Consider the following 57,671-nt stretch of genomic DNA (forward strand, 5'->3'; position numbering starts at 1 on the left):
GGATAGCTGGTACGTCCATGACGGGACGACCGGACTGGTGTGGGATCTGACAATCGCCGCGATTGCGCTGACCATATGGATCGTGGCCGAGGCGGTGCAGAGGCGTGATTGGCTGTCCCTGCTGGCGATTCCCACGATCTACGGTATCGGGGTGAGCTGCGGATTGCCGCTTTATCTGTTTCTGCGCAGTCGTAATCGCGCGGCGGCCTGACCGAGCGGCTGCTAAAATGCGGCGCTGACGCGCCATTACATTCTCCTCTGGTGCATCTTGACCGCGGATTGGCCCTGGTGTCGGGCGGCTGCAAGGAGTTGGGATCGCGCGCGCAGCGCGCGCCGGGCCCAACGCATGGACCTTGCGGCTTTGCCGCGTCGGACCATGGGGCGGGAGCACCCCCGACCTGGGATAATGCGCCACGATTGCCTCGCGGGCTGGGTCTGATATCACGCGTGGGCTGCGTTCGATGAAAGGTATCGCCGGTGGACCACTTTTTGTATCGGGATGGCGTTTTATGCGCCGAAGATGTGCCCCTGGCCGAGATTGCGGCCAAGGTGGGGACGCCGTTCTACTGCTATTCCACGGCAACGCTGACCCGGCATCACGCCCTTTTTGAGGAGGCGCTGTCCGGGTTGGATCATATGATCTGTTTTGCCATGAAGTCAGCCTCCAACCAGGCGATCCTGAAGGTTCTGGCCAATCTGGGCGCGGGGATGGATGTGGTGTCCGGCGGGGAATATGCCAGGGCGCGCGCGGCCGGTGTGCCCGGTGACCGGATCGTATTCTCCGGTGTTGGGAAGACCGAGGGCGAGATGCGGATGGCATTGGACGGTGGCATCCGGCAATTCAATGTCGAGAGTGAGCCGGAAATGGCGGTCCTTAGTCGGGTCGCCTCCGAGATGGGTCAAATTGCTCCGATTACCATTCGGGTGAACCCCGATGTTGATGCCAGGACACATGAAAAGATCTCGACCGGAAAGAAAGAGGACAAGTTCGGCATTCCAATCACGCGTGCGCGGGAGGTCTATGCCGCGGCGTCGTCCCTTCCGGGGCTGAAAGTGATCGGCATAGATGTGCATATCGGCAGCCAACTGACCGATCTGGAGCCTTTTGAGCAAGCCTATCTGAAAGTCGCCGAACTGACCGAAACCTTGCGCGCGGATGGGCATGAGATTAGCCGTCTTGATCTGGGCGGTGGCCTTGGCATTCCCTATGCGCGTTCCAATGAGGCACCGCCGTTACCGCTGGATTATGGTGCCCTGATCAAACGCACAGTCGGGCATCTGGGCTGCGAGATCGAGATCGAGCCGGGGCGGCTGATCTCGGGCAATGCGGGGATCATGGTGGCCCGTGTGATCTATGTGAAATCTGGCGAGGATCGGCAGTTCCTGATCATTGACGGGGCCATGAATGATCTGATCCGCCCGGCCATGTATGGTGCCTATCACGACATTGTGCCGGTGGTCGAACCCGCCCCGGGCCAGCCCCAGGCGCGCTACGATATCGTTGGGCCGGTCTGCGAATCTGGTGATACTTTCGCCAAATCGCGCGATATGCCGCCGGTTCAGGCCGGTGATCTGGTGGTCTTCCGCTCTGCCGGTGCTTACGGGGCGGTTATGTCGTCGGAATACAACACGCGGCCATTGATCCCGGAGGTGCTTGTGCGCGAAGATCAATTCGCCGTCATCCGGCGCCGCCCTACCTATGAGGAGATGATTGCCCGCGATACTGTGCCAGCGTGGCTGTAAGCCGCGTGAGAGGAGCGACAATGGACCCCAAAGCCGCCCGACCTGAGCCAAACAGCCCCGAAGAAGCCCGCGGACAGGCGATCAGTCGCCTTGCACGACCCATATGGTTGACCCAAATCGGGATGGTGGCCGAACGCGCAGCACGGTGTTTCTGGCCCCTTTGGACCGTTCTTTTGATCGTCATGGCGGCGCTGTTCTTTGGCTTGCACGAATTGGGCTCGGTTGAGCTGGTTTGGTTCGGTGGTCTGGTCGGTCTCGTCGGTGTCACTTGGACCTTGGCGCGCGGTATATCCCAGTTTCATTGGCCCCATCGACGGGATGCCGTGGCGCGGTTGGATGAAAGCCTGCCGGGTCGCCCGATCCAGACCCTGGCGGATAGCCAGGCCATCGGGGCGGGCGATGCCGCATCGGTCGCCGTGTGGCGCGCCCATGTGATGCGCATGGCCGACCGGTTGAAAGCCGTGTCTCCGGTCAAACCGGATGTCGCCTTGGCGCCGCGTGATCCCTATGCCTTGCGATTTGTGGCGCTGACGGCCTTTGCCCTGGCGCTGCTTTTCGGGTCTGTCTGGCGTGTTGCGACCGTCAGCGATGTGGCTTTGGGCGGGTCGGCGACAGCCGCTGTCACCGGGCCATCCTGGGAAGGCTGGGTCGAGCCGCCGGCATATACCGGCAAGCCAAGCCTGTACCTGAACGATATCGCCGAGGGTCCGCTTGATGTACCGGCAGGCAGCAGCGTGAATTTGCGCCTGTATGGTGCGGTGGGCGAATTGACTGTGGCCGAAACCGTGTCAGGCCGGGTGGGCGACGTGGCGCCTGCCTCTGACATCCAGCAGCAATTCGACATCACGCAGAACGGTCAGATCAGTATCGCGGGCCCGGGTGGCCGCACCTGGCAGATCACCCTTTTGCCGGACACTCCGCCGTCAGTGGCGTTGGAAGGTGCGCCGGAGCGTGAACCAAACGGCCAGATGAGCCAGGGATTTCGGGTTCAAGACGATTACGGGATCATGGGTGGCACGGGTTTGTTCACCCTTGATCTGGGCGCGTTGGACAGGTCGCATGGCTTGGCGGCTGATCCCGATCCGCGCGAGCCGCTCGAAATTGATTTGCCCCTGCCCATTTCCGGTGACCGCCGGGAATTCAGCGAGGCGATAATCGAGAATTTTTCGAAGCACCCCTGGGCCGGTCTGCCGGTGACGCTGACGCTGAATGTGGTCGATGAGGCGGAGCAGAACGGGACGTCTGCCCCCGAGGCGATGTTGCTGCCCGGGCGCCGCTTCTTTGATCCGCTGGCAGCGGCGTTGATTGAACAACGGCGCGATCTGTTATGGGCGCGCGACAATGGTGCGCGTGTGGCGCAGGTCTTGCGCACGGTCTCGCACCGCCCCGATGACATATTCCGGGACAGTTCGGCCTATCTGCAGTTACGTATTGCCCTCAGTCGGCTTGAAGCGGGGGTGACGGCGGGTATGACCCCGGACCTGCAGGATGAGATTGCAGAGGCGCTGTGGGTCATTGCGTTGGGTATTGAGGAAGGCGATCTGGCTTCGGCCCTGGACCGTTTGCGCCGCATTCAAGATCAACTCAGCGAGGCCATTCGCAATGGCGCAAGCGACGAGGAAATCGCGGGTCTGATGCAGGAATTGCGCGAGGCCATGCAGGATTATATGCGCCAGTTGGCCCAACAGCAGGACCCGAACCAACAACAGCAAAATGCCGAGAATGGCCAGACCATTACCGGCGATCAGTTGCAGGAGATGCTGGACCGATTGCAGCAGTTGATGGAGGAAGGCCGCACCGCTGAGGCGCAGGAATTGCTGAACCAGCTCAACCAGATGATGGAGAATATGCAGGTCACCCAAGGTCAGCAGGGTCAGGGCGGGCAATCGCCGGGGGAGCAGGCCATGGAGGGGCTGGCAGAGACATTGCGGGAGCAGCAAGGTCTTTCGGATGAGGCGTTCCGCGATTTACAAGAGCAGTTCAACCCAGGTGCCAACCAGGGCCAGAGCCAGCAGAACCAGGGTCGTGATGGTCAGCAAGGCCAGGGGCAACAACACAGCCAGCAGCAGGGCGAAGGTCAAGGGCAGGGGCAGCAACCCGGTGCCCCGCAGCAGCCCGGCCAAGGCCAAGGCCAGCAAAACCAGCCGCCGCAGGACGGCCAGGGCGGCGGCCCGAATGCCAGTGATCTGGCACAGCGGCAGCAACAGTTGCGGCAGGAATTGCAGCGCCAACAGGGCAATCTGCCCGGTGCAGGCACCGAACAGGGCGATGCCGCGCGGCGGTCGCTTGACGAGGCAGGTGAGGCCATGAACCGGGCCGAGCGTGATTTGGAGGGTGATAACCTATCCGGTGCGATCGACAATCAGGCACAGGCCATGGATGCCCTGCGCGAAGGCATGCGGAATCTGGGCGAGGCGATGGCGCAGGAGCAGCGCGATCAGAACCAGAACGGGCAGCAAGGCCAAACTGCCGGACGCGCCGACCCCAATGGTCGTCGTGACCCGCTGGGTCGGGATCGGGGGCCTGAAGGAACGCTCGGGACCGAGGAAAACCTATTGCAGGGTGAAGATGTCTATCGTCGCGCGCGGGACCTGTTGGATGAGATCCGCCGCAGATCCAGTGATCAGGAGCGCCCGGCCAATGAGCTGGACTATCTGAAGCGGTTGCTGGATCGGTTTTGATCGCCGCACCCTAACATGGCAATGTAAGATTCAGGGATGTCTTGGCGCAGGGCTGCGTTAGCCGTTGCCCAGTCGTGCAGTGACGGCATTTGTGACGAGTTGGTCCAGCCAGACCCGGCCCTGGTTTACCAGATCGACATATTGAACCAGTGACGCCTCAAGCTGTGGGACGGTTTGCACGACGGTCGGCGCGTGCAGATACAACACCAAAAGTGCTGTCACGATGATCAGTGATCCGCCAAAGCCAAGCCGGAACCCCCTGGCGCGTTTCATGCGGTGCTGCTGGATCTTGAGCAATTCGACAGCGGCAGAGCGGGCCTCCCGATCAGGATCGGTTGAGACGCCCGCGCTTTGCAGGGTTGAGTTCAGTTCCTCCACATCCGGCAGCAACTCGCTGCGTGCGGCGGTGCGGCGGGTGAGCGCCGCAGCTGCGGCGACAGCCGCCCCGTCTTCGGGCTGTTCCTTTGGTTCCGTCGCCGCCTGGGCAATGGCTGCGCCTAACTTGTCGGACGGGCGCTTGCCCGGTTCCCGCTCTGTCGGAATGGGTTTTGGTTGGGGCGGCGGCACATCGGCCAAATCAGTTTCGTCTGCTGGCTCTGGCACCTCATCTGTCGGAGCTTCAATTTCGGGTTGGGGTTCGGATACCGGTTCGGCATCCGGTTCTGGCAGCGGCTCCGGATCAGGCACGGCACGCAGGTGGCGTTCTTTCGCACGCTCTGCCTGTTCTCGCTCGGCTTCTTCCCGCAGGATTTCCATGACCTTGCTGTCGACCTTGCGCCGTTCGGGCCGGGCGACGGGGGCGTCGTCGTCCTGCCCGCCGCTTTCGTCATCAGACAGAGAGGGCACGGCTGACGGTGCGACCGCAACGGGCGCCTCCGCATCCCAGGAATTGGTTTGGGTCATCTCCCGCACGCGTTGGATGAACAGGTTCTTGGGGACGCTTTCGGCAGGTTTTGTGGGTTCCGCTGCTTCGTCATCTGACCGGCGCGACTTGAACGCCTTAGGCGATAGTCCCAGTTCGGCGGCCAGATCGCGTTCCTTGGCCTCGGGCTGTTGAAACCAGGTATGCCCACAACTAGAGCATTGCACGTCCCGGCCATCGCTGGGCATGACGTGGTCATCGACGTCGTACTGCGCTCCGCAACTTGGGCAAGTCAGCCTCATTGAACCCTCATGCTCAAAGCTCTCTGCTTTGTCCACCCTTGGCTAAGGATACCTTTACACCGGCCTGCGCCAGGGTGAAAGATTTTGCCACAAGGTATTCCTCAGCCGATTGAAACAGGTCACACGGTCGGGCAGAACGGGGCAGGACAAAGGAAGCCCGGGGGATTTTGGTGATCGCATTTGATCAGGTGGCCTACAGTTATGGTGACCGTGCGCTGCTTTCGGATTTGACAATCACGCTGGAACCGGGCGGCTTTTACTTCCTGACGGGGCCGTCTGGCGCGGGAAAGACGACCTTTCTGCGCATGTGCTACCTTGATCTGGTGCCATCCGCCGGTGCGCTTTCGGTTCTGGGCCTGCCGGTTGCCGACATGGATCGGGACACCATCGCCACCACGCGGCGGCGCCTGGGTGTGATGCACCAGGATTGTCTGTTTCTGGACCACCTGTCGGTCTTCCGAAATGTGGAATTGCCCCTTGCTGTATCCGGGCAGTTCAGTCCCAGCGATGCGGACGATCTGGCCGAGCTTCTGGATTGGGTGGGGTTGACCCCGCGCGCTGCGGCGCGCCCGTCGGAATTGTCGGGAGGGGAGCGTCAACGCGCAGCCCTGGCCCGTGCGATTGTTCTGTCGCCTGACATGATCATCGCAGATGAGCCGACAGGCAACGTGGATTGGGATATGTCACTGCGGTTGTTGGGTCTGCTGCTGGAACTGAACAAGCTGGGCAAGACCATCCTGATTGCCACTCATGACCTCACGCTAATCCGTGCTGCCAAGTCCGAGGTTGCGGCCCGGATCCTGCGCATTTCGGAGGGGACGGTGCAGATGGCCGGAGCGGATCTGTGAAGCGCCTGTTCGCGAACGCCGTGCCCTGGGGCGATCAGATCAGTCTCGGTGCCATACGTGACGTGATCACGGGGCGGCGCCACGCCGGGGACCACGCCTTGCCTACTTCTGGCCCGGTCGGGGTGATAACGGCGTTGGGGGCCGCGGCGCTGTCGCTTCCGATGGTCATTGCCTTGGTGCTGGGCGGGTCAGATGGGCCGGTGACCGCCACCGCGCAAGTCCCGGACGGCATAGCGACGGTGCGGCTGCCTGCGGCGGCAGAGGCTGCTCAGATCGAAACCGTTCTGGCCCGTATTGACCAGATGCCTGGGGTCGCGGCGTCGCGCACCCTGCCGGAGACCGATCGCGCCGCCCTTTTGGCCCCCTGGCTTGGCGCGGATCTGCCGATGCAGGATCTGCCTCTGCCGATCCTGATCGATCTGTCCCTGTCGCAGGGCTTTGATCCCGCCACCGCACAGGAGGTATTGACCCGGATCGCTCCCGCCGCCGTTCTGCACCTGCATGCGGATCCCGGATCATCACCGCGCCCCCCCGATGCGCGCGGGTGGTACCTTGCCCTGATCCCCCTGGTGCTGGCCTTCTCAGCTTTGATCGCGCTGGCGGCCCAAACGGCATTGGCCATGCATGTCGATACGATGGCCACACTGCGGCTGATCGGTGCGAAAGACAGCTACATCACCCGCATCTTCGGCTACCGCGCTGCACGCCACATCGGCTGGGGCACACTGGCAGGCAGCATCCTGGGCCTTGGCCTGTGGTCGTTCCTCCATCCCGGCGGCTTACCCGGGCCAAATTGGCTGCTGCTCTTGCTGTTACCCGGCTGCACCGGTGTGCTGGCATATTTCATCACATCCCAGGCGGCGCTGCGCTGGTTGAAAGGTTTGACATGACGGTCCTTCAAGGCACGCGTTCGGTTCTGTTCCTGACGCAGATGTATCTGATGATGCCGATCATGGGGATCGTGTTCCTACCCTATATGTTGCTAACCCCAGATGGTGCGCGGTTTGCCTGCAAAACCTATGCCCGTTGGACGATCTGGACCGCGCGGTGGATGGTCGGCATTCGGACTGAAATACGCGGAACGGTCCCGGCTGATGAAGTGTTGGTGGTGGCCAAGCATCAGTCCTTTTTCGATATCATCGTCATTTTCGAGGCGCTCCCCTCCAGCCGGTTCATCATGAAACGGCAGTTGCTGTATACACCTGTGATCGGCCAGTACGCCCGGCGGCTGGGTTGCATTCCCGTGGATCGCGGCAAGAAGGGCGCGGCGATCAAAAAGATGGTCCAGGATGTTGCCGCCGAACGGCGCGAACCGGGGCAATTGGTGATTTATCCCCAAGGCACCCGGGTCGCGCCCGGCGCCCGCGTGCCCTACAAGGTCGGGGCAGGTGCCCTTTATGACGCGCTGCAGCAGACCTGTTATCCGGTGGCGACCAATGCTGGTCTTTTCTGGCCGCGGACCGGACTGCGCCGCAGTCCGGGTCTGGCCGTGGTGGAATTTCTGCCCCCGATCCCAGCTGGTTTGCCCGTGCCGGATTTCATGGAGCGGTTGGAGCATGAGGTGGAAACGGCCTCCGACCGGTTGATGGCGGATGCTGGCTTCTCCACGCAACGGGAGATGGCGTGATGAAAATGATAGAAACGATCGAGGCGCTTGAAACCTGCTATGGCACGCCCGGCGATACGTCCTTGCGCAAGGTGGCCCATCAGATGACACCGCTTTATCGCGCTTGGATCCAACGGGCCCGTTTCTGCATACTGACCACGGTTGGCCCGGGCGGGACAGATGGCAGCCCGCGGGGCGATGATGGTCCCGTTATCCGTGAATTGGACCCGAAAACACTGGCGCTTCCGGACTGGCACGGCAACAACCGGATCGACAGCCTACGCAACATCATCCTCGATCCCCATGTGTCGCTGATGTTCATGGTGCCGGGATCGGCGAATGTGATCCGCCTGAACGGAACGGCGCAGATCACAGCCGATGATGCACTACGCGAAACATTTGGTCACAAGGGCAAGCTGCCACGCACGGTCACCCTGGTGACGATTGGCGAGATCTATTTCCAATGTGCCCGGGCGCTCCTGCGATCCGACCTTTGGAGCGGGGAGGATCACAGCGCCGGTTTGCCCACACCTGGCGATTTATTGGCCGAACAAACGCAAGGGACCGTTGGCGGTGCCGATTACGATATCGAATGGCCTGATCGGGCGGCGCGCACCATGTGGTGATGGGGTTTGCTGCAGGTGCACAATTCGCTTGCGAAGAGATGCGCAATAATCTATCCGCCAATGCGAGTGCCACGCAATAAACTTGCCGGAGTGATCCATGAGCTTCCGTATCCAGCCCACAGCCCCCGCTCGCCCCAACCGTTGTCAACTGTTTGGCCCGGGGTCTCGCACGGCGCTTTTTTCCAAGATGGCTGGCAGTGCTGCGGATGTGATCAACCTGGATCTGGAAGATAGCGTTGCCCCCGATGACAAGGACCAGGCGCGCGCCAACATCATCCAGGCCATCGGCGATATCGACTGGGGCAACAAACATCTGAGCGTGCGGATCAACGGCCTGGATACACCCTACTGGTATCGCGATGTAGTGGACCTGTTGGAACAGGCCAGCGACCGGTTGGATCAGATCATGATCCCCAAGGTCGGTTGTGCCGGGGATCTATATGCCGTTGATGCCCTCGTCACCGCGATTGAAACCGCCAAGGGCCGCAGCAAACCCATTGCGTTTGAGGTGATCATAGAAAGCGCCGCCGGCATCGCCCATGTCGAAGAGATTGCCGCCGCCTCGCCCCGCCTGCAGGCCATGAGTCTCGGAGCGGCGGATTTTGCGGCCTCCATGGGCATGCAGACCACCGGCATCGGTGGCACCCAGGAGAATTATTACATGCAGCGCGGCGATCGGCAGTTCTGGTCCGATCCGTGGCACTGGGCCCAGGCCGCCATCGTCGCCGCTTGCCGCACCCATGGCGTGCTGCCGGTCGATGGCCCCTTCGGTGATTTCAGCGATGATGAGGGTTTCCGCGCCCAGGCCCGCCGCTCTGCCACCCTGGGCATGGTCGGCAAATGGGCGATCCACCCCAAACAGATCGCGCTCGCGAACGAGGTATTCACCCCGTCCGACGAAGCCGTGGCCGAAGCGCGGGAGATCCTGGCCGCCATGGACCAGGCCAAGGCCAACGGTGAGGGCGCCACCGTGTACAAGGGACGGCTGGTCGATATCGCGTCGATCAAGCAGGCGGAGGTCATCGTCGCCCAATCACAGCTGATTGGCGGCTAGGCCTGACCGCGTTATGAAAGGCCATGGCGCAAGGTAAACCCCGCGAAACCGATCTCTATCCACCGGTTAAAGCCTTTCTGGAAGGACAGGGATATGAGGTAAAGTCCGAGATTGGGGCCGTCGATGTCATGGCCTGTCGGGCGGATGATGAGCCGGTCATCGTTGAATTGAAGACAGGCTTTGCCTTGTCGCTGTTTCATCAGGCCATCGCCCGCCAATTGGTTGCCGATGCGGTCTATATCGCGGTCCCACGGGGGAAAGGTCGATCCTTCGCAAAGGCGCTCAAGGATAACAAAACGCTGGCCCGGCGGCTCGGATTGGGGCTGATCACCGTTCGTCTTGCCGATACCTTGGTTGAAGTTCACTGCGATCCAGGCCCCTTTGCCCCGCGCAAATCTAAACCGCGCCGGACAAGGCTGCTGCGCGAATTCGCGCGGCGTGAAGGGGACCCGAACCAAGGCGGCGCGACACGGGTGGGGCTGGTTACGGCCTACCGGCAAGACGCGCTCCGCTGTGCCCGTCACCTGGCCGATCACGGTCCCTCAAAAGGCGCTGTCGTTGCCAAGGCAACGGGGGTGTCTAGCGCAACCCGCCTGATGGCCGCTGACCATTACGGCTGGTTCGAGAGGGTGAGCAAAGGTATTTACGCACTGACGCCCAAGGGCGTGAACTCCCTCACGCAATACGCGGATCTGGCACTGTCTGCCCCCATTATGTGTTCAGAAATATCCCCGCCGGAGACATAAAAACCTGGTCTCGCGGTCTTTGATTTTGTGCCTCCGGCGGCGATATTTCTGAACACATAATGGGAGATAACCTTACCGCACTGACACGCAGACATCCGTCAGCAGATCATCTGGTGCTGTGTCCATTGGCGAGTTCAGGTAGACCTCGATTGGGGCCTGATCGCCAAGATCTGCGCCGGATTTCGGCAACCACGTGCCGTACATATAGCCGTAGGCGGCCCTCAGCCCGGAATAGGGCCCCTTGTAATGCATAACGGCATAGCGCCCGCCGGTGAGGCGCAGTTCGGTGAGTGGGTCTGCGATTTCCATCGCTTCGTCAACGGCCACCCCGGCATGGCTTTTTAGGTCGGCGGGTGAGGTCGCATCCGGGTCGTCGTAATAGACGCCGACCATGCCATAGGCGTGGGACCACAGGTTGCGGCTGGTGATGATGGTGCCCAGCGTCTCGAACCCCTTGCCGATCTCCATATAGGGGCCGGTATGGGGCAGAGCTGCGAGGCGGCGCATGGGTTGATCAATGATTTCAATCGGATACATGGGTTTGGTTCCTTTCGGGTCGTTCGGGACAGGCGGTTGCAAGGCACCGCGGGATCGGAACGCCGCTGGGGTCAGGCCATACTTTTCGCGGAAGGCGCGCACGAAGCTTTGCGTGTTCTCATAGCCACATTTCCGAGCAATTTCAGAGACTTCCCCTTGTGTCTGCACCAGCCAGCAGGCCCCGCGGTGGAGGCGGATGCGACGGGTGGCCTGAGCGCAGGTTTCGCCGGTCATTGCGTGGAAGACGCGGTGCCAGTGGAACCGCGACATGGCGGCCACATCGGCAAGCGTGTCAAGCGACAGATTGCCCCCGGGATTGTCGTGTATGTAATTGAGAACACGCAGTATTCTATCTTCGTAACGTGCCATGATGGCCCTTACCCTATGGATCGTTCGCACTCACATCCTTGCCAAAGACCGGACGCACAAATCTTGCTCAACTGCCCGGGCAGATCGCATACACGTCCCATGCAGAAACTATACATATTCCGTACATACGCGCCGGGCGATGCAGCAAACCTTTGTTCATCATTGGCAGCGCAGTCAGGTCGCCTAAGGGCCAATCCGGATCAGCCATCGCCTTGCCCTCCCGCGGACAAGGCGATGTCCGTACTGTTCACGTCTGAGTTTCTGTGCTTCTGCGCCCGGTGACGGTCACTCTTAGAGAGGGCGGGTGGCCGCGACGGCGCGGACATGTGCGTCAAAGCCGGGAAACATGCTCACCATCATATCGCGAATCTCGGTGGGGGCGCTTTGCAGGGTGCCTGCCGAAAGGGGCGGTTCGGGTGCATATTCTGCCAAGAGCTGCACAGCCTGGGCGTAGCGTTCGCCGCGTAATTCCTTGACCATTGTCAGGCCGAAATCCAGCCCCGCCGTGACGCCGCCGCCGGTGATACGGTTCCGGTCGCGCACAATCCGGGCATCGACCGCCTGAGCGCCGACCGCATCCAGCGTGTCGTGTGCGAGCCAGTGGGTGGCAGCCTTGTACCCCTCAAGCAGACCCGCCTGGCCCAGCAGCAATGTGCCGGTGCAGACCGCCGTCACGTAATCGGCCGTCGCCCCGCGCGTCGCCAGGAAATCGATGGTCTGCGTATCTTCCATGGCATTCAACATGCCCGAGATGCCCCCCGGCGCGAACAGGATGGTGCAGCTTTCAGGTGCATCATCGAAGGAGATATCGGGCACAATCGTCAGTCTGGTATCGCTGACAATGGGGTCTGTCGTTTTTGCCACGACCTGAACGGTGGCGCCCCATAGGCTGCCGAACATGTATTGCGGCCCGACCAGATCAAGCGCGGTCATGCCGGGATAGGCCAGCATCAGCACCGTTTCTGTCCCGGTCCATTCCGCGGGCCAGGCGGACATATCGTGCAAGGGTGTGTCGAGGTTGGTCCGTACCGAGCCATCCGGCAGGGCCATCTGGGCAAGGCTTTGTCTCGCCGCTGCGGGGGTGAGAATACCGGCGGCGGCGAGCAGGAGGATCTGACGGCGGTCTAGCATGGGAAATCTCCGACGTTGGGATAGCAGTCAGATGGCAGTGCTGGGCCCTTGGGAAAAGGACCTGCCAAACAGAAATTTCGTGCAGCGCCCCTTAAATCACTATCGCCCCATGCGACCGGCTGGTTGCGCCGGTTCAGCGATCATTCAGTGCCGCGCACCTTGCGCACGGCGGCACCGGTTCCTTTGACGGCGAGCTTGGCCGCCCCCGCGGTTGCCTTGACGGCGGTTTTGCCGACGAAAAGCGTGCCGTCGATAGTGTTGTCAAAGGCCTTTTCGGTGGAACAGGCGCCCAGAAGCAGCGCGCAGGTCAAGGCGGCGGCTGTGGCGGTGAGTTTGGTCATGGTCATATCGCGTTCCTTTTCCAAAATACGGGGGTCATCAGGCTGCAGGGACAGGTAGACGGTGCGCGCCGCCCCTCCCAAAGCGATGCGGACTGCCCTGCCACGTCCCTGCAAGACCGGAGATACGGGGTTTTCAAAATCAAGAAAAACGAATAACAAAAATAGATGAACCGAGTTTTTGTTATGAATGGATCGCGATGGATATTGCCCTGATCCGCACCTTCCTAGAGGTGGCTGCGACAGGATCGTTCATGAACGCCGCCGATCGGCTTTATGTGACGCAGTCTGCCGTCAGCTTGCGGATCCAGCGGTTGGAGGATGGGTTGGGGCGGGCGCTGTTCACCCGGTCAAAGGCGGGCGCGGAACTGACGCCGGCTGGCCGCGAGTTTGAGCGCTATGCCCTGTCGCTGATCAAGATCTGGGAGGAAGCGCGCCAGCAGGTCGCGATCCCGGAGGGTTATACCGAAAGCTTGTCAATCGGGGCGCAGTATTCCCTTTGGCCGAGCCTGGGGTTTCGGTGGATCGACCGGTTGCGCGCGCGCCGTCCCGACCTGAACATCCGGGCCGAGATCGGGATGCCCGACCGCCTAACTCGGTTCCTGATCGAGGGGCTGGTGCAGGCGGGCCTGATCTATACGCCTCAGGTGCGGCCTGGTCTGATGGTCGAAAAGCTGTTGGATGAGGATCTGGTCCTGGTCGCCTCCTGGCCGGATCCCAGCCTGGATCTGAAGGGGCGGTATGTCTTTGTCGATTGGGGGCCGGAATTTGTGCAAGCCCACGCGCTGCACTTGCCGGATCTGACCAATCCCGGTCTGACTTTGTCCTTGGGGGCGTTGAGTGCGGAGTTCATCCGGCGCCGCCCCTTTGCGGCCTATCTTCCGGCGCGGTCGGTCAAGCCGATGCTGGATGTGGGTGAGGTGCATCTGGTGCCCGATGCCCCCATCTTTCCCTATCCGGTCTGGGCCGTATGGCGACAGGATTTGCCGCCCGATCTGAAGGATGTGGCGCGCAAGACGTTGCTGGAGGTTGTCGATCAGATCAGCCGTGATCAGGATGCGATTTTGGAGGATCTGGAGGATCTGAGTGATGACGCGCTTGAGACCCTGGGAGAGGGTGGCGCGCAGGCAGGGGGGTAGACGCGCGCGCCGAGAGGGCCCCGGCGCGCGCGACCGTCGTTAAGAGAAGACGTCGGCGATGCTATCGACCGAGACGCCTTCTTTGATTTCGCGCAGGCGGGCATAGGTGGTGGCCGCCAGGATCGCCGAGAACGACATGCCAAGGTACTGGATGGCCAGCAGCACCGGACCGCCCAGCCAGCCGGTGGCACCGAGCACGGCCCCGATCCCCATGCCGATGCCCAGCAGGATCAGGCCCACCAGCAGCACCAGACCGAAGATGGGCCAGCGATAGCCTGAGGTCAGTTGTTGGCTGCGTCCGAAGCCGCCAAATCCGATCTCTTCGATCACGACGGAGGGGATGGTCACGTACCAGATCATCGTCAGGATCAGGCCGGGTATGATCAACGCCAAAGTGGCCAGGCCGATGCCCAGGCCCATGACGATGCTGACCAGCAGGACCGTCACGATCAGCGTGCTGAGTTTGGACAGATAGGCCGATATATTGATTTGCCGGCCAAGCACGGTGTCGTAGGTCAGGAACGTCACGAGGATGCCGACAAAGGCGCCAACGAGCGAATCGACCAGAATTTGGATGATAAAGCCAAAGACGGCGGTTCCACTGAAATCGCCATCAGCAAATGGTTGGTTCAGGACCGAGATGCCGAGGATCGTGTAGGTGATGAACGACACCAGCACGGCCACGAAGCTGATCACGAAGATATAGGTGAATTTCGAAAAGAAGGTGGATGCGGCGGATGACAGGATGTTCCCGACACCGAGCGGCGGTTTTTCCGCAGTTTGTTCCAATGGGTCCTCGCAGAATCCTTGTTTCAGATGCCCGTAGTAGACAAGGCAAGTGCGGCGTCTTCAAGACAGGCTTACCAGACCAACGGATAAGGTTTGGCAAAGATGCGGATTGGGGTTGGTTTGGCGGGCGCGGTGCGGCTTATGACACTGAGTCATGAGAAGACCTTTACAACATCGGTCTCGCCCGTCGCCCTGATATTCTGCAGGCGCAGATAGGTCAGGGTTGATAGAACGGCATGGATGGAAAAGAGCAGGTAGCCCACAAACATGGTGAGCCAGAAGGGTGTGTTGAACCCCATGGGAAACAGGAAGGCGGCCACAACAACTATGCTGAATGTCCAGTTCGCGGCACAGAGGGCTATGATCGGCCAGAGATATCCGCGGATCAGGCCGATCCCCCGTGCGATACTGCGCAAGCGGCCGCTGTCCAGCGCAATCACCGGGCTGACGACGAAGAGCAGGATAACGATCACCACATTGACGGCGAACCGGAGCAAGGCCACGGCGGAGACAAATGCGGGAGATTGGGGCATAAACGCCATAAGGAGCTTCAGGAAGACATCCGGCAGGACAAATGCACACCACAGGACGAGCATTGGGATGAGTATCACCGGAAGCTCCCTGACATAGCTGTTGACCGGTGCGGTCCGCCCGCTTTTGCGGTCGGCGATGATCTGGATCGGTGGCACGACGACAATGCAAACAGCGATGCCCTGGATCAGCAGTATCAGGAGTTGGCGCAACCAGATGGGCACGTCGCCCAGGATCAGCGGAGCCGCGTTTTCAAGGATGACGGCACGCAGCACGATGGACATAAGGACTGCGACGCTGGCAAGGGCCAACAGGATCGGGGCGATAGCGAAGACCATCTGAGCCGTCTCCCGCAGCAGCGGCCAGACCCCGAGGCGCGGCTTGGATGGTATGGCATCCCTCACAGCGAGTGGCCCAAGATAGACATATTGGCACGGCACGGCCCGTCGTCGGTGTGGTGATAGGGCGGGACCCTCATTCGAAAACGGCTGCCAGATCTTCGGGCTGCGCGCCTTCCTTGATCGCGCAAAGTCGGTTGTATGTGAGGACCGTGACCGTTACCTCAAATGCGGTGCACAAATAGGCTGCGAAATTCAGGATTTCGGCAAAGACCCATTGTCCATAGGTCACGCTAAATTCACTCGCCACTAAAACAAGCATCAGGATCAAAGTCACCACGACAAACACGCCAAAAACAGGCCACCGATACCTTGACACAAGGCGGTAGCTGCGCCCGAAGGCGCGCCAACCCTGCCGTTCGATCACGACGAGAGGCGAAGCGACGAACCAAACGACAGCGGCAAAGATGAATAACCCGGAAAACAACAGGGAAACGATGGCTCGAATGTGGGGGAGATCGATCAGCAAAAGCAAAGCCGCCACAGAGGGGGAATGGTTGACCAACCAGAACGCAACCGCCACTGGCAGCAGGTTCACCGGGATCTGTGTCACAGAGTGGCGAAGGCGGAGGGCGCGCCCGGCAATGGTGTCTTGAAGTATCAAGATCAGCGGGATCATGGTGACGGCGTGGGCAAGCGCGTTAGTGAAACCGATACCCAACTCGTACACATAGTAGTTTAGATCAAAGCCTGAACTCCCAAAGAAGTTCGTATCATAAAACAACGACACCAGCACTGTGTCGGCAAGTTTGTTGAGCAGCACCGCAGCACTGGTCAGAACCGCAATATAGGGAAGCCTGGACTTAAAAAGAGCCGCGGAGGCCGATAGTATGCGGCCAATTCCAAGTGAGGCTGACCTGTCGGGGACGCCTTGCACCAGTTTCAGTCCGTCGCAGACGTGCCGTGGAATTTGTCGGCGCGTCTGTCGCCAAAAAGCTGGCGCTGTTCGAGATGGGCGCGCTGGGCGGCGTAAAAGGATTTGAGGAACAGGCTGTGTTCGGCAGGCTGGATGGTCTCCTCGTAGTTAATTTTTTTGCTGATCTGCGTGACGATGGCGTCGAGCTGTTGATTGCGTCGGGCATGGGCCTCGGGCGTAAGGCTGCCATGGCGGTCGGTTTGCAGGAACGTTTCCAGGGTCTGCAATTCGAAGGCGCCGTAAATGTCGAGTTGGTGCGGCAAGAAGGTGAAACGTTCCTCCTGCGGGGTGGCCTTGCCCGCCAGATCAGGCAAAAGGCGGGATTCGGGGTAGTGGATCACGTAGGTGCCTGCGATCAGATCCCCCAGCCGCTGGCGCCGCTTGTTAAAGAGCGGCACGGCCAGCGTCACGACGACCCAAGCAACGGCAAGCGCACGCGACCAGCCATCTAGGCTTTCCATGACCAGCAGGAGGGTCAGGGGGAGAAAGACCTCTGCCTCCTTTGTCAGGTTGCGGGTGAACACGGCATGGGCCGTGAGAGAGCGGCCATCGGCGCTGACGACCTTGAGCTTGAGCATACGTTTGCCCAACGTCTCCCCATTCCACATCAGCTCTGTCAAAACATAATACGGAAAGCGGATCGCGAAAAAGAGCAGCGATCCCAGCCCGACGACCAGCTCATCTGTGCTTTGTGGCCCTGCCAGAGCAATAAGCAAAACAACGGCTACGGCAAACAGGCCGGTGATCAGGATATCGGTCACCTGTGCGCCCAGGCGTTCGGTCAGCCCCGCCACGCGGAAGGTGATGGGCACACCTTCGGGCGGCAGGAAGTCGTGGATCAATCGCACCTTGTTGCTGCGGCCCTTAGCGGCTGACATTGCGCTGGCGCCCCCCAAAGACGAACCAGGCCAGCCACAGGGCGCCGATCCCCCAGCCGATGATCAGGCGTGCGGAGCGGTCTTGCACCAGTTGCCGCCCAAACCCTTCGAGGATGGCTGCGGCAAACAGCATGATCGCGGCCACGATGGCCAGTTTGACCGCATCGCGCCCGGCATGGCGCAAGGCATCGGCGCGGGTGGTCGTACCGGGAAAGAGGACCGCGGCGCCCAGTTGCAGGCCGCCGCCCGCGGCGATGCAGATGGCCGACAGTTCGGTCACGCCATGGATCGATAACCAGCCCGCCAGATCCAAGCCAAGGCCGCGATCCACATGCAGGGCGTAGAACGCGCCGAAGATCAGGCCGTTATAGAAAGTTAGCAAAAACGCGGGTGCGCAGGCAAAGATCCCTAGACCGAAGACAAAGATCGCGATCCGGGTGTTGTGGGAAAAGAGCAAAGACGCAAAGGCAGCGAGGCCGCCATCGGCCGCATCATCATCATAGATCACACCGCGCAGATAGTCGGTGCTGGCTTCCGGTCCGCGCCCCCCGGCCAGGTCGGCTGGCAGAAAGACGTTGTACCAGGCGGGATCTTCGAAGAACAAAAGATAACCCGCCAGCGCGCCCAGGAACATCGCCAGAAAGCCCAGGCCGATAAAGGGGGCGGAGCGGCGCATGGCAGCGGGTGCACCTTGGGTCAGGAAACGGTGAACGAGCCCGCCCAGCCGTTCCTGCGGGGCGTAGACAGCAAGGTAAGCCCGCGCCACCAGGGCATCGAGATAGTCCAGCATCGCCGCATCGAGCGATGTTTCCCGCGCCACGGACAGCGAATTGGCGGCCTGCCGATAGAGAGAGGACAGGTCTTTGGCTTGTTGGTAGCTGAGTTGATGGGCGCCGCCGCGTTCCACCACACGGACGAGTTGGTCCAGTCGCGTCCAGTCGGCTTCGCGTTCCGCACGAAAGCGGGCCGAGCGGAGGGTGATCGCGGTGTCCATCAGATCAGCTCCCGCGCCTTGATATCGAGGTAGGCCGAAATCAGACGTGCCGTGACCTGCCGTGGTTCGCTATCGATCACGATGATGCCCAGGCGCGACAGGCGTTCCATGACGATTTGCCGTTCGGTTTGGACCTGGGAGGCCGCGACGAGGGTGGCCACATCATCAAGGCCGTCTGGGGCCTGCGTTGCTAGGTCGTTAATATGGGGATCGCGGAGCGCCACGAAGACGATGACGTGGCGCTTGGACAGGATGCCCACATTTTCGACCAGCAGTTCGGCGGTGGTCGTATCCTCGAAATCAGAAAAGACCACGATCAGGCTGCGGCGCGGCGTGCGTGCGTTCAGTTCGGCCATGGCCAGGGTGTGGTTGGATTCGACATCCGTGTAGGTCAGTTCCGCGGTGCGGGAGCGGAGCGCGGCAAAGGCCAGCCGCCCCCGTTCCGGCGGCACGAAAATGCGGGGGCGGGCATCGAAGGCATAGAACCCCACCTGATCGCCACCAATCGTGGCCGCCCAGGCGGTGGCGAGGGCGGCGTTGATCGCATGGTCGATCTTGGGCAAGCCCGCGATCTGTTCGCGCATCAGGTGGCCGTTATCCAGCGCGACGATGACGTGGTGGTTGCGTTCGGCGCGCATATCCTTGGCCACAAGGCTGCGATGTTTGGCGGAGCGTTTCCAGTCGATTGACCGCACATCCATGCCCTGGACGAAATCGCGGAGCTGGTGGAATTCGGACCCTTCACCGATGGCGCGGTTTTCCTTGACCCCGTAAAGGGCGGACAGGACCATCGAGGTGATCTCCCCCGACTGAACGCGGCGGATGCTCGGCACGATGCTGACCGGGGTTTCGACCCGGATGCAGGGGGTTACCTCCAAAAGCCGCAGTGGGGAGAGCCAGCGCAGCCATAGTCGGTCGATCAGCCATTGGCCGCGGCGGCGCGCGGTAACGCTGACATGCGCGATGGATTGGTTTTCGCCGTTGCCAGTGAAGGTGATGTCGGCGGGGCCATCAAGGCCTGCGGGCCAGTCAATGCGGGCGGCCAGATCCTGGGGCGCGCGGTCAACGCGCAGGGTCATGGTCTGGGTGTCGCCCACGAACAGTTCTGGCAGCAGGTCGATCCCGATCCCGTGGCGGCGACGCAAGCACGCCACCAGATCCATGGCCAGCATGCCGCCCAGGGCCACCCACAGGATCAGCGCCCCATCCCGCAAGCCGCCGCCCATCGCGATCAGGATCACGTTCAGGCCAAGCGCCGCCAGGGCGATGACCAGCAATCGGGGGGATGGGCGGATCAGCGGGGGGCCTCGATCTGGTTGAGGATGTTGTCAAGAAGGTCCGCGGTGGTGCGTCCCTCAATCTCGGCCGTGGGGCCCAGGACGATACGGTGCTGCAAGGCCGGGATGAACAGGCGTTTGACATCATCGGGAATTGCAAAGTCACGCCCGTCCAGCGCAGCAGCGGCGCGGGTGGCGGCGGCAAGCGCGTCGGCGGCGCGGGTGGAGGCGCCGTGGGTGATCTCCGGATCCATCCGGGTGGCGCGAACGAGGCGGAGGATATAGCCCAGGATCGCGTCCTCCAGCCGGATGTCATCAATCAGGGCGCGCCCGGCGCTGAGCGTTTCGGCCTGGGCCATCGCCGACAGCGCGGCGGTGCGGGCGTTACTGTCAAGCGGTTGGGCTGCATGGTGGCGCAGGATGTTCAGCTCATCCGCCTCGGACGGGAAATCGACCAACAGCTTGAACAGGAAGCGGTCAAGCTGCGCCTCGGGTAGGGGATAGGTGCCTTGCTGTTCGATTGGGTTCTGCGTCGCGATGACAAAGAAATTGTCGCCCAGATCGTGGGTTTCATTGTCGATGGTCACGGTGCGTTCGTTCATGGCCTGCAAAAGCGCGGCCTGGGTTTTGGGTGGAGCGCGGTTGATTTCGTCCGCGAGCAGGATCTGGCTGAAGACCGGGCCCTTGACCAGTTTGAACTCGCTGGTCTTGAATTCGAATATACTGGCGCCCAGCACGTCACCCGGCATCAGGTCTGGGGTGAACTGGATGCGGCCAAAGTCAAGCTCGACGGTGGCGGCAAAGCTGCGGGCCAGCAGGGTCTTGGCCGTGCCCGGCGGCCCTTCAAGCAGGACATGGCCCGAGGAGAAAAGGGCGATCATCAGCATGTCGATGATGTCGTCCTGGCCTTGCACGGCCTTGCCAATCTCGGCCCGGATCGCGTCTGCGGCTTCGCGGAGCTCTTCAAGTGTCATGGGCAATCTGCTCCAGTAAGGTCTCTAGGTCGTCGACATGGGCGATGGCTTCGGCGGCCGGAATGTCGATGCTGAGGCCACGGATGCGCGCCGTCAGTTCCGCCAGCGCATGGGCCAGTTCAGGGTTTCGGCGCTGTAGGATACGGTCGATCCGGGCGCGGGCCGTGTCTGAATTGGCCGCGGCTGGCCCCAGAAGGCGGTGGGCCAGATCCGTCAGGCGCGCATCAAGGTAATCGGCCAGCAATGCACCGTCATGGTTGGACAGCCGCAACAGACGGGCCCGTGCACCGATTGAGACGGTCTTGGCCGCGCCTGGCCCCTCATCGAACAGGCGTCGGGGGGCGCCATAGCGCACGAAGGATCGCCAGACGAACAGGATAGCGACCGCTCCAAAGCCGATCCAAAGGAGCGAAAACGGATAGCTGAAAAAGCGCAGTAGATCAGCCCAGGTGCGGTCGGCGCGCTGGGGTGCGTCAGCATCGACAACCCAAGAGTAATTGGTGTAATCGATCAGCACGCGCTGGCCATCTGCCAGGTCCGGCAGCAGGGCACGGGCGATATGGGCGTTATCCCCCAAGCGCAGGCCGTGATTGTTCAAAAGATCGGGGTCGGACAGGATAAGGACGCTTTGTTGATCATTGCCAGTTGGGTCGATCTTGCAGCGCGCCAGCAACATTTCATCCCGCCGTCCGATCACAGGTGTGCAGTCTGGGCCGTCGATGGTTTGGGCCAAATAGAGTTCGGCCTGCAGGTTTTGCCCAGCAACGTTGACGTCGTAATTGGTAAAGGCCGTTTCGGAAAAGCTGACCGATCCCAAGCCAGGCGCGATCTGGGACAGCAGGGTATTGAGCTTGGCATCGGTGACCCTCAGGACAGGGTGGGCTACCCCGGTCAGGCGGGTTCCCGTGCCCCATTTGGGCAGAATGATCAATGTGGGCAGGTCGCGTATCTTGGTGGCGACGACCTCGCGGGAAATATCGAACTCTTCTTGTTGAGACAGAAGATCCCGCTTGGTTTCGGGTTGGTTGCGGCGTTTGTTGAGGTCGAGGTCATAAAGCGGCACAATGTTCAAACCGATGCCGTCCGCGGACATGCCAAAGCCCCCGCGAAAGGTGCTGGCATCGACATCGCTTGTGCGGAGCCAGACCCCCAGGCCGTCGAACCCGATAGCAGAGCTTTGGAGGCGGCGGTCGTCGCTCCCGGACATGAACCACAGGAACACGATAACGGCCGCGCCAACGGCGGCGAGGATCACCAGATCGACCGAGCGGCGGCCATCGCCACCGGAGCTGGATGCCGTATTGTCTGTCATGTCTGCGCCGCTGCTGCAAAGAGGGGGGCGATATCCTGAACATGTGCTTGAAAGTCATCTTCGGATACATCGCGCCCCCCGAAATGGGCACGCTCGGCTGCAACGAGGACGGTGTGAAGCGGGGGGTGCAAGGGCCAGTCCTTGGGAATGCGGCGCAAAGCGTCGCGGGCGGTCCAACTGCGTTGCAGGCGGATCTGATGCAGATCGGCAGCTTTTGCCAGGCTTGTCCGCATAAGCTCTAGCAAGGCCGCGCGCCGGTCTGTCATTTGAAGGATCTGGGACAATTCGGCCGGCAAAGCGGACCCGATACCCCCCGGGGCATTGCCCTTTTTTCGGCGCTTGGATTTGGCATCTTTCGGCTGGGCGTTCAGATCCACGACACTGGCACCGCCCAACCGTGCAACGATCAATACCAATGCACCGATGATCAAGATGCTGAGCAAGATCCAGATGATGCGGCTGTAAAGGGCCATTTCGCCCTCTTGCGACCGCTCGACTCGTTCCGGTGTGAGCTTTGTGTCAAGCGTGGGGGCTTGGCCGGTAGGATCAAAAAAAGTGAGGTCGGTGGATACGGGATACCTGCGGACAGATTGCAGATAATCGGTGCCGCTGTCCCGAATCTCCACTTCTTGCCGGATCGCCTCCTGACCGGCTGATGGCGCTGCGAAAAACAGAACTGCTGCGCAAAACGTGAGAAATATACTTTGTCGCATATTGCTTTGACCTACGAACAGCATTCCGCGATGACAACGTCAATCTCAGACTGATGCGCCGTTTTGGCCCGGTTTTATGGTTTTCCATACCCAAAGACGGTATTTTAGTTTGCAGGCTGCAGATCAGGTGTGCAGCGCACTTGTGCAGCCCGGCGATTGGCTTCGAACTCCGCGTAGATTTTTACCATTTGTTAATCTTTTGGGCCGTAATCCCGAAAGTCATGGTTAAGGCCTGTTTAAGAATTCAGGGCGCGGCATTCGCCATGGTGACATGTGGAGGCACATGCGGGGTTCAAGGTGCACGGGCGCTTGTCAACGTCCGCCCCCATCGCGACGGCGTTTTTCAGGGCGCGATCGGTGCGACGATCGCCATTTGAACGGGGTGGAACAGTGAGGCGACATGACGGACAACGCTGAGGACCGTTTTTACATCGGCATCGCGTCTTCGGCTGGTGGGCTTGAAGCGTTGACCCAGCTTGTCCAGCATCTGCCCGAGGATGCCGGGGCGAGTTACGTGGTGGCGCAGCATATGTCGCCCAACCATAAAAGCCTGATCCATGCCTTGCTTGATCGCGAGACCAAGTTGCCGGTCAAGGAATTGACAGAGTCCGTCGTGCCAGAGCCCAATACGGTTTACGTTACCCCGCCGAAATTTGATGCGGTGGTCCAGGACGGCAAGTTTCAACTGGTTCAGCCATCGGGCCGGTTTGCCACCCCCAGCCCGTCTGCCGATCGCCTGTTTGCCAGCCTGGCCGAGGAGAAGGGGGAGCGGTCCATGGGGATCGTTCTGTCCGGCACGGGCAGCGATGGCAGCTCGGGTGTACAGGCCATCCGCGAGGTGGGTGGCATCACGATTGCCCAGGACCCGACCAGCGCCAAATATGACGGTATGCCCAGCTCTGCGGCCTCCACCGGTTGTGTCGATCTTATCCTGACACCGGGGGAGATTGGCCAGCATCTGAGCAAGATCCTGACCCGGCCCTATGATCTAGAGACATTTAAGGAAATTCACGCCGCCTCCAGCAAGATGGCGGACCTGATGCATATCCTGCTGGCACGGACGCGCATCGATTTCCGGGACTACAAGGAAAACACGGTCCATCGCCGGGTCCAGCGCCGCATGGTGGCCTTGGGCATCGATGAATATGATGCCTATGTCGACCATTGCCGCAGCAATGTGAACGAAGTCGACATGCTGTTTAAGGACCTGTTGATCTCGGTCACACGGTTTTTCCGGGATCCTGATCCGTTTTCCCACCTTGGCGAAGAGATCAGCGGCATTGTCGAAAAGATCCATGATCGACCGTTTCGGGCTTGGGTGGCGGGCTGCGCCACGGGTGAGGAGGCCTATTCGATTGCGATCCTGGCGGCGGAGGCGCTGGGCGGCCCGTCACAGCTCAGCAAGCGGTCGCTCCAGATTTTTGCCACCGATATCGACGGTCTGGCGCTGGATCAGGCGCGCAACGGGGTCTACCCGCTTGCCGCGGCCAACGACATCCCCCAGGATCTGGTGGACAAGTATTTCGAATTTCGCGGCGATCATCTGCATGTCAAGCAGTCGGTCAAGAACACCATCCTGTTCTCGAACCACAACGTGTTCCACGACCCGCCGTTCAGCAACATCGATCTGGTCAGCCTGCGCAACCTGATGATCTATTTTAATCCACGCCTGCAGGAACGGGTCCTGCACCGGATGCATTATGCGTTGAACCGGCAGGGCCTGCTGTTTCTTGGCAGTTCTGAACAATTGGGGTCGTCGCAGCCGGATTTCGAAGCGGTCTCAAGCGAACACAAGATCTTTCGGAAGCGCACGATCAGCCGCACCAACCGCCAGACTCGGATGAACAGCCTGTTTTCCGAGGTGCTGGACCCGCGTCAGGCTGATCGCGGGGTCAAGGATCAGGATGGCAGTCAGCGCCATCTGTTTGACGCGTTGGCCCGCGCATCGGGTGACAAGGCGATGCTGCTGGACGCGGATATGAATGTGCTGCGGGTCTATGGCAACTTCAACAACCTGGTGGAACTGTCGGAGGAAACGCAGCTTGGGCCGACCATCAGCCTGCTGTTGCGCCCGCTTCGGGAGGAAGCGCCAGGCCTGTGTTCGCTCGCGTTGCGCAAAGGCTCCCGCCGGTCGGGGTTGAGCCATGTCTTGGACCCGGATCGCGGTGTGCACGGTGTCATGGAGGCGCTGCCATTGCTCGTGCGGGAAACAAACGAGCGTTATGTCCTGCTCACCTTCCAGGTCGAGATCAAAGAACTGGTTCCCCATCAGCAGGTGGAGCCGGACGAGGACAACGACCGTCAGTTGATGCAGCAGATGCAGCACGAGATTTCCAGTGCGCGCGAAGCCTTGCAGCATACGACCGAGGAGCTTCAGGCCTCGAACGAAGAGCTGCAATCGGCCAATGAGGAAATGGCTTCCACGAACGAGGAGTTGCAGGCTGCGAATGAGGAGCTGGAAACCTCCAACGAAGAACTTCAATCCACGAATGAAGAACTGATCACCGTAAATGAGGAATTGCTGGTCAATTCCACCGAACTCGAAGAAATGACGCGCGAGCAAACCTCCATGCTGCGCTATGCGCCGTCGCTGATCATTGTGGTCGACAGCGCATTGCAGGTCCGCCGCGCCAGCGAAGAGGCCCGTGCCCGGTTCAAGATCCCCGGCCAGGCTGCGGGCCGGGTCCATATCAGCCAGTGTTTTTTGCCGCGGGGCTTCCCGTCGCTCACGGAATTGGCCAGCGAGGCGATCCGCCTGCGCAAGATGCAAGAGCAAACGTTCGAGATTGAGCGCGTATCGGTCGTAATTCGCTGCGCCCCGTTTTATGGGGAGGATGACACCTTGCGCGGTGCCACGATCATTGTGTCCGAACTGGACCGCACTGCGGAATATTATGCGCAGCAGGAATTGTCCCAGAAGATGCAGTTGGTCGATGATATCGGTGCCATTGCCCATTGGCGCCTGTCGGCCAAGGACGGCGTTCTGGCCTGGTCGGACGGCATGTACCGGATCCATGGCCTCGATTCGTCGGGTCTGACGCCAAGCTATGAAGATGCGATTGAAATGTTCTTGCCCGAAGATCGGCCCAAGCTGGAGCAGGTGATCACCGCTTGCCTGGAACGTGCGCGCCCCTTCCAATATCGCGGACGGATCAAGACAGGCACGGGCAAGGTCGTTCTGATCGAGGCCCACGGCACACCGATTGTCGATAGTTTTGGCAATACGCTCCACGTGGTTGGTGTGTTCCGAGACCTTTCGACTGTGATCGAAAACGACCTGCTGATCGAACAGTTCGGCTTGGTTCAGGAAGAATTGAAGATCGGTTTCTATTCGCTCGACGTGGCCAATAACCGCGAATACTGGAGCGATCAGATGTACCAGATGTTGGATATCCACCCAGCGGATCAACCGAATTTTTCCCAGCTTCTGGACAAGATGCGCCCCGATGACCGGGAAAATGCGGAAATGCTGCACAAGGCTGCAATCACCGAGGGCAAGTCTTACTCGTTCAATGCCCATATGCAGATCGGTCGCAGCAAGGAGCAGCTATTCGAATATACTGGTAAGGTCTTTGTCGATCTGAACGGGGCGGTCAGCTACCTGTTTGGAACACTGCGCCACGCGACCCCGGTTGTTGATGAGACAAGGCAGGAAACCGAGAGCGAGGCATCATCGGCATGATCGCAGTCCCGTTTGCCGCCAATCGGCCCGTCGCCCCTGCCCGTTGCGCATAATCAAGAGCACAGCTGTGACCTCCACTGACCTATCCCTGACCCAGTCATTTCTAATGGTTCGCTTTCGCCGGTCGGCCGAGGGCGAATTGTCCGCATTGTCCATTGAATATCAGGGCTTTCATCAGGTCGTGCGACGCGCCTTTCGCGACGAACCGCTGGCGGATCAGGTTCTGGATGCGCGTTTTGTCGACCAGGTCCGCGATCTGTTTGGCCGGGTTGATCTGCAGGAACGGGTCATGACCTTTCCCGAAACAGACATCTTTGTCGATGGTCTGGCACTGTCTCGCCTGCGCCTGTTCATTGCGCCCCGTGACATCGGATGTCACGAGATTGCGGTTCGGGCGTCCCAGGTCATGGGGGATGTGGATGCCATCCTGAAAGTCGATCCGGCGGAGCGGGCCTTGAAGACACCCGATGCGCTTGCCTTTGAACTGCTCGAAGAACTGGCCCGGCCGTTGCATCATCTGGCGACCTATTCGCGTCTGTCCACCCGGGGGGAGGCGGCGCGGTGCGCTGATATGCTCTACGACCGCATGAACGAGATCGCGGCCCGCAATGACGACATTCAATCCTACATGATGATGATCGAGCGTTATCTGACATATCTTCAACGCGGTGATCTGTGCGCCCCTGAATTGGCCGAATGCATTCCAAACTCACCGGATATGTTCATGATCGACCCGGTGGAGCGCAAGGCTGCCAATATCCGCCAAGGGTGACAGCACAGCCGTTACCGGGGTTGCGCAAATCTGACAGGTCCTGCGTCAATCGTCGTTGACAATGCCCCGTTGCTGATAGCATTGGTGTGTGATCTTCGGTTTCCTGACCAGCCATGCTGGCGGGAATGAAAAGGGAACACGGTGCGGCGTACCCATCAGGGGCCAAAACCGTGGCTGCCCCCGCAACTGTAAGCGGTAGCGAAGCCGGATATGCCACTGAACTCAATGGGTTCGGGAAGGTCGGCCAAGCCATGATCCGTCAGCCAGGAGACCTGCCGAGGATCCGCCAACTGGCCCTGTGCCCGTCTGGCGTGTGATCACCGGACGCCGGGGTGTGCGTCTGGCGCGGTACGGGCCCGATGGACCTGTGCCGGGCCATACTTCCCCTTCGTTCCTTTATTCCTGCCGCTGTTTTGCGGCATATTGGAGCGCTACATATGACCAAGATCCTTGCCACCGCGCTGGCATTCTGGGCATCCGCCACGGCGGCAACTGCCCATTTCCAACTGATCTATACCGAAGATACCGGTTTGACCCAGACGGGGTCAGTGCCGCTGAAATTGCTGTTCTGGCACCCGTTTGAGAACGGTGCCGTGATGGATATGGCCCGCCCGCAGCAGCTTTTTGCCGTCCATCGCGGGGAACGGATGGATCTGATGGGCAGCCTTGAAGAGACCGTTTTTACCGGGGCCGAGAATGCAGGTCGCGCCTTTAATGCCAGCTTGCCGGTCAAACGGTCCGGCGATTACGTGCTGGTGGTCGTGCCCGAGCCGTATCTGGAAGAAAGTGAAGACACGTATATCCAGCAATTCACAAAGACGTATCTGAACCGCCGGGGCCTGCCCACAGATTGGACAAACCCCATGGGCCTGCCTGCAGAGATCCTGCCGCTGGTCAAACCTCATAATGTCATCGCCGGTTCAACCTTCACGGGCCGTGTGATGCGGGACGGTGCTCCCGTTGCGGGGGCTGAAATCGAGGTGGAATACATGGCGGCAGAGCCCGACATGGCGGCCAATGCGGCCGGTCCGGCAACCGCCACGCCGCCACCCGGCGGTGCAGTTGTCATCCTGTCGGATGAGCAGGGGTATTTCTCGTTCGGTGTACCGAAGGCGGGCCATTGGGGTTTTGCCGCACTTGGCGTGGGGCCAGAGACGCAATTCAACGGCAAAGACCTGTCCCAGGACGCTGTCCTGTGGATCCGTGCCCATGACCTGATTGAAGGGGGGGAGTAGTGCATATCGTCGATGGGGCCCTGGCGGCCCCGGTCGTGGTGGCGGGCACTGTTCTGGCTGTCGCAGGGGTTGCGCGCGGGTTGCGTGACATACCGCTGGAACGGATCCCGGCCACCGGTGTGCTGGCCGCCACGTTCTTTGTCGCGTCGCTCATCCATGTGCCGGTCGGGCCCAGTTCGGTCCATCTGATGTTGAACGGACTGGCCGGGCTGGTCCTGGGCTGGGCCGTCTTTCCGGCGGTGCTTGTGGGCCTGATCCTGCAGGCGGCTTTCTTTGGTTTTGGTGGCTTGACCGTATTGGGGGTGAACACCCTGATCGTCGCCTTGCCCGCGATTGCGGTTCATCTGGCGCTGCGCCGGGCTATTTCCGCCGCACCCCCACCCAAAGCCGCGATCTGGGGCGCCGTGGGCGGCGCTGCGGCGATTGCGCTGACAGCATGTTGTGTCGCCTTGGCCTTAACGCTGGGCGGCGATGCGTTCATCCCCGCGGCACAACTGGTTTTGATCGCTCACTTGCCGGTCATGCTGGTCGAAGCGGCGCTGACGGGTGCGGCCATCTATCTGATGCGGCTGGTCAAACCCGAACTCTTTCACCCCATGGTCAGGGTCGCGGCGTGATGCGGCCCCTCGCCGTGCTGCTGTTGCTGATCTGCTGGCCTGGTGCGGCGATGGCCCACGGCGTGATTGCCGATATCTTCGCAAGCGGTGGTCAGATCGAAGGGGAGATCGCCTTTTCAAGCGGGCATGTGGCGGCTGGTGCAACTGTCATCGTCACGGATCCCCAAGGTACTGCTTTGGGGGAAACGATCACAAACGATGACGGTTTCTTTTCGTTTGTCCCGGTTCAGCCAGTGGCCCACCATTTTCGCGCGGATCTGGGCTCGGGCCATGTCGCGGTCATGGTGATGGCGGAGGCCGAGATCCGCGCCCTGATGATGGGGCAAAGCCCGCGCCCTGCCACGCCGAGTGACGAGGTGAGACCGGAAGCGAGCGCAACGACTACAGAGGATCAACAGGCCCTCGCAACGCTGATCCGGCAGGAAACCCGCCTTCTAAAGCGAGAGATCGCGGCTCTGCGCGAGCGGCAGACCTTCCAGTCCATCCTGGGTGGGATTGGCTACATTGCCGGTCTGTTCGGGTTGGGCTTTTACCTGGCCGCGCGGCATCGGTTGGACCGATAGGGCATGTCATCGGTCTTTCCAGTTTCGGCCCTGGGGCGCGAGGGTGCAGGCGGCCTGTCTGCCACAGACCCCAGATTGCGCATTGTCACGGCGGCCATATTTGCGGTCATCTGCGTGTCCCTTACCAGTTTGATCGCGCTACTGCTGGCGCTGGCGGGCGCCGTTGCCCTTGCCGCGGGGTTTAACCTGCCCGCAGGCCCAACGGCGCGGCGCATGGCGGCGATGGATGGTTTCATCCTGTTTCTTCTGATCTCTTTGCCCTTCACGGTGCCAGGCGCCCCGCTATTCACGCTCTGGGGACTGACAGCCAGCCTGGAGGGACTAACCCTCGCCATGCAAATTGCGCTGAAATCCAATGCCGTGATCCTGAGTGTCATGGCGCTGGTAGGGACGGTCTCGCCGGTTACCTTGGGCAGCGCGCTCCACGCATTGCACGTGCCCGGCGCCTTGGTGCATCTGCTGCTGTTCACGACCCGGTATATCGGGGTGCTGCAAGACGAATATGCCCGCCTGCGATTGGCCATGCGCGCGCGAGCCTTTCGCCCGGCCAACACGCTGCATACTTATCGCAGCTTTGGTTACCTGGTGGGTATGATGCTGATCCGCGCGCTCGACCGGTCCGACCGGATCATGGAAGCCATGAAATGCCGGGGCTTTGACGGTCGTCTGCATGTAATGGCCCGGTTTCGGCTGGCATATGCCGATTGGATTTTTGTAGGCGTGATTGGGTTAGGTCTGTTGGCGCTTATCGGGGTTGAATGGTGGTTGCGTGCTGCTTGAATTGTCTGGTGTCACGTTTGGCTATACTGATCGTCCACCGATCCTGTGCGGTGCAGACCTGACCCTCGCCGCCGGGGAGCGGCTTTGCGTGACCGGTGCGAACGGATCAGGGAAATCAACGCTCCTGCGCCTGATTGTCGGTTTGATCCGCCCGACTGCCGGGACAATCACGGCCTTTGGCCATCCCTGTCTGGGGGAGGCCGATTTTGCGAAGGTGCGCCGCCGGGTCGGGCTGGTCTTTCAAGACCCTGACGATCAACTGTTTTGTCCCACTGTGGCCGAGGATGTGGCCTTTGGTCCGCTCAATCTGGGCCAGACCCGGGACAAAGCGATGGCGACGGTCGCGCGCGTTCTGGCGCAACTTGACCTACGTCACTTGCAAGACCGCGTGACCTATCAGCTTTCGGGTGGGGAGCGGCGTCTGGTGACGCTTGCCACGGTTCTGGCCATGAATCCGGAGGTTTTGTTGTTGGATGAACCCACCAATGCGCTGGACGCCGACAATCAGGCCCGCCTGACAGACGTGCTGCAAGCCCTGCCACACGCCATGGTCATCGTCAGCCACGATGCCGCCTTTCGCGCTGCCTTGGGCAACCGGGCGCTGGTGTTGCAAAACGGACAACTATCACCGGTTGCTCAAGATCCCGTCAAAACCGTGTAAGATGAATTGTATTCAAACGGCGGAACCGTCACACACAGCGCCGCATCGTCCCTGACAGGAGCGCCCATGTTGGACGCCACCGCCCGCAAGATCATCGACCGCCCGTTGAATTGGATGGGCGCGCGCCTGGCCGCGCGAGGTGTGACGGCGAACCAGGTGACCCTGGCCGGGCTTGTGCTTGGATTGGCGGCGGCGGGGCTGATCGGTTTCGGCCTGCACCTTGCGGCCCTGCTGCTGTTGCTCGCAAGCCGATTGGCGGATGGGTTGGACGGGGCCGTGGCCCGGGCCTCTCGGCAAACCGATTTTGGCGGATACCTCGATATTGCGGCCGATTTCCTGTTTTACGGCGCGATCCCCATGGCCTTTGTCATGTCGGATCCCGCGGGCAACGGGGCTGCGGGGGCGTTCCTGCTGACCAGCTTTTACTTCAATGGCACAAGCTTTCTGGGCTTTGCGGTCCTGGCCGAAAAGAAACAGATGCAGACCGACGCGCGGGGTGTAAAATCGCTCTACTTCACGGGTGGCTTGTTGGAAGGGACCGAAACGATTGCCTTTTTCGTGGCCCTTTGTCTATTTCCCGCGTGGTTCGCACCGCTTGCCTGGATCTTTGGCAGCTTGTGCTTTGTCACGGCGGTGTCGCGTATCCTACTGGCGCGCCGGGTTTTTCCCGATGTCGCGCCCTAATAACCTCAAGTACAAGGACTTCCCATGAGACGTATCCTTTTGGCGGCGGGCCTCATGCTCGCCGCAGTCACCGCAAAAGCTGAGCCCGTGCCCGCGGATTGGGACGCCGTTCTGGCCGAGGCCAAGGGCCAAACCGTCTATTGGAACGCCTGGGGTGGCTCGACCACGACCAACGATTTCATCGCCTGGATCGGCAGTCAGGTACAATCCGAATACGATGTGACCCTGGAACATGTGAAACTGTCCGATACGGCGGATGCGGTCAGCCGGGTCCTGGCCGAGAAAACGGCGGGCCAGGATGATAACGGCGCGGTCGACCTTATTTGGATCAATGGCGCGAATTTTGCCGCGATGAAGGAGGCCGATTTGCTTTTTGGCCCCTTTGCCGAAGATCTGCCCAACTGGCGGTATGTGGACGTCGATGGCAAAACGGTCCGCACGGATTTCACCGTGCCGGTCGAGGGGTATGAGAGCCCCTGGGCCATGGCGCAGGTCGTGTTCATCCATGACACGGCGCGGCTGCCCGACCGGCTGGGCAGCATGGCGGCGCTGGCCGATTGGACCAGGGACAATCCGGGGCGCTTCACCTTTCCGCAACCACCTGATTTTCTGGGGGCGACATTCCTGAAGCAGGCCCTGATCGACCTCGCGGATGATCCATCGGTTTTGCAAAATCCGGTGGAGGACGCAGACTATGACGCGGTGACCGCCCCGCTTTGGGCTTTTCTGGAGGATCTGACCCCAAACCTCTGGCGCCAGGGGCGCGCCTATCCCCAAACCGGACCGCGCCAGTTGCAGTTGATCGCGGATGGGGAGATCGATCTGGCCCTCTCGTTCAGTCCCGGTGAAGCCTCCACCGCAATCGCCAATTTTCAACTGCCCGAAACGGCGCGGACCTTCGTGTTGGACAAGGGCACGCTGGGCAATGCCAGCTTCGTCGCCATTCCCTACAACAGTGGCTCCAAGGCTGGGGCGATGGTCGTGGCGAACATGCTGCTCTCGCCCGAGGCGCAGGCGCGCGCGCAGGATCCCGGCGTGCTTGGCTACGGTACGGTGCTTGACATGGCGAAGCTGGACGAGGGCGACCGCGCGGCCTTTGCGGCGCTGGATCTGGGCATCGCGACCCTTACGCCAGAGCAGCTTGGCCCTGCACAGCCTGAACCGCATCCCAGCTGGATGACCCGGATCAGTGCCGATTGGACGACGCGTTTCGGGGTGGCCGAGTAACGCAATGCAACGTATCGCATGGCTGCCCGCACTGACCCTTGCGGCCATGCTCGGCCCGGTACTGGCGGGGTTGGTCGGAACCATTCTGCCAGCACTGGGCTACTTTCCTGCGGCGGGGGCGGACCGACTGACGCTGGAGCCACTGCAAGATCTGCTTGCATGGCCGGGTCTACCCCGGGCCACCTGGTTGAGCGTCAGCACGGGCCTGCTGGCCACAGGCCTGTCCCTGGCCATCGTTGCGCTGATAACGGCGGGATGGATCGGCACCCGGGCCTTTCGCGCGCTTGAGCGGTTGTTGTCGCCGCTTTTGTCGGTGCCCCATGCGGCGGCGGCGTTTGGGATTGCCTTTCTCATCGCACCGTCGGGATGGGTCGTGCGGTTGATATCCCCGTGGGCGACGGGATGGGCCCAGCCGCCCGACGTGCTGATCGTGCAGGACCCGTGGGGATTGGCGATGGTCGCGGGCCTTGTCGTCAAGGAGGTGCCGTTCTTGATGTTGATGACGCTCGCCGCCCTGGGCCAGACGGATGCCAACCGCGCTTTGACCGTGGCGCAAAGCCTTGGTTATGGCCGGATCACAGGTTGGATGCGCACGGTATTCCCCCGGATCTACGCCCAGATCCGCCTGCCGGTCTATGTGGTACTGGTCTATTCCATGTCGGTCGTGGATGTGGCGGTCATCCTGGGGCCAAACACACCGCCCACCCTGTCGGTACAGATCGTGCGGTGGATGAACGATCCTGACCTTGCCTTGCGGTTGCAAGCGGCGGCGGCGGCGCTGCTGCAACTGGCGCTGGTCCTGGCCACGGTAACCCTGTGGTGGCTGGCGGAGAGGGCGGTCGCCTGGCTGGGCCACCGATTGATTGCCACCGGTGCCCGGGGGCGGGCGGACCGGATGCAACGTCAATTGGGTCTGTGCGCAGGGGCGGCGGTGGCAGCGGCGGTTCTGCTTGGCCTGCTCAGCCTCGCCGTCTGGTCGGTCGCGGGCTTTTGGAGCTACCCCGATCTGCTGCCAAACAGCCTGACCCTGCGCACCTGGATGCGCCACGGGCCCGACCTGTGGACTACGGCACTCGAAACGGCCGTGATTGCCGTCACCGCCACCGGTTTGGCACTGCTTCTGGCCTTGGGCTGCCTTGAGGCAGAATACCGTTACGGTTTGCGGATGCGGACAGGCGGTCTGTTCATCCTGTACCTGCCGCTTTTGGTGCCGCAAACCGCATTTCTGCCGGGGTTGCAGACCCTGCTGCTCAGCATCGGGGCGGATGCCGGGCGCGGGCCGGTCATCGCCACGCATCTGGTCTTTGTGCTGCCTTATGTCTTTTTGTCCCTCGGCGATCCGTTTCGTGCTTGGGATCCCCGCTATGGCACGATCGCAAGCGCGCTGTCCGCCAGCCCGGATCAGGTATTGTGGCGGGTCCGCCTGCCCATGCTTCTGGCGCCGGTCCTGACCGCTTGCGCTGTGGGGATCGCGGTGTCGGTCGGGCAATACCTGCCGACGCTGCTTGTGGGGGGAGGCCGGGTTCAAACGCTCACGACCGAGGCCGTCGCCCTGGCCGCTGGCGGAGACAGGCGCGCGATCGGGGTCCATGGCCTGGTCCAGACCCTGGCCGCATTGCTTCCCTTTGCCGCCGCCGTTTTGCTGCCCACCCTGATCTGGCGCAACCGCCGGGGGCTGCGCCATGGGTGAACGCGGCTTGCGCCTGTCGCAGATCTGCATCGCCCGGGGGGAGGCGATCCTTCTGGAACTCGACCTGCATATCGCACCGGGCGAGGTGCTGACGGTGATGGGGCCATCGGGTGCGGGCAAATCCACCCTGTTATCCCTGATCATCGGAACCCTGAGGAGGGATTTTAACGCGGCGGGGCGGGTTCTGCTGGACGGGCGGGACATCACGGATCTGCCCACAGCCAAGCGCCGGGTTGGCATCCTGTTCCAGGACGATCTGCTGTTTCCGCATCTGTCCGTTGGGGAGAACTTGGCCTTTGGCCTCTCAGCCGATGTCAAAGGTCGCGCCATCCGTCGTGCGCGGGTGGAAACGGCCTTGGATGAGATCGGATTGACCGGCTTTGCCGACCGCGATCCCGCCACCCTGTCGGGTGGGCAGAAGGCGCGCGTTGCCTTGATGCGCATGCTGCTGTCCGAACCTTGCGCCTTGCTACTGGATGAGGCGTTCTCCCGCCTTGATACGGCGCGGCGCGACCAGATCCGCGCATTGGTCTTTGATTATGCCAGCAGACGGGGGTTGCCGACACTGATGGTGACCCACGATATGGCGGATGCGCGGGCGGCGGGTGGAAAAGTGATCCAGATCTGACGGTCCCTGATGTTCGTATAATGATTTCTTATCAATGGCTTGGCGGATTTTTGGTGCCAGGCTAGGCGAAAAGGACGGAACGTAATCCGCGAAACCGATAATCTGTCATACATTCGTTAAGAATGCGGCTATTGTGCGGCCATGCGCTGGACGACGGTTTGCCATCGACCCAGCAATTGGCACGCAATGCAAGGGCTTCCCATGTCGATTATTTTCTCTGAAATTATGTTCAATCCAACCTCCAGCGAAGATGACTGGGAATGGGTCGAGATCGTAAATACCGGCGCTGCGGCGGTGGATCTGTCTGGTTGGGTGTTTGATGATTTCAATTCGGTGGCGCTGTCAGAGGCCAATATTACCGCCGGCACAGTTGGCGCAGGCGGATCGGCGATCCTTTACAATTCCGATGACCTGGCGGCTGCCGATTTCGAAGCAGCCTGGGGGGCTGGTCTGAACCTCGTGGGCGTCAGCAACTGGAACGCGGCGGCCATGAACAATGGCGGTGATACAATTGGTCTATGGTCGAGCTTTGCCGATTACGACGGCGACAACACAGACCAGGCCAATGCCCAGATCTCGTTTGCCTATCCCAATATCGACGATGGCGCGGGCTCGATCTACCTGACCGATCTTGCGCTTGACCCGACTAATCCGGACAATTGGGCGCTGTCGACCGATGGTGCCGAAACGCCCGTGGGCACCGCCGCCGCATCAGCCGCTGCGGGTGGCAATTCCGGCAGCGATGTCGGCTCCCCCGCGGCGCTGACACCGCCACCGGCGGGCCCCGTTTTCTCAGAAACATTCGATTATGGAGAAAGCGGCGATGCGGCTGCCTTTACCGTGACCGACACAGCCGGAGCGGCTGCGTTCTTTGGGGAGGAGAGCAGCTTTGACTATTTCGGCATTTTCGATGCCGACGGGGATGGCGGTGCCGATTTCGGCGGTGATGCGGCGCCGACAGGCTTCAACATCTATACCAACATCGCGGACAACTACCTTGGGGGTTCCGACATTGACGGCGGTACACCTGCGATCGAGGAGCCTGCCTTTCTAACCTGGAGCGGGATCGACATCACCGGTTTGTCCAACCTGCGCATCTCGGCCGATCTGGCCACCGATGACAGCGATGCGGCTCTGGACCCCGATGATTTCATCTCGTTCGAGGTCAGCATCGATGGTGGTGCCTTTGAGCAGGTCATGGCGTTCGAGACATTGGACGCCACCACGTTCAACCAGAACACGTTCCTGCAAGATACCGACTTTGACGGTATCGGGGATGGGGACGCGCTGACCTCTGCCTTTGCGACATTCTCCGATGATTTTGCCGTTTCTGGCAGCACCTTGGATCTGCGGGTCGCCGTTCGGGTGGATGCGGGCCGCGAAGATTTCGGTATCGACAATATCACGCTTGATGAAGTTGTCCCCGCGGGGACAACCCTGACCATCGCCGCGACTGACGCCGACAAGCCCGAAGGTGACACAGGCACGACCGATTTCACCTTTACCGTGACCCGCACCGGTGACACCGATGCCGCGGGTGATGTCGATTTTGCCGTGACGTCAACCCAGGCCGATGCTGCGGATTTTGGCGGTCCACTGCCGTCCGGTACGGTCAGCTTTGCCGCGGGTGAGACGTCAAAGGTCATCACCGTCTCGGCCACCGGTGACACGGATGCCGAAGCCGACGAAGCGTTCACCGTCACGCTGTCTAATGCAACGGGCGGGGCGTCCATCACCACGGCAGAGGCCACCGGCACGATCCGGAATGACGATGGCATCGCCATCACCAAGATTCACGAGATCCAGGGGACCGAAGACCAGAACCTGCTGGATGACCAGATCGTCACGGTCGAGGCGATTGTGGTCGGCGATTTCCAGGACGGTGACGCCGATGCGGGCCGCAACCTGCGCGGTTTCTACATCCAGGAAGAGGATGCCGATGCCGACGACGATGCGGCGACCTCGGAAGGGATCTTTGTCTTTGAAGGCGGCGATTTCGGCACGGATGTGAATGTCGGGGACAAGGTTCAGATCACCGGCACGGTTGATGAATTCTTTGGCGAAACCCAGATCGATACGATCACCAACATCACGGTCCTTTCATCGGGCAATGAGACGCCGACGGCGGCGAACATCACCCTGCCGTCAGCGGCGACCGCTATCAGCCAGGGTGGCGATATCGAACCTGATCTGGAGGCCTTTGAGGGCATGTTGGTGAACTTCACCAATACCCTTACCATTACCGAGATGTTCCAGTTGGACCGGTTCAACGAGATCAAGTTGAGCGAAGGGCCCCGCCCCCAGCAATTCAGCCAGATCAACACGCCCGATGTCGATGCATTCGCCGCTTATCAGGAAGAGATCGGATCGCGCACCATCACCTATGATGACGGGTTGAGCGAACAGAACGCCGATATCGGAAATCTTGACGGGTTTGGGCCCGACTTCACCACGGCCTCTGACATCCGGATGGGCGATACGATTGACGGGCTGTCCGGTGTTCTCAGCTATCAGTGGGCGGGCAACAGCGCGTCTGCGGCCACCTGGCGGGTCCGCGCGACCGAGGATGGGGAGAACACGTTCGACAAGACCAACGAACGGGACGCCGCCCCCGCGGATGTGGGCGGTGCGCTTAAGGTCGCCAGCTTCAACGTGTTGAACTATTTCACCACGTTGGATGACGGGATCAGCCGCAATGACAATCCGCTGACCGAGGTTGGTCTGGAACCCCGCGGCGCCGATGATTTGACCGCCATTACGGGTGCCGCCGCGCCTGATTCCGACGGCCCAGGGGCAACCGATCCGAACGCGGAATTCGACCGGCAGACCGAGAAACTGGTCAATGCGATCCTCACCCTCGATGCCGATGTTCTGGGATTGGTCGAGATCGAGAATGACTTCCTGGCAGGCTCCCCCGGCAATGCGATTGAGAACCTGGTGGAGGAACTGAACGCGGTTGCCGGTGTAGGGACCTATGATTGGGTCGATCCGGGGATGCAGTTCGTAGATGTGTCAGACGCCATTTCCAACGGTCTGATCTACCAGCCTGCCAAGGTGCAACTGGCCCCCGGCACCTCGGTCGAGGTGCTGCGCGATGCGGATCTGGCGGGCCTTGGCCTGGATTTTGGTGTGCCGGTCTTTGACGGCCCCAGCACCAACCGCGCCCCGATCCTTGCCGCATTCCAGGAGGTCGATAGCGGGGAGGTCTTCAACGTCACAGTCAATCACCTCAAATCCAAGGGGTCCGTTGGTCCGGCACCGGGTGATCCTGATCAAAACGATGGTGCCGGTCGCAATAACGAGACGCGCCTGAACGGTGTGACCGCCCTTGATGCCTGGCTTGACAGTGACCCGACTGGGTCCAGTGATGCCGACATCATGATCCTGGGCGATCTGAATGCCTATGCCAAAGAGGATCCGCTGACATTTCTGGCCGATCAAGGCTATATCGACCTTGGCCAGTCCTTCCAGGGCCCTGAAAGCTATGGCTACGTCTTTGATGGGCTGACCGGGACGCTGGACTATGCCTTGGCCAGCCGGTCCCTGTTCGACAGCGTGTCAGGTGCAGCGGAATGGCACATCAACGCCGACGAGGCGGACGTGCTGGATTACAACCTTGAATTCGGCCGGGATCCTTCGATCTTTGACGGATCGGTGCCCTATCGCACCTCTGACCATGATCCAATCCTGGTGGGGCTGGATCTGGCGCCCAGCATCTCTACCGACAATGTGGATCTGTTCACCTCTGCCGATCTGTCCCAGCGTGTGGACGGCTTTGCCGACTTTGGCGCCGCTTTGGCTGCTGCGGGTGCCGGGCAGGCGATTGTCGTCAACGCACCGGATCAGATCGCGGGGCTTGGCACGGTTGGCGTAGATCACGACAACCTGACGGTGGTCGCAGATACCCCGTTTTTCGCGCGTTTTTTCCTGGATGGGGCTGCACGGACCTTTACCCTGGACGGCACTTCGAATGCCCAGGTGCGTGGCACAAACGCCGCCGACACGATCACAGGCAGCGCGGGCAACAACGTCATCCGCACCCGCAAGGGAGATGATGTACTGGACGGTCGGGAGGGCAATGACGTCCTCGCCGCGGGCATGGGCAATGACCAGTTGTTCGGGGGTGCCGGTCTGGACGATCTGCGCGGTGGCAAGGGCAATGATCTTTTGGTCGGCGGTGCTGGCAAGGACCGCCTGGATGGCGGTGCGGGCAACGATCTGTTGGATGGCGGTGCGGGCAATGACGCCTTGTTCGGGCGTGGCGGGGCCGACACATTCCTGTTCGCGGCGGAGTACGACCGCGATGTGATCGCCGATTTCCGCAATGATGTTGATACCATCGCGCTGGATGCCGGGCTGTGGGACAATGCCGATCTATCGGTGCAGGCGGTGCTGGACCAGTTTGCCACCCGCACGGGTCGCACGATGGTGGAGTTCGATTTTGGCGATGGCGACGTGCTGGTCGTGCGCGGCATTGGCAGCGTCAACGCCCTGGCCGACGATCTGGAGATCATCTCGGCGATCCCGGAAGACATTGCCTGATCGCTGTCCATCCCGTTGAAAACAGCGCGTCGGATCCGGCATCCGGCGCGCCATTTTGTTGGGTCGCTTGACACCCCGCAGCCCCCTTGCGATGCCAAGGCCTGGTGATCAGGGGGACAAGCATGTCAGACGCAGCGTGGGAGTTCTGGATTGATCGCGGCGGCACCTTCACCGATATCGTGGCCCGCCGCCCGGATGGCAGCCTGCAAACCCATAAGCTGCTGTCCGAAAATCCCGAACGCTATTCCGATGCCGCTGTCGAGGGCATTCGCCAGTTGCTGGATCTGGCCCCGGACGTGGCGATCCCCACCGGTCAGATCAGCGCGGTCAAGATGGGCACGACCGTTGCGACCAACGCTTTGCTTGAGCGCAAGGGCACAGATACGCTTTTGCTGATCACCGCGGGGTTTCGCGACCTGCTGCGCATTGGCTATCAGGATCGACCCAAATTGTTCGAGCTTGAGATCAAGCGCCCCGAACTGCTGTATTCGCGAGTGATCGAGGTGCCTGAACGCCTGGACGCAGCGGGCCAGGTCGTCACGCCGCTCGATATGTCAGCAACCCGCCAAGCCTTGCAATCTGCCTATGACAGTGGTTTGCGTTCGGTCGCCATTGCGTTGCTGCACAGCTATCTGAACCCTGATCACGAGGCGCAGGTGGCCCAAATGGCCCACCGGATCGGGTTCACCCAGATCTCCGAAAGCCACAAAGCCTCCCCCCTGATCAAGCTGGTGGGGCGCGGGGATACGGCTGTGGTCGATGCCTATCTCTCCCCCATTCTGCGCCGCTATGTCGATCAGGTGGCCAGCGCGATTGAAGTCGGGCGGTCCTGCGAACGGCTGCTCTTCATGCAGTCCAATGGCGGGCTGACGGATGCGCAGTTTTTCCGCGGCAAGGACGCGATCCTGTCTGGCCCCGCCGGTGGCATTGTCGGCATGGTGCGCACGGCCGAGGCGGCGGGCCATGACCTGCTGATCGGCTTTGACATGGGCGGCACCTCCACGGATGTCAGCCACTATGCGGGCCGGTTCGAGCGCAGTTTCGAAACCGAGGTGGCCGGTGTTCGCATGCGCGCCCCGATGATGGATATCCACACGGTGGCCGCCGGTGGCGGGTCGATCTGCACCTTTCGCGACGGTCGCTTTCAGGTTGGTCCCGAAAGTGCGGGTGCCGATCCCGGCCCTGCCGCCTATCGCCGGGGCGGGCCGCTGACGGTGACAGATTGCAACGTGATGCTGGGCAAGCTGGCCCCGCATCACTTTCCGCCTGTCTTTGGCCCGGGGGGCGATCAACCGCTGGACGCCGATGTTGTCACGCAGAAATTCACGTCACTTGCCCGCGACATTGCCGCTGAAACGGGTCAGCTGCCTGACACGCCCGAGGCTGTCGCCAGCGGTTTTCTCCGCATCGCGGTCGATAACATGGCCCTCGCCATCAAAAAGATTAGCGTGGAACGCGGCCATGATGTTACCGGCTACACGCTGCAGTGCTTTGGTGGGGCAGGGGGGCAGCATGCCTGCCTGGTGGCCGATGCTTTGGGTATGCGCCGGGTGTTCCTGCATCCGTTTGCCGGGGTTTTGTCGGCCTATGGCATGGGCATCGCCGACATTCGCGCGTTGCGCGAGGCGCAGATCGACTTGCCGCTCGATCAGGTCGCCCAGGCCGAGGCCGCCCTTGCCACCATCGCAGCGGAGGCCGAAGCCGAGGTTCGCGCCCAAGGCATCTTGCCCGCTGCCTTGCGCACCGAACGCCGCGTCCACCTGCGCTATGACGGCTCCCATCAGCCGCTGGAAGTGCCGTTTGCCGACATTGCCACCATGCAGGCCACGTTCGAAGAGGCGCACCGCCAGCGGTTTGGTTTCGCCTCCCCTGAACGCGCCATCGTGATCGAGATGGTGAGCGTCGAGGCGATTGGCCAGTCCGGCGACCTGCCCGCCGAGGTTGCGCCCACCGGCACCCTGCCCCATCCGCAAGATCACCTGCGCGTCCATATGAACGATGCCTGGCACCAGGTTCCACTTTACGCGCGTAAAGATGTCCCCGCGGGGACAGTCCTGAAAGGCCCAGCCATTCTGACCGAAGCCACGGGCACCACGATTGTCGAGCCTGACTGGCAGGCCGAGGTCGACCCGCGCGGTAACCTGATCCTCACCCGTCTGACCGCCAAGACCCACCAGGCTGCCGCAGGGACCGCGGCGGACCCGGTCCTGCTAGAGGTCATGGGCAATCTCTTCATGTCGGTGGCCGATCAGATGGGCGCGACGCTGGCCAACACGTCCTGGTCGGTCAATATCAAGGAACGGCTCGATTTCTCCTGCGCGATCTTTGACGCCGCCGGAGATCTGGTGGCCAATGCGCCCCATGTGCCGGTTCATCTGGGTTCCATGTCCGACAGTATCAAAACCGTGATGCGCCTGAACCCCGGCATCAGACCGGGCGACGCCTACGCGCTGAATTCTCCTTTCAATGGCGGCACACACCTGCCCGACGTCACGGTTGTGACGCCGGTCTTTGTCGATGGCAAACCGCGCTTCTGGCTCGGCTCCCGTGGTCATCATGCCGATATCGGCGGTCGCACGCCCGGCTCTGCCCCACCGGACAGCACCATAATCCATGAAGAGGGCGTCGTGATCGACAACCTGAAACTGGTTGCCGAAGGCGTGCTGCAAGAGGATGCCGCCGCGGCGGCACTATCGTCGGGCCGGTATCCTTGCCGCAACATCCCACAGAACATGGCCGATCTAAAGGCGCAGATCGCCGCGAACGAGACCGGGCGGCGCGAACTTCTGAACGTGGTTGACCGTTACGGCCTGGACGTCGTCACCGCCTATATGGGCCATGTTCAGGACAATGCCGAAGAAAGCGTGCGCCGCGTGATCGACAGCCTGAAGGACGGCCAGTTCACCTACCCGATGGATGAGGGTCAGGAAATCCAGGTCGCCATCCGCACCGACCCCGCCAATCGTGCCGCCACGGTAGATTTCACCGGCACAACTGCCCAGCATGCGGGCAATTACAACGCGCCTTTCGCCGTTTGCCGCGCCGTGGTGCTTTATGTCTTCCGCACCTTGGTCGGCACCAATATCCCGCTGAATGAAGGATGCCTGAAACCGCTCAACATCATTGCGCCCAAGGGGACAATGCTGAACCCGGACGCCCCGGCGGCGGTGATTGCCGGCAATACCGAGGTTAGCCAGGCCGCCTGTAACGCCCTTTATGGCGCGCTGGGCGTCATGGCGGGCAGCCAGGCGACGATGAACAATTTTGTCTGGGGCAACGACGACTTCCAGAATTATGAAACCATCGCAGGTGGCACCGGCGCGGGCCCTGGCTTCCACGGCTGCGATGCCGTGCAAAGCCACATGACCAACACCCGGATGACCGACCCGGAAGTGCTGGAAAAGCGCTTCCCCGTCCGGTTGGAGAGTTTCACGATCCGCGAAGGATCAGGCGGTGCGGGGCAATGGACGGGCGGCGAAGGCAGCTTGCGCGTCATGCGGTTCCTGGAACCTGTGACGGTCACGACTCTTTGCTCGCACCGGGTCATCCCGCCATTCGGGGGTGCCCGCGGCGCTCCGGGTGCCGTCGGTGAAAATGCAGCCCAACTCCCCGATGGCCGCACCGTCACTCTCAGAGGCAATTCCGAAATCGATCTGCCCGCCGGTTCTTCCTACATTCTAAAAACTCCCGGCGGCGGCGGGTGGGGGAACCTCTAGCTCCTTCTTATTGGTAAAAATATTTCGGGGGAGTCGCCTTCGGCGACGGGGGCTGGCCCCCATCTGCCGTCAGTAATAGGTCAACTCGGTCGCCTTGCCGCGGAAGATCATATAGGCGAGGATCGTGTATCCCAGGATTACCGGGAGCACAAAGACCGTTCCCGCCAGGATGATGATCAGCGCCTCGGGCGCGCTCGCTGCTTCATAAATGGTCAGTTGATCCGGGACAACGTAGGGATAAAACGAGTACGCCATTCCGAAGAAGGCCAAGATGAACAGTGTCGTACCAGCCGCGAATGGGAACCAGGCAAAGCTGTCATCCGCCGTCGGCAACCTGCGCAGGGCCACCCAAAGCAACGCCACCAGCAATCCTGACATCAGGGGCAACGGGGCCAGCAACAGGATCTCGGGGAAGGAGAACCACTTTTCAAAGATCCGTGGACTAACCATCGGTGACGCGATTGAGATTGCGCCCATACCCAGAATCAGGCCCCAGATCCCACCTTTGGCCCAACCTACCGCCTTTTCCTGCAGTACACCATCTGCCTTGATAATCAGCCAGGTGGCGCCGATGAAGCTGTAGCCGACGGTGAGGAAGATGGCCGTCACGACCGCAAATCCGAAGGTCGCCCAGGTATATTCCAAACCCATGATGTACATGCCCAGCATGAAGCCTTGGCTCAGGGAGGTCAGGAGGCTGCCGCCCCAGAAGGCCCCGTTCCAAAACCCTTTCCAGCGTGGCGGAGCCTTTACCCGAAACTCGAACGACACGCCCCGCAGGATCAGGCCGACCAGCATGATCGCGACTGGCAGATAAAGCGCCGTCAAGATTGCGCCATGTGCCGCGGGAAAGGCCACCAGCAACAGGCCGATGGCAAGGACCAGCCAGGTCTCGTTGGCGTCCCAGAAGGGCCCGATGGACGCGACCATGCGGTCTTTTTCATCTTCCTCGGCGAAGGGGAAAAGAACCCCAACGCCCAGGTCAAACCCATCCAGAACCACATAGATCACAATGCTCAGACTCATCAGTGCGGCAAAGGTCAGGGGCAGCCAAACCGCCGGATCGCCAAAAAGCGTCATCATGTCGGGCTACTCCGCCGGGGTCAAAGCGGCCACTTCGGCGGCTTCGGCCCGGGTGCGTTCGGGGATTTTGCCGCCCTGGGCTGCAATCCGCGCCAGATAGGTCAATACCCCGATATAGACGACGATCAGACCCACATAGACGACGAGGTAGCCGATCAATGTGCTTAGCACCATCGGCGCTGGCACATCTGCAACGGCTTGCGCGGTCGTCAAGACGCCAGAGACCAGCCAGGGCTGTCGCCCGATCTCGGTCGTGTACCAACCGGCTAAAGTCGCGATCCAGCCGGAAAACGCCATGGCCACAAGGGCGAAGAGCACGATCTTTGGCAATTGGCCCACATCCCATCGCGCACCAGCCGTATTGCGCCGGAACATGAGGTAGGTGGCGCCCCAGCTGAGCGCCAACATGGCGAAACCCGTGGCAACCATGACCCGGAAACTCCAGAAAACCTGGGGCACAGGCGGGTGAAGCACGGTCCCGTCATCGGCGACAAAATCGTTCAGCCCGGGCACCACACCCTCAGGTTTGTGCGTAAGGATGATCGAGGCCATATTGGGTACGCCAATCTCAAAACGGTTCTCGCGCGTCTCCTGGTCGGGAATGGCAAAGAGGATCAGTGGTTTGTTCGGTCCGGTTTCCCAGTTGCCTTCCATTGCAGCAACCTTGGCCGGTTGATGCTCCAGCGTATTGAGACCGTGCATGTCACCGGCAAAGATCTGGATCGGGATCAAAATCGCGCCAAGCAATACGCCAAATCGCAATGTGGCCTCGGACCCTTCGGTGCGGTCACCCATCAGCCGACGCAAAGCAGAGATACCTGCGATCAGGAAGGCCACGGTGAGGCCGGAAGCCAAAAGCGTGTGGGTAAACCGGTAGGGCAGAGACGGATTGAAAATAACCTCCAGCCAGTTGGTTGCGTAGACCACGCCGTCGCGGATCTCGTACCCGGCGGGTGTGTGCATCCAGCTGTTCAGTACAAGGATCCAGAACGCCGACATAGTTGTACCAAAGGCCACCAGGAAGGTTGCGGTCGTGTGCAACCAGCTTGGCACTTTGCGGAAACCAAAGAGCATGATGCCCAGAAACACCGCCTCAAGGAAGAAGGCCGTCAACACCTCGTAGGCCAGCAACGGCCCTGCGATGTTACCGACGCTTTCCATGAATCCCGGCCAGTTGGTGCCAAACTGGAACGACATCGTGATGCCGCTGACGACACCCATGGCGAACGACAAGGCAAAAACCTTCACCCAGAACTTGTACGCTTCCATCCACTTTTCCAAACCCGTGGCGGCGAACCGCAGTTTGAAAAACAGCAATGCCCAACCCAAGGCGATCGTGATCGTCGGGAAGAGGATGTGAAACGAAATGTTCGCACCAAACTGGATGCGCGACAGCAACAGGGTGTCCATGTCCTTGGCCTTCTTAACCTCAACTCAGTTCGCGGGTCATGAGACGTCTTTGCGCCTCACTGCGTGGCAAAAAGGTAGGTAGCAACGGCGGATCGTCCAAAGGGACTGAGCATTCTGCGACAGTATGACAAGGATCTCTAAAATGCCCTACATTCGCCCATTTCGGTCTTTACCCCACTTAGGCGAAATACGAGTGATGGGATCCACCTATGAGAAAGTACCTAAGCCGTGCAGCGCTTGCGGCGCTCGCCATATCTTTTGCCAGCGACGCGATCGCCGTTGAATGGGATGTCTCGCTTTGGGGCAAACGTCGTGCGTTTACCGAGCATCTGGAAAAGCTGGCCGAACTGGTCAGCGCCAAAACCAATGGCGAATTCACGTTGAACCTGAGCTATGGCGGGTTGTCGGGCAGTCGGGAGAACCTTGACGGCATTGCGGCCGGATCCTTTCAGATGGCGCAGTTCTGTGCGGGCTACCATCCTGCCAAGAACCCGACCATCACCGTGCTTGAACTGCCTTTCCTCGGCGTCGATAGCCTGGAGCTGGAGGTCGAGGTTTCCCGTGCTCTCTATAACCACCCGGCCGTTGTGGCGGATATGGATCGCTGGAATGCCACGCTGTTGATGCCATCACCACAGCCCCAGAACAACTTTGTGGGCGCGGGCGAGCCGCCCGAAAACCTGTATGGTTTGCGCAACATCAAGATCAGGGCCGTGGGCGGTGTTGCCGAAGCTGTGCGTGTGTTGCGGTCTGAACCTATCTCGATCCCGGCCCCGCAAGTACGTGATGCGCTTGAAACCGGCGCTGTCCAGGCGGTCGCCTTTGCGCCCCATGCGCATATGAGCTTTGGCACGCTTGAGAATGCCACCTGGTGGACCACCAACCTGAACCCGGGCACAACCAATTGCCCCGTCGTGGTGAATACCGGCGCGTTGGAGGGCCTGAGCCCCGCCCACCGCGAGGCGCTGCTGTCTTCGACCGAAGAAGCACTGGAGCATTACGTCTTCAACTACACCAACGTCACCATGCGCCAGTGGGAACCGTTGCTGCGCAGCAAAGGCATTCAGCGTGTGGATTTCAACGACACCGCCTTGGATATCCTGCGCGAAGCTTCCACCAGAACGGCGATTGCGGCCTGGATCGAAGAAAACAACGCACGTGGCGTGCCGTCGGAGGAACTGTTGGAACTGGTCAGCACCACGATCGAGGCCAGCAAAAAGCGCCGCTGACAGGCGGGCCGCACGTTTCTACGACGAAACCCACACCTCCCTGGCGCCGCGATTTCAGCCGCGCCGGGGATCCATGGCCGCCCCGGGCGGAGCACGGACCTGCCCGGCCCCCTCAGCGGGATTTTTAGCGTTTTCAAACCCTGTCCGGGCCGTTACGGTCTGGCGACGCAGGGGAAATCTGCTTTCTGGGAGGTCTGACAATGAAAAAATATCTGAGCCGTACCGCGATCGCCGCCTTGGCCGTCGCCTTTGCTGGCGAAGCCATCGCCGTTGAATGGAATGTCTCGTTATGGGGCAAGCGCCGTGCCTTTACCGAGCATGTGGAAAAGCTCGCTGAACTGGTCAGCGAAAAGACCGGCGGCGAGTTCACGTTGAATATCAGCTATGGCGGCTTGTCCAAAAACCGCGAGAATCTGGACGGCATCTCCATCGGAGCATTCGAGATGGCGCAGTTCTGCGCCGGCTATCACCGCGACAAAAACCGCACCATCACCGTGCTTGAGCTACCGTTCCTTGGCATTGAAAACCTGGAGGAAGAGGTGGCCGTCAGTCATGCCGTCTATGACCACCCCGCCGTGCAGGACGAGATGGCGCAGTGGAACGCCAAGATGCTGATGACGTCGCCCATGCCGCAATACAACATCGTGGGCACAGGTGAACCGCGGGCCAGCCTTGCGGATTTCAAAGGCATGCGCGTCCGTGCAACCGGTGGTTTGGGCCAAGCGTTTGAGGCTGTGGGCGCCGTTCCGACCTCTGTCACCGCGACCGAGGCGTTTCAGGCCATGGAATCCGGTGTCGTCGACACGGTGGCCTTTGCCCAGCACGCGCATCTGTCTTTCGGAACGATCAACGAAGCCGACTGGTGGACCGCGAACTTGAACCCGGGCACCGTGAACTGCCCTGTTGTGGTGAATATCGACGCCTATGAAGGCCTGAGTGATGAACACCGCGCGGCACTGGACAGTTCGGTCGAGGAATCCATCGCCCATTACCTGACCAACTATGCCGAGTTGCTGAAGCGTTGGGATGCGGTGCTGGCGGAAAAAGGCGTCGTGAAGGTCGATATCTCTGACGAGGTGATTGCCGAGTTCAAGGCCGCTGCCGCCGATCCGATCCGCGAAGCGTGGATTGCCGATATGGAAGGCCAGGGCCTGCCGGGCCAAGAGTTGTATGACCTGGTGAACACTACGCTCGAAGCGACCCGCGCCAGCAATTAAGCAATTCGCGCCATGCGATCGGGCTGTGCCGCACCTGCGGCACGGCCCCACCACGACAATATAGAGAGGCGGGATATGGCGGGATCGGCCACCGTGCTAGAGGATTCCAGCCTGCTCAGCCGGTTGGACCGGGCCTTGCGCCCCGTTGAGATTTTGTTTGCGCTGATCAGCGGGTTGGCCACGTTTTCGCTGATGTTTCTGGCAGCTTGGTCTGTGACGGGGCGCGCTTTCTTTGAAAGACCCCTGTCTGGCTACGTCGATTACATCGAGGCCGCGATGCCGTTGATTGCTGTTATGGGTGTGGCATATGTCCAGCGCGAGGGTGGGCATATCCGCATGGACATCCTGGTGGGCGCCCTGAAGGGGCGCATCCTGTGGATGTTCGAACTGATCTCGGTCCTGCTGATCCTGGTTTTGATGGTCGCGTTGGTGTGGGGCAGTTGGGCCCATTTCGAACGCAGCTTTGACATGGGCAAACCGATGTGGAGCCGAGACAGTTCCATCGATATCGGTCTGCCGATCTGGCCCAGCAAGTTGATCGTGCCGCTGGCATTTGGCGTGCTGTGTCTGCGCCTGGTGTTGCAGGCCTGGGGTTATGGCCGCGCCCTGTGGTTGGGGTTGGAGCGCCCTGTGGCCGTGCCCTTGATCCAATCCGTCGCCGAACAGGCCCGTGCCGAGGCGGATCAGATGGAAGGGGCCGACTGATGGATCCGATTACCATTGGCCTGTGGACCACCGGCGGTATGCTGGTCATGGTCGTGTTGGGCATGCGCGTGGCCTTTGCCGCGGGTTTGGCGGGTTTCCTGGGGCTGGTCTGGCTGCGCTGGAACGGGTTCGACTATGACCCGGCGCGATTTGGCAAGGCGTTGGAGGTCAGCGTCAAGATTGCGGGCCAGGTGCCCCATTCCAAGGTCTCGTCCCATGCGCTGAGCCTGATCCCGACCTTTATCCTGATCGGCTATCTGGCCTATCATGCCAGGCTGACCACCGCCTTGTTCGAGGCTGCGAAACGCTGGATCGCCTGGGTGCCTGGCGGGCTGGCCGTGTCGACGGTCTTTGCCACGGCGGGTTTTGCGGCGGTGTCAGGTGCGTCAGTGGCCACGGCGGCCGTGTTTGCCCGCATCGCCATCCCCGAGATGTTGAAGGTCGGTTACAACAAACAGTTTGCAGCGGGTGTGGTGGCGGCTGGAGGCACGCTGGCCTCCCTGATCCCGCCATCGGCCATTCTGGTGATCTATGCCATCATCGTGGAGCAGGACGTGGGCAAGTTGCTGTTGGCGGGATTCATCCCCGGCGCCTTCTCGGCCTTTGTCTATGCGACCCTGATCATTGGCATTGCGGTTATTTTCAAGACCGTTGGCCCGCCGGTCAGTGGGTTCACCTGGCGGGAGAGGTTGGTGGCGCTGCCGCCGGCCCTGCCGATTGTGGCTGTGGTCGTGATCATCATCTTTTTCGTCTATAATCCCTTTGGCGATGCCTGGGGTACGCCGACGGAAGGTGGGGCCGTGGGTGCGTTCATCGTGTTTTTGATGGCGTTGGCGCGCGGGATGCGCTGGCGTCAATTGAAAGACGCGCTGATCGAGACGGCCAAGCTGACGGTCATGATCTTTACGATCATCTGGGGCGTGCTGATCTATGTGCGGTTCCTGGGTTTTGCCGATTTGCCGGGGGCGTTTTCGGACTGGATCACCTCCCTCACGGTGTCGCCCATGTTGATCCTGATCTGCATCCTTCTGGCCTATGCCGTGCTTGGTATGTTCATGGATGCCATCGGAATGCTGCTCTTGACCCTGCCGGTTGTCTACCCCGCCGTGATGGCCCTGAATGGCGGGGAATTCGTCAGTGCGGAGGACAGCGCGTTTGGGATGTCGGGGCCGATGTGTGCGATCTGGTTCGGGATTTTGGTGGTCAAGATGGCGGAATTTTGTCTGATTACGCCGCCCATTGGGCTGAACTGTTTTGTGGTGGCGGGCGTCCGGGATGATCTGACCGTGCAGGACGTGTTCAAGGGAGTGACGCCGTTTTTTATTGCCGATGCGATTACGATTGCGTTGCTGGTGGCGTTCCCGGCGATTGTACTGTGGCTGCCATCCTTGGCCTAGGGCTCCCGCCTCTTTCGCCTTTGTGGCGAAAGCGTTGGGGGTGGCGCGTGCGCAACGTCACGCGGGTTGAGGCCGTGAACTTGCACGCGCGATGAGAGGTGGTGACGTTTGGCAAACGGATATGACACCCTGGGAGAGTGTTGATGGCAAAAAAGGCAATCATTCCAGGAGCTTTCCAGAAGGCTGCCGAGGCGTTGCACCTGTCACCCGGCATCATATCGGGCGGGCATGTGTTCTTGAGCGGATCCACTGGAGGGGATGCCAATGGCCACATGCCGAAGGATCCAGGTGAGCAGATGCGCAATACCTTTGACAAGATCGGGATCGTCTTGGCAGCAGCCGATCTGGAGTTTGACGCTGTGGTCGAGATGACCAGTTACCATGTTGGGCTGCGCGACCATTTCGAGATGTTTGACGCGGTCCGGTTGGAATATCTGCGCGCGCCTTATCCGGCCTGGACAGCGGTGGAGGTGGCCGGGTTGCGCCGGATCGGCGCGATTGTGGAGGTCAGGATCATTGCCGCTTTGCCCGGTGCTGACTGACCGCAACCGCGATATGCAAACCGTATGCATAGCGTATGTATGGGATGTGGTTTCTACGCGGGCAGCCCTGGGGGCGCAGGGCGCTATCGACGCCCTGTTTGAACCAGATGATGAGCTGAACGTCGGTGGTTAGCAGGGCCTGCCGAAGAGGCGCAGGCGGCTGACCCCGCCATCGGGATAGATGTTGAACCTGACATGGGTGACGGGGCCCAGATCGACGATCTCGTCCCGGTAGCGGTGTTCGGCATCGGGGCCGAGTTTGGTTTCGGGGATCAGGTTCTCCCAAAACATGGCATCGGTCACCAGGGCATCTGTCAGGCCGTCGCCGAAATTTTGCAGGTCAGCTGCCTGGAGCGAGAACCGATCGGGGAAGTTGCCTTTGAAATGGGCGGTGTCGATGACGGCGCGGTCGATCTGGCCGCGGGCACCGAGGGCGAGGACCATCCAGTCATAACCCGGCTCGCGCCGGCGCCGCGTCTCCCACCCGTCGCCCATATTGATGCCGCGACCGGGGGCCAGCAGGCGCATGTAGTCGCCGTAATGGGCGTCGGAAAAGGCGAGGATGCGCCCGCCATTCAGGGCCGAGACAAGATCGATCTCTTGCCCGTCCTCGGTCTCGTCCAATTCCGGCACGCCGTACACTCTAAGTCGCGCCACACCGCCATCGGGATAGATATGGAGCCGCAGATGGGTCCAGCTTTCAAAGCTGTCGCAGGGAAAATAGTGATGGCTGTTGGCGCCCAAGGCGGAGTGGCGCAGGATCTGCACCCACATCGTACCATCTGTCAGACCGTCGGGGGCGCTGGCCGCCTCGATCTTGCAGGCGGGGGCGTAATTGCCGGTGAAGTGGCGGGTATCAACGTCAAAGCCCAACACCCGGCCCGCACCGGCCAGCTGGATCACGCCGTGGTCGTGGCCGCCATCGCGCCTGCGCTGCGTTTCCCACCCGTCCATCCATTTGCCGTGATCGTCGAATTTACCGGGGATGAACACCGGATCCGCATCATGCAGCATCCGTTCCAACGGTGCGAAGAATTCGTTGCTGGAGGAAATGGCCTTGGCCCCCAGACCGGCGGATGCCAGATTGATGCCCGTCCGGGCGTAAAGGGGCACATCGGGGTTGAGTGCTTCGATTGTGGGCATGAATCCTCCGGATGGAGCGCGGATGCGCGCACTTAGCTATCCGAGCCTGCGTCGAATGTGCAAGGGGTGCGGTTTGGCTTGGAACCTTGGCTGGTTTTGGTCAAGTTATGCCGCGAAGGAGCCCTGACATGTACGAATATGCCGTCCTGATGGCCTGGGTCGAATTTGCGGTACGCTGGGTGCATGTGATCACGGCTATCGCGTGGATCGGGTCGTCATTCTACTTCATCGCGCTGGATCTTGGGCTGAGGAAGGCTGCGGGCATGCCGGACAAGGCCAGCGGAGAGGAATGGCAGGTCCATGGAGGCGGGTTCTATCATATCCAGAAATACATGGTGGCCCCCGACCGGCTGCCCGATGACCTGACCTGGTTCAAATGGGAGAGCTATGCGACCTGGCTGTCGGGTTTTGCCCTGATGGCGGTGGTCTATTATCTGGGCGCGGAATTCTATCTGATTGACCTGAATGTCATGGAATTGGCGATTTGGCAGGCGGTCCTGATCTCGGTCGCGTCGCTGGTCTTTGGCTGGATCGCCTATGACCTGATCTGCAAATCGCCACTTGGGCGGGACAATACGCGGCTGATGATCCTGCTCTATGCGCTGCTGGTGGTCATGGCCTGGGGCTATACGCAGGTCTTTACGGGCCGGGCGGCTTTGCTGCATCTGGGGGCTTTCACCGCGACGATCATGAGCGCCAACGTGTTCATGGTCATCATCCCCAACCAAAAGATCGTGGTGGCGGACCTGAAGGCCGGGCGCGTGCCGGATGCCAAATACGGGGTCATCGCTAAGCAACGGTCGACCCACAACAATTACCTGACCCTGCCCGTGCTGTTTTTGATGCTGAGCAACCATTACCCGCTGGCTTTCGCATCTGAGTATAACTGGCTGATTGCGGCGCTGGTGTTTTTGATGGGGGTCACGATCCGCCATTTCTTTAATACCATGCATGCGAAACGGGGCATGCCCTGGTGGACCTGGGGGGCAACGGCGGCGATTTTCGCAGCCATCGTGGCGCTGTCGATGGCGCCAATGTTTCGCGAGGAAGAGCAGGCGATGACGCCTGCCGCCCAACGCTTTGCCGCTGCCCCTCAGTTTGAGGAGGTCGTCGGGATCGTCCAGGGGCGCTGTGCCATGTGCCATGCGGAGGATCCTGCCTGGGACGGGTTGCATTGGGCACCGAAGGCCGTGCATCTGGAGACCGATGCCGACATTGCCCACCATGCGCGCGAGATCTACCTGCAGGCCGGGATCAGCCACGCGATGCCGCCTGGAAACCTGAGTTGGATGGAGGCGGAAGAGCGAGCGCTGCTGGTGGCCTGGTTCCGGTCCAACTGATTAGGGCACGTGCCAGGTTGAAACCTTGGGGTCCGGCACCGACCCACCCAAGGCAACCATGTTGGTGCGATAGGTCTTGCCGTGGATCGTATCATTCGACCAGGCATCGGCGATCCAGCAATGGTCCCCCCATTTTGACGGTGTGGAGAGCGGGGCGGTGTCATCGCGGTTGATGATGACAAAGGCGTGGTCCAGGCTGCCTTTTTCGTAATAGGCCAGTTCCAGCAGGAAGGGGCATTTGCGCCGCTTCAAAAATTGGAAGGTGACGGCGGCATATTCACCGCAATTGCCGCATTTATTGGCGCTGGCATGGGTGGCGAGCCGGTCTGTCATGGTGGCGGAATCCTCCATCCCGGCGGCGGCAACGTTGCGGCGCACCTCGGCCAGGCAGGCATTTTCGCTGCCATCACCAAGCTTGTTGGATGGGATCCCCATGATGGATCGGGTGTGGCGGACAGCAGCTTTTGCCCACATTTCAGGGAAAAGGGCTGGGGAAGGCAGAATGATCGGCATCAGAATACTCCATGTAAATGCAAAAAGGTTAACACAGTTTCGGGGAAACCCTGAGGTCTGGAATTTGGACCGTTCTTCGCGCGATGTGGTTATTGCAGGCGGCTCACACGGTTTTATGGGTGGCGTGAACGCTTCATCCCGAAAATATTGTTTTGATTCAGTGGATAAGGGCCGGTTGGGGAGCCGCAATCAGGTTTGAAACCGGCCCTTCAGATTTGTTCATCCTGTCTGGTGGCGGGACCGCGATATCCCATTGGGCGAGCCGGATCTAAGCCCCAGAGGCGCCCGGTTCGACCCATCTGGAACCCCGGTTCCTGTTAGACCTCAACGGAGAGAAACATGCCTATTTCAAGCAGCTTCGAGTCTTCAATTCTGGACTTTTTGAACGTCACCGAGATCGCTGACGGCGACAACACAGCGCGCCCCAGCCAAGCCCCGGGAGAGACGTTGTTCCTGCCATCGGGTGCCACCAGCATTGTCGATGGCGCGCCGGTCGTTGCCCTGGACGATCCGCTGTCGATCTTCCTGGTGGATGGGACGGCTCAGTCGACCGGGAACACGCCGGCCGTATCTGTCGAGAGCATTCTGAGCCTGCTCAACGTCTTTAACGGTGGCCGTGTCGTTGGCGAAGAGGATGGTGCGACCCTGTCTGGCGATGCCGGGCTGATCGTCAATTCGGGCACCATTGCCGGTGGCTTCAATGATGTGCGGCTGCTGGGAGACCGGGGCAACCTTGTTAATACGGGACGGATCGAAAGCGACAGTCGCGCGGTTGAGATCGTCGGGTCGGATAACGGCTTTCTGAATACGGGGTTGATCCGTGGCACAGGCGATCAGCGCAACGGGACCGTCTATGCCGATAACGAGGCCGAGGACATCATCATCGCCAATGCCGAAGGTGGCATCATCGATGCGGGCCGTGGCAATGATGGCGCTGGCATCTCGTTGGAATTGGGCGACGAGGTGGGCGAGGCCGTTGAAGTCACGTTGATCAATGAGGGCCGTATTGTGGGCCGAGGAGATGCCGAACCTGGCCTGAACACCCGCGGCGACGGTGTGCGCCTGTTCTCGGGCGTAGAAGGGGGCGGTACGTTGTTCGAGGGCACGTTCCTGAACAGCGGTGATATTATCTCTCGCGATGCGCGCGGGGTCGAGATCCGCGACGGCCTTGGGTTCATCGGTGACCTGATCAACAAAGGCCGGATCGAAGGAGAGACGGACGGGCTGTATTTCGGCAATGCCGCGCATGACGCCAATGTCCAGAACTTTGGCCGCATCACCAGCGACAGCCGCGCGGTGAACATCGATGGCTTTGGCGTGACGCTGAGCAATTTTGGCCGGATCGTCGGGTCTGATGATCAGCGCAATGGGACAGTTTATGCCGATGATGTCGCTGACAATTACACCATCCTCAACCAGGAACGCGCCTTGATCGATGCGGGTCGTGGCAACAATGGCTCTGGCGTGTCGTTGCAGACCGGTGAGGTTTATGGTGACACAGTCAAGGCCAGCCTCGTGAATGACGGCACGATCCGCGGCCGTGGGGATGCCGAAAGCGGCAACACCATTGGTGACGGCGTTCGGCTGTTCAGCAGCGTCGAGAACGCGATCTTCAATGGTGATATCGTTAATAACGGTCGCATTCTTGCATCCGAAGACAGTGCGGCTGCCGTTGGCATTCGCATTGAGGATGGCCTGACCCTGGTTGGTGAAATTGTCAACACGGGCGAGATCCGCGCGACCGAGGTGGCCATTGACGCGCAGGACACGGAGGCTGGCATCGATATCTTGAACTCTGGCAGCATCTTTGGCGATGTACGCTTTGGCGCCGGCGATGACGTCTATAACGGTGCGGATGGTCGCGTGATCGGCATTGTCGATGGCGGTGCCGGTGCTGACGTCTTGACCGGCGGTGTGCGCGATGACCTGTTGGCGGGCGGTGCGGGGAATGATGTCCTGACCGGTGGTCGGTCGTCGGATACCTTCATCTTCGCCGAAATCGACAGCCCCAGCTCTGACATCATCACGGATTTCGAGGATGGGCGCGATGTGATCGATGTCAGCGACTTCGATTTTGACGGGTTGGCGGACATCCAAGTGTCCCAGGTGGGTCAGGATACTGTCCTGATTTTTGCAGAGGCCAACGCGGTACGTTTGCAAGACGTCTCGGTCGATCAGATTACGGCCGACGATTTCATTTTCTAAACCTTGGGAGGGGGCGGTTTCTTTGCGGGGTCGCCCCCTTCTGTTGCACGATGGCCATCCGTTTTTCGACGCGGTCAGGCCTATCGATCATCTGGACCTTCTTGAAGGTCCGTCGGCGCGGCGAACCTGGCCAGACGATCAAAGGCGCAAACTGTCTTGGAAAGTCATGCGCCGGGCACCACGGTCTGTCATGAAGAGCAAGCTGGTTCTGCCGATTTCGGACGATGGCGATGCCAAGTTTGCGCCTCTTGCGCTTTTTTCAGCTCCAGAGCTCATATGTACGTCTGAAGCTGTTGCCGCCGCTGGATCGATAGAGATCGAAGCGGGCAGCAGCCAAACGCAACATCGAGAACTTGCCGTATCATCTGTCCGCCATCGAAGACATTGTCGAGCCGGACAGCCTTAGCTGACTCTGCGGGTACGTTGAGATTCGCAAAATCGCTGAGGATAGGAGTGCGTGGCTGGGTGTCAGCCCGGCGGTGCCGACTGGTCTCGCATGTGCGCGGATGGTAGCGGTGACCTGCATGTGCAGTTCTGTGTGAAAGCCCATGACGCGGCGCTGATCTATGCGCACTGGTACGGGGTGGTGGCGTTTGATGAGGCTAACCACGACGATGCCCTGCATCTCGACACACCCGATGATCTGGCAGGCGCGTACATCTATTCAATTCAAATGGCGCCCGGCTTGAAACAGGCGATCTATGCTTGGCTGAACAACATGTTGGCCGTCACCGGCGATTTTCAGGGCCGCCGAAGCTGTCGAACCAGCGCCCCATACGGCCCCCTGCCGCTTCGGCCCGGTCACCGACACGGTCCAGCGCTTCGCCGACTTCGGCTAGGGCCGGGTCGATCCGTTTCCGACGAAACCGGCGGATCCGGGAGGTGATGGCCCAGATGATGGCGCCAAAGATGATCAGGAAAAAGATGTTGAACCAAGGGATGATCCGGGTATCCGGCCCCTCAACAGGGCGTAGGCTGATCGCATTGGGAAAGATCGTCAGGAACTCACTGCGCCACCCGTAATGCCGAACGGCATACCATTCCGGCGCGCCTCGCGTGCTGATCGCATCCGATGCCTCGGCCTGCAGGTTGGAGCTGTCAAGCTTGAAGTATGGGGGCCAGCCGAAAAAGCCCGTATCCTCGTTGCGGTAGACCATCACCCGACCGTTAGTCCGCGTTGTATTGATCTTGCGCAGGTCCCGGTTTTGAGCACTCGTCTCGTTGCCGCTATCTGCCTGGGCATAAAACATCCGATTCCAACCCGAGAAATCCTGGCGGATGATCTCGGTCCCCGTGACCCGGACGATATCGTGCTGCGGCAGCGTG

At 60.8% G+C, this 57,671-nt stretch carries 48 protein-coding genes, 1 pseudogene and 1 riboswitch (2 of these 50 cut by a window edge); of the genes and pseudogenes, 31 read left to right on the plus strand and 18 right to left on the minus strand.

Annotated features, from left to right (window positions below; genetic code table 11):
- From IU397_RS01815 to IU397_RS01825, 3 genes are all read left to right on the plus strand, one after another.
- Positions 1 to 211, plus strand: the 3' portion of a protein-coding gene (locus IU397_RS01815) for a DUF2834 domain-containing protein (RefSeq protein WP_204410009.1). It extends 113 nt beyond the left edge of the window; only the last 211 of its 324 coding nucleotides appear in the window; the start codon falls outside the window, past its left edge; it ends in the stop codon at positions 209 to 211.
- Between the two features lie 266 nt (positions 212 to 477).
- Positions 478 to 1,743 carry a diaminopimelate decarboxylase gene (gene lysA / locus IU397_RS01820; RefSeq protein WP_204410011.1) on the plus strand — a complete coding sequence of 422 codons (1,266 nt, stop codon included), beginning with the start codon at positions 478 to 480 and terminating at the stop codon, positions 1,741 to 1,743.
- Positions 1,744 to 1,763: 20 nt separating this feature from the next.
- Positions 1,764 to 4,424, plus strand: a complete 2,661-nt coding sequence (locus IU397_RS01825; protein ID WP_204410014.1) for a TIGR02302 family protein — start codon at positions 1,764 to 1,766, stop codon at positions 4,422 to 4,424.
- 57 nt (positions 4,425 to 4,481) lie between these two features.
- On the opposite strand, the gene IU397_RS01830 is transcribed toward IU397_RS01825, so the two are convergent.
- The gene (locus IU397_RS01830; RefSeq protein WP_204410016.1) at positions 4,482 to 5,588 is read right to left on the minus strand and encodes a zinc-ribbon domain-containing protein; all 1,107 of its coding nucleotides are present in this window, start codon (positions 5,586 to 5,588) and stop codon (positions 4,482 to 4,484) included.
- Between the two features lie 170 nt (positions 5,589 to 5,758).
- Between IU397_RS01830 and IU397_RS01835 the strand changes: the two genes are divergently transcribed.
- From IU397_RS01835 to IU397_RS01860, 6 genes are all read left to right on the plus strand, one after another.
- Entirely contained in the window at positions 5,759 to 6,436 is a 678-nt protein-coding gene (locus IU397_RS01835; RefSeq protein WP_204410018.1) for an ATP-binding cassette domain-containing protein, read from the plus strand.
- A complete protein-coding gene (locus IU397_RS01840; protein ID WP_204410021.1) occupies positions 6,433 to 7,326 on the plus strand; it encodes an ABC transporter permease in 894 nt (297 codons plus the stop codon). The genes IU397_RS01835 and IU397_RS01840 overlap by 4 nt, the downstream gene beginning before the upstream one ends.
- Positions 7,323 to 8,063 carry a 1-acyl-sn-glycerol-3-phosphate acyltransferase gene (locus tag IU397_RS01845; protein WP_204410023.1) on the plus strand — a complete coding sequence of 247 codons (741 nt, stop codon included), beginning with the start codon at positions 7,323 to 7,325 and terminating at the stop codon, positions 8,061 to 8,063. Before IU397_RS01840 ends, IU397_RS01845 begins: the two co-directional genes overlap by 4 nt.
- Positions 8,063 to 8,668, plus strand: a complete 606-nt coding sequence (locus IU397_RS01850; protein ID WP_204410026.1) for a pyridoxamine 5'-phosphate oxidase family protein — start codon at positions 8,063 to 8,065, stop codon at positions 8,666 to 8,668. Before IU397_RS01845 ends, IU397_RS01850 begins: the two co-directional genes overlap by 1 nt.
- Positions 8,669 to 8,765: 97 nt before the next feature.
- Positions 8,766 to 9,722, plus strand: coding sequence for an L-malyl-CoA/beta-methylmalyl-CoA lyase (locus IU397_RS01855; RefSeq protein ID WP_204410028.1), 957 nt, complete (start codon positions 8,766 to 8,768; stop codon positions 9,720 to 9,722).
- Positions 9,723 to 9,745: 23 nt separating this feature from the next.
- On the plus strand, positions 9,746 to 10,468 hold the full coding sequence (locus IU397_RS01860; RefSeq protein WP_204410030.1) for a DUF2161 domain-containing phosphodiesterase: 723 nt from the start codon (positions 9,746 to 9,748) through the stop codon (positions 10,466 to 10,468).
- Positions 10,469 to 10,540: 72 nt separating this feature from the next.
- Here the strand turns inward: IU397_RS01860 and IU397_RS01865 are convergent, their stop codons facing one another.
- The 3 genes from IU397_RS01865 to IU397_RS01875 all read right to left on the minus strand — a co-directional run bounded on the left by IU397_RS01865 (position 10,541) and on the right by IU397_RS01875 (position 12,852).
- Positions 10,541 to 11,374 carry a GyrI-like domain-containing protein gene (locus IU397_RS01865; protein ID WP_239479530.1) on the minus strand — a complete coding sequence of 278 codons (834 nt, stop codon included), beginning with the start codon at positions 11,372 to 11,374 and terminating at the stop codon, positions 10,541 to 10,543.
- Between the two features lie 291 nt (positions 11,375 to 11,665).
- Positions 11,666 to 12,505: a DJ-1/PfpI family protein gene (locus tag IU397_RS01870; protein WP_204410032.1), complete on the minus strand. Its 840-nt coding sequence runs from the start codon at positions 12,503 to 12,505 to the stop codon at positions 11,666 to 11,668.
- Positions 12,506 to 12,645: 140 nt separating this feature from the next.
- Entirely contained in the window at positions 12,646 to 12,852 is a 207-nt protein-coding gene (locus tag IU397_RS01875; RefSeq protein WP_204410035.1) for a hypothetical protein, read from the minus strand.
- A gap of 191 nt (positions 12,853 to 13,043) precedes the next feature.
- Between IU397_RS01875 and IU397_RS01880 the strand changes: the two genes are divergently transcribed.
- Positions 13,044 to 13,982: a LysR family transcriptional regulator gene (locus tag IU397_RS01880; protein WP_204410038.1), complete on the plus strand. Its 939-nt coding sequence runs from the start codon at positions 13,044 to 13,046 to the stop codon at positions 13,980 to 13,982.
- Positions 13,983 to 14,021: 39 nt separating this feature from the next.
- Here the strand turns inward: IU397_RS01880 and IU397_RS01885 are convergent, their stop codons facing one another.
- The 9 genes from IU397_RS01885 to IU397_RS01925 all read right to left on the minus strand — a co-directional run bounded on the left by IU397_RS01885 (position 14,022) and on the right by IU397_RS01925 (position 22,764).
- Complete coding sequence (locus IU397_RS01885; RefSeq protein WP_204410040.1) at positions 14,022 to 14,771, minus strand: hypothetical protein; 750 nt, start codon at positions 14,769 to 14,771, stop codon at positions 14,022 to 14,024.
- 152 nt (positions 14,772 to 14,923) lie between these two features.
- Positions 14,924 to 15,640 (minus strand): hypothetical protein, encoded by a 717-nt coding sequence (locus tag IU397_RS01890; protein ID WP_204410042.1) that lies wholly within the window; start codon positions 15,638 to 15,640, stop codon positions 14,924 to 14,926.
- A gap of 136 nt (positions 15,641 to 15,776) precedes the next feature.
- Positions 15,777 to 16,577 carry a hypothetical protein gene (locus IU397_RS01895; RefSeq protein ID WP_204410044.1) on the minus strand — a complete coding sequence of 267 codons (801 nt, stop codon included), beginning with the start codon at positions 16,575 to 16,577 and terminating at the stop codon, positions 15,777 to 15,779.
- Between the two features lie 5 nt (positions 16,578 to 16,582).
- Positions 16,583 to 17,494 carry an RDD family protein gene (locus IU397_RS01900; protein ID WP_204410046.1) on the minus strand — a complete coding sequence of 304 codons (912 nt, stop codon included), beginning with the start codon at positions 17,492 to 17,494 and terminating at the stop codon, positions 16,583 to 16,585.
- Positions 17,481 to 18,488, minus strand: a complete 1,008-nt coding sequence (locus tag IU397_RS01905) for a stage II sporulation protein M (RefSeq protein ID WP_204410049.1) — start codon at positions 18,486 to 18,488, stop codon at positions 17,481 to 17,483. Before IU397_RS01905 ends, IU397_RS01900 begins: the two co-directional genes overlap by 14 nt.
- Positions 18,488 to 19,765, minus strand: a complete 1,278-nt coding sequence (locus IU397_RS01910) for a DUF58 domain-containing protein (protein ID WP_239479531.1) — start codon at positions 19,763 to 19,765, stop codon at positions 18,488 to 18,490. Before IU397_RS01910 ends, IU397_RS01905 begins: the two co-directional genes overlap by 1 nt.
- Before the next feature lie 17 nt (positions 19,766 to 19,782).
- Positions 19,783 to 20,739: a MoxR family ATPase gene (locus tag IU397_RS01915; protein WP_204410051.1), complete on the minus strand. Its 957-nt coding sequence runs from the start codon at positions 20,737 to 20,739 to the stop codon at positions 19,783 to 19,785.
- On the minus strand, positions 20,729 to 22,051 hold the full coding sequence (locus tag IU397_RS01920) for a hypothetical protein (protein WP_204410054.1): 1,323 nt from the start codon (positions 22,049 to 22,051) through the stop codon (positions 20,729 to 20,731). The genes IU397_RS01915 and IU397_RS01920 overlap by 11 nt, the downstream gene beginning before the upstream one ends.
- Positions 22,048 to 22,764, minus strand: coding sequence for a DUF4129 domain-containing protein (locus IU397_RS01925; protein WP_204410058.1), 717 nt, complete (start codon positions 22,762 to 22,764; stop codon positions 22,048 to 22,050). Before IU397_RS01925 ends, IU397_RS01920 begins: the two co-directional genes overlap by 4 nt.
- A gap of 400 nt (positions 22,765 to 23,164) precedes the next feature.
- Here IU397_RS01925 and IU397_RS01930 point away from each other — a divergent pair, with 400 nt between their 5' ends.
- The 13 genes from IU397_RS01930 to IU397_RS01990 all read left to right on the plus strand — a co-directional run bounded on the left by IU397_RS01930 (position 23,165) and on the right by IU397_RS01990 (position 43,561).
- Positions 23,165 to 26,446, plus strand: coding sequence for a chemotaxis protein CheB (locus tag IU397_RS01930; RefSeq protein ID WP_204410061.1), 3,282 nt, complete (start codon positions 23,165 to 23,167; stop codon positions 26,444 to 26,446).
- A gap of 67 nt (positions 26,447 to 26,513) precedes the next feature.
- Positions 26,514 to 27,218, plus strand: coding sequence for a hypothetical protein (locus IU397_RS01935; RefSeq protein ID WP_204410064.1), 705 nt, complete (start codon positions 26,514 to 26,516; stop codon positions 27,216 to 27,218).
- Between the two features lie 79 nt (positions 27,219 to 27,297).
- Positions 27,298 to 27,513, plus strand: a riboswitch (cobalamin riboswitch).
- A gap of 142 nt (positions 27,514 to 27,655) precedes the next feature.
- Positions 27,656 to 28,453 (plus strand): DUF4198 domain-containing protein, encoded by a 798-nt coding sequence (locus IU397_RS01940; RefSeq protein WP_204410066.1) that lies wholly within the window; start codon positions 27,656 to 27,658, stop codon positions 28,451 to 28,453.
- Entirely contained in the window at positions 28,453 to 29,070 is a 618-nt protein-coding gene (cbiM, locus tag IU397_RS01945) for a cobalt transporter CbiM (RefSeq protein ID WP_204410069.1), read from the plus strand. Before IU397_RS01940 ends, cbiM begins: the two co-directional genes overlap by 1 nt.
- Positions 29,070 to 29,633 carry a carboxypeptidase-like regulatory domain-containing protein gene (locus IU397_RS01950; protein ID WP_204410072.1) on the plus strand — a complete coding sequence of 188 codons (564 nt, stop codon included), beginning with the start codon at positions 29,070 to 29,072 and terminating at the stop codon, positions 29,631 to 29,633. The genes cbiM and IU397_RS01950 overlap by 1 nt, the downstream gene beginning before the upstream one ends.
- A gap of 3 nt (positions 29,634 to 29,636) precedes the next feature.
- Positions 29,637 to 30,413 (plus strand): cobalt ECF transporter T component CbiQ, encoded by a 777-nt coding sequence (cbiQ, locus tag IU397_RS01955; RefSeq protein ID WP_204410074.1) that lies wholly within the window; start codon positions 29,637 to 29,639, stop codon positions 30,411 to 30,413.
- A complete protein-coding gene (locus IU397_RS01960; RefSeq protein ID WP_204410076.1) occupies positions 30,403 to 31,074 on the plus strand; it encodes an ABC transporter ATP-binding protein in 672 nt (223 codons plus the stop codon). The genes cbiQ and IU397_RS01960 overlap by 11 nt, the downstream gene beginning before the upstream one ends.
- 66 nt (positions 31,075 to 31,140) lie before the next feature.
- Positions 31,141 to 31,758, plus strand: a complete 618-nt coding sequence (locus IU397_RS01965; RefSeq protein WP_204410079.1) for a CDP-alcohol phosphatidyltransferase family protein — start codon at positions 31,141 to 31,143, stop codon at positions 31,756 to 31,758.
- 24 nt (positions 31,759 to 31,782) lie between these two features.
- Complete coding sequence (locus IU397_RS01970) at positions 31,783 to 32,985, plus strand: ABC transporter substrate-binding protein (RefSeq protein WP_204410081.1); 1,203 nt, start codon at positions 31,783 to 31,785, stop codon at positions 32,983 to 32,985.
- Between the two features lie 4 nt (positions 32,986 to 32,989).
- On the plus strand, positions 32,990 to 34,675 hold the full coding sequence (locus IU397_RS01975) for an ABC transporter permease (protein ID WP_204410083.1): 1,686 nt from the start codon (positions 32,990 to 32,992) through the stop codon (positions 34,673 to 34,675).
- The gene (locus tag IU397_RS01980) at positions 34,668 to 35,303 is read left to right on the plus strand and encodes an ATP-binding cassette domain-containing protein (protein WP_204410085.1); all 636 of its coding nucleotides are present in this window, start codon (positions 34,668 to 34,670) and stop codon (positions 35,301 to 35,303) included. The genes IU397_RS01975 and IU397_RS01980 overlap by 8 nt, the downstream gene beginning before the upstream one ends.
- Before the next feature lie 201 nt (positions 35,304 to 35,504).
- Complete coding sequence (locus IU397_RS01985) at positions 35,505 to 39,845, plus strand: ExeM/NucH family extracellular endonuclease (RefSeq protein ID WP_204410087.1); 4,341 nt, start codon at positions 35,505 to 35,507, stop codon at positions 39,843 to 39,845.
- A gap of 122 nt (positions 39,846 to 39,967) precedes the next feature.
- Positions 39,968 to 43,561 carry a hydantoinase B/oxoprolinase family protein gene (locus tag IU397_RS01990; RefSeq protein WP_204410089.1) on the plus strand — a complete coding sequence of 1,198 codons (3,594 nt, stop codon included), beginning with the start codon at positions 39,968 to 39,970 and terminating at the stop codon, positions 43,559 to 43,561.
- 69 nt (positions 43,562 to 43,630) lie between these two features.
- On the opposite strand, the gene IU397_RS01995 is transcribed toward IU397_RS01990, so the two are convergent.
- Together IU397_RS01995 and IU397_RS02000 are read right to left on the minus strand one after the other, a co-directional pair.
- A complete protein-coding gene (locus tag IU397_RS01995) occupies positions 43,631 to 44,641 on the minus strand; it encodes a cytochrome d ubiquinol oxidase subunit II (protein WP_204410591.1) in 1,011 nt (336 codons plus the stop codon).
- Positions 44,642 to 44,650: 9 nt separating this feature from the next.
- Positions 44,651 to 46,054 carry a cytochrome ubiquinol oxidase subunit I gene (locus tag IU397_RS02000; protein WP_204410092.1) on the minus strand — a complete coding sequence of 468 codons (1,404 nt, stop codon included), beginning with the start codon at positions 46,052 to 46,054 and terminating at the stop codon, positions 44,651 to 44,653.
- A gap of 209 nt (positions 46,055 to 46,263) precedes the next feature.
- Here IU397_RS02000 and IU397_RS02005 point away from each other — a divergent pair, with 209 nt between their 5' ends.
- The 5 genes from IU397_RS02005 (at position 46,264) to IU397_RS02025 (ending at position 51,144) form a co-directional block, all read left to right on the plus strand.
- On the plus strand, positions 46,264 to 47,283 hold the full coding sequence (locus tag IU397_RS02005; protein WP_204410094.1) for a C4-dicarboxylate ABC transporter substrate-binding protein: 1,020 nt from the start codon (positions 46,264 to 46,266) through the stop codon (positions 47,281 to 47,283).
- A gap of 200 nt (positions 47,284 to 47,483) precedes the next feature.
- The gene (locus IU397_RS02010; RefSeq protein ID WP_204410096.1) at positions 47,484 to 48,500 is read left to right on the plus strand and encodes a C4-dicarboxylate TRAP transporter substrate-binding protein; all 1,017 of its coding nucleotides are present in this window, start codon (positions 47,484 to 47,486) and stop codon (positions 48,498 to 48,500) included.
- Positions 48,501 to 48,575: 75 nt separating this feature from the next.
- Entirely contained in the window at positions 48,576 to 49,205 is a 630-nt protein-coding gene (locus IU397_RS02015) for a TRAP transporter small permease subunit (RefSeq protein WP_204410100.1), read from the plus strand.
- Positions 49,205 to 50,602, plus strand: a complete 1,398-nt coding sequence (locus tag IU397_RS02020; RefSeq protein WP_204410102.1) for a TRAP transporter large permease — start codon at positions 49,205 to 49,207, stop codon at positions 50,600 to 50,602. Before IU397_RS02015 ends, IU397_RS02020 begins: the two co-directional genes overlap by 1 nt.
- Before the next feature lie 143 nt (positions 50,603 to 50,745).
- Positions 50,746 to 51,144, plus strand: coding sequence for a RidA family protein (locus IU397_RS02025; RefSeq protein WP_204410104.1), 399 nt, complete (start codon positions 50,746 to 50,748; stop codon positions 51,142 to 51,144).
- Positions 51,145 to 51,273: 129 nt separating this feature from the next.
- On the opposite strand, the gene alc is transcribed toward IU397_RS02025, so the two are convergent.
- Positions 51,274 to 52,287: an allantoicase gene (gene alc / locus IU397_RS02030; protein WP_204410106.1), complete on the minus strand. Its 1,014-nt coding sequence runs from the start codon at positions 52,285 to 52,287 to the stop codon at positions 51,274 to 51,276.
- A 128-nt stretch (positions 52,288 to 52,415) separates the two neighbouring features.
- Between alc and IU397_RS02035 the strand changes: the two genes are divergently transcribed.
- Positions 52,416 to 53,627, plus strand: coding sequence for a urate hydroxylase PuuD (locus IU397_RS02035; RefSeq protein WP_204410109.1), 1,212 nt, complete (start codon positions 52,416 to 52,418; stop codon positions 53,625 to 53,627).
- Here the strand turns inward: IU397_RS02035 and IU397_RS02040 are convergent, their stop codons facing one another.
- Positions 53,628 to 54,140: a hypothetical protein gene (locus IU397_RS02040; RefSeq protein WP_204410111.1), complete on the minus strand. Its 513-nt coding sequence runs from the start codon at positions 54,138 to 54,140 to the stop codon at positions 53,628 to 53,630.
- A gap of 339 nt (positions 54,141 to 54,479) precedes the next feature.
- Between IU397_RS02040 and IU397_RS02045 the strand changes: the two genes are divergently transcribed.
- Positions 54,480 to 56,345, plus strand: coding sequence for a hypothetical protein (locus IU397_RS02045; RefSeq protein WP_204410113.1), 1,866 nt, complete (start codon positions 54,480 to 54,482; stop codon positions 56,343 to 56,345).
- A 496-nt stretch (positions 56,346 to 56,841) separates the two neighbouring features.
- Positions 56,842 to 57,021, plus strand: a pseudogene (locus IU397_RS23765) (hypothetical protein); the annotation flags it as partial.
- Positions 57,022 to 57,073: 52 nt separating this feature from the next.
- Here the strand turns inward: IU397_RS23765 and IU397_RS02050 are convergent.
- Positions 57,074 to 57,671, minus strand: partial view of a DUF1523 family protein gene (locus IU397_RS02050; protein ID WP_204410116.1) — the 3' portion only. Its footprint extends 68 nt past the window's final position; 598 of the gene's 666 nt are visible here — the last part of the coding sequence; its start codon lies beyond the right edge, outside the window — the gene reads right to left on this strand; it ends in the stop codon at positions 57,074 to 57,076.

It is taken from the genome of Actibacterium sp. 188UL27-1, from assembly GCF_016901225.1.
GTDB lineage: Bacteria > Pseudomonadota > Alphaproteobacteria > Rhodobacterales > Rhodobacteraceae > 188UL27-1.

What these genes read in the sequence shown, in the direction of transcription:
- IU397_RS01825 (WP_204410014.1), top strand. Translation starts at nt 1,764, where the DNA reads ATGGACCCCAAAGCCGCCCGACCTGAGCCAAACAGCCCCGAAGAAGCC.
- IU397_RS01830 (WP_204410016.1), bottom strand. Translation starts at nt 5,588, where the DNA reads ATGAGGCTGACTTGCCCAAGTTGCGGAGCGCAGTACGACGTCGATGAC.
- IU397_RS01845 (WP_204410023.1), top strand. Translation starts at nt 7,323, where the DNA reads ATGACGGTCCTTCAAGGCACGCGTTCGGTTCTGTTCCTGACGCAGATG.
- IU397_RS01850 (WP_204410026.1), top strand. Translation starts at nt 8,063, where the DNA reads ATGAAAATGATAGAAACGATCGAGGCGCTTGAAACCTGCTATGGCACG.
- IU397_RS01855 (WP_204410028.1), top strand. Translation starts at nt 8,766, where the DNA reads ATGAGCTTCCGTATCCAGCCCACAGCCCCCGCTCGCCCCAACCGTTGT.
- IU397_RS01860 (WP_204410030.1), top strand. Translation starts at nt 9,746, where the DNA reads ATGGCGCAAGGTAAACCCCGCGAAACCGATCTCTATCCACCGGTTAAA.
- IU397_RS01865 (WP_239479530.1), bottom strand. Translation starts at nt 11,374, where the DNA reads ATGGCACGTTACGAAGATAGAATACTGCGTGTTCTCAATTACATACAC.
- IU397_RS01870 (WP_204410032.1), bottom strand. Translation starts at nt 12,505, where the DNA reads ATGCTAGACCGCCGTCAGATCCTCCTGCTCGCCGCCGCCGGTATTCTC.
- IU397_RS01875 (WP_204410035.1), bottom strand. Translation starts at nt 12,852, where the DNA reads ATGACCATGACCAAACTCACCGCCACAGCCGCCGCCTTGACCTGCGCG.
- IU397_RS01880 (WP_204410038.1), top strand. Translation starts at nt 13,044, where the DNA reads ATGGATATTGCCCTGATCCGCACCTTCCTAGAGGTGGCTGCGACAGGA.
- IU397_RS01890 (WP_204410042.1), bottom strand. Translation starts at nt 15,640, where the DNA reads ATGGTCTTCGCTATCGCCCCGATCCTGTTGGCCCTTGCCAGCGTCGCA.
- IU397_RS01900 (WP_204410046.1), bottom strand. Translation starts at nt 17,494, where the DNA reads ATGTCAGCCGCTAAGGGCCGCAGCAACAAGGTGCGATTGATCCACGAC.
- IU397_RS01905 (WP_204410049.1), bottom strand. Translation starts at nt 18,488, where the DNA reads ATGGACACCGCGATCACCCTCCGCTCGGCCCGCTTTCGTGCGGAACGC.
- IU397_RS01915 (WP_204410051.1), bottom strand. Translation starts at nt 20,739, where the DNA reads ATGACACTTGAAGAGCTCCGCGAAGCCGCAGACGCGATCCGGGCCGAG.
- IU397_RS01920 (WP_204410054.1), bottom strand. Translation starts at nt 22,051, where the DNA reads ATGACAGACAATACGGCATCCAGCTCCGGTGGCGATGGCCGCCGCTCG.
- IU397_RS01925 (WP_204410058.1), bottom strand. Translation starts at nt 22,764, where the DNA reads ATGCGACAAAGTATATTTCTCACGTTTTGCGCAGCAGTTCTGTTTTTC.
- IU397_RS01930 (WP_204410061.1), top strand. Translation starts at nt 23,165, where the DNA reads ATGACGGACAACGCTGAGGACCGTTTTTACATCGGCATCGCGTCTTCG.
- IU397_RS01940 (WP_204410066.1), top strand. Translation starts at nt 27,656, where the DNA reads ATGACCAAGATCCTTGCCACCGCGCTGGCATTCTGGGCATCCGCCACG.
- IU397_RS01950 (WP_204410072.1), top strand. Translation starts at nt 29,070, where the DNA reads ATGCGGCCCCTCGCCGTGCTGCTGTTGCTGATCTGCTGGCCTGGTGCG.
- cbiQ (WP_204410074.1), top strand. Translation starts at nt 29,637, where the DNA reads ATGTCATCGGTCTTTCCAGTTTCGGCCCTGGGGCGCGAGGGTGCAGGC.
- IU397_RS01965 (WP_204410079.1), top strand. Translation starts at nt 31,141, where the DNA reads ATGTTGGACGCCACCGCCCGCAAGATCATCGACCGCCCGTTGAATTGG.
- IU397_RS01970 (WP_204410081.1), top strand. Translation starts at nt 31,783, where the DNA reads ATGAGACGTATCCTTTTGGCGGCGGGCCTCATGCTCGCCGCAGTCACC.
- IU397_RS01975 (WP_204410083.1), top strand. Translation starts at nt 32,990, where the DNA reads ATGCAACGTATCGCATGGCTGCCCGCACTGACCCTTGCGGCCATGCTC.
- IU397_RS01980 (WP_204410085.1), top strand. Translation starts at nt 34,668, where the DNA reads ATGGGTGAACGCGGCTTGCGCCTGTCGCAGATCTGCATCGCCCGGGGG.
- IU397_RS01985 (WP_204410087.1), top strand. Translation starts at nt 35,505, where the DNA reads ATGTCGATTATTTTCTCTGAAATTATGTTCAATCCAACCTCCAGCGAA.
- IU397_RS01990 (WP_204410089.1), top strand. Translation starts at nt 39,968, where the DNA reads ATGTCAGACGCAGCGTGGGAGTTCTGGATTGATCGCGGCGGCACCTTC.
- IU397_RS01995 (WP_204410591.1), bottom strand. Translation starts at nt 44,641, where the DNA reads ATGACGCTTTTTGGCGATCCGGCGGTTTGGCTGCCCCTGACCTTTGCC.
- IU397_RS02000 (WP_204410092.1), bottom strand. Translation starts at nt 46,054, where the DNA reads ATGGACACCCTGTTGCTGTCGCGCATCCAGTTTGGTGCGAACATTTCG.
- IU397_RS02005 (WP_204410094.1), top strand. Translation starts at nt 46,264, where the DNA reads ATGAGAAAGTACCTAAGCCGTGCAGCGCTTGCGGCGCTCGCCATATCT.
- IU397_RS02010 (WP_204410096.1), top strand. Translation starts at nt 47,484, where the DNA reads ATGAAAAAATATCTGAGCCGTACCGCGATCGCCGCCTTGGCCGTCGCC.
- IU397_RS02015 (WP_204410100.1), top strand. Translation starts at nt 48,576, where the DNA reads ATGGCGGGATCGGCCACCGTGCTAGAGGATTCCAGCCTGCTCAGCCGG.
- IU397_RS02020 (WP_204410102.1), top strand. Translation starts at nt 49,205, where the DNA reads ATGGATCCGATTACCATTGGCCTGTGGACCACCGGCGGTATGCTGGTC.
- IU397_RS02025 (WP_204410104.1), top strand. Translation starts at nt 50,746, where the DNA reads ATGGCAAAAAAGGCAATCATTCCAGGAGCTTTCCAGAAGGCTGCCGAG.
- alc (WP_204410106.1), bottom strand. Translation starts at nt 52,287, where the DNA reads ATGCCCACAATCGAAGCACTCAACCCCGATGTGCCCCTTTACGCCCGG.
- IU397_RS02035 (WP_204410109.1), top strand. Translation starts at nt 52,416, where the DNA reads ATGTACGAATATGCCGTCCTGATGGCCTGGGTCGAATTTGCGGTACGC.
- IU397_RS02040 (WP_204410111.1), bottom strand. Translation starts at nt 54,140, where the DNA reads ATGCCGATCATTCTGCCTTCCCCAGCCCTTTTCCCTGAAATGTGGGCA.
- IU397_RS02045 (WP_204410113.1), top strand. Translation starts at nt 54,480, where the DNA reads ATGCCTATTTCAAGCAGCTTCGAGTCTTCAATTCTGGACTTTTTGAAC.